At 63.2% G+C, this 56,506-nt stretch carries 54 protein-coding genes and 1 riboswitch (1 of these 55 cut by a window edge); of the genes, 24 read left to right on the top strand and 30 right to left on the bottom strand.

Annotation, left to right across the window (positions count from 1 at the left end):
* Both DM374_RS06705 and cobO read right to left on the bottom strand, forming a co-directional pair.
* A protein-coding gene (locus DM374_RS06705) for a cobyrinate a,c-diamide synthase (protein WP_110969171.1) crosses the window boundary here: on the bottom strand, positions 1 to 1,114 show its 5' portion. It extends 182 nt beyond the left edge of the window; the window shows 1,114 of its 1,296 coding nt (coding positions 1-1,114); its start codon is at positions 1,112 to 1,114; its stop codon lies beyond the left edge, outside the window.
* Positions 1,111 to 1,722: a cob(I)yrinic acid a,c-diamide adenosyltransferase gene (cobO, locus tag DM374_RS06700; protein WP_095155413.1), complete on the bottom strand. Its 612-nt coding sequence runs from the start codon at positions 1,720 to 1,722 to the stop codon at positions 1,111 to 1,113. Before cobO ends, DM374_RS06705 begins: the two co-directional genes overlap by 4 nt.
* Before the next feature lie 145 nt (positions 1,723 to 1,867).
* Positions 1,868 to 2,087, bottom strand: a riboswitch (cobalamin riboswitch).
* 151 nt (positions 2,088 to 2,238) lie between these two features.
* Here cobO and DM374_RS06695 point away from each other — a divergent pair.
* The gene (locus DM374_RS06695) at positions 2,239 to 2,817 is read left to right on the top strand and encodes a hypothetical protein (RefSeq protein WP_110969170.1); all 579 of its coding nucleotides are present in this window, start codon (positions 2,239 to 2,241) and stop codon (positions 2,815 to 2,817) included.
* Between the two features lie 97 nt (positions 2,818 to 2,914).
* Positions 2,915 to 4,231, top strand: a complete 1,317-nt coding sequence (locus DM374_RS06690; RefSeq protein ID WP_110969169.1) for a PQQ-dependent sugar dehydrogenase — start codon at positions 2,915 to 2,917, stop codon at positions 4,229 to 4,231.
* 6 nt (positions 4,232 to 4,237) lie between these two features.
* Here DM374_RS06690 and DM374_RS06685 read toward each other — a convergent pair whose 3' ends face one another.
* From DM374_RS06685 to DM374_RS06660, 6 genes are all read right to left on the bottom strand, one after another.
* Positions 4,238 to 4,888 (bottom strand): O-methyltransferase, encoded by a 651-nt coding sequence (locus tag DM374_RS06685; RefSeq protein WP_110969168.1) that lies wholly within the window; start codon positions 4,886 to 4,888, stop codon positions 4,238 to 4,240.
* Between the two features lie 17 nt (positions 4,889 to 4,905).
* The gene (locus DM374_RS06680) at positions 4,906 to 5,439 is read right to left on the bottom strand and encodes a C40 family peptidase (RefSeq protein WP_110969167.1); all 534 of its coding nucleotides are present in this window, start codon (positions 5,437 to 5,439) and stop codon (positions 4,906 to 4,908) included.
* Between the two features lie 136 nt (positions 5,440 to 5,575).
* Positions 5,576 to 6,205 carry a C40 family peptidase gene (locus tag DM374_RS06675; protein WP_110969166.1) on the bottom strand — a complete coding sequence of 210 codons (630 nt, stop codon included), beginning with the start codon at positions 6,203 to 6,205 and terminating at the stop codon, positions 5,576 to 5,578.
* A 115-nt stretch (positions 6,206 to 6,320) separates the two neighbouring features.
* Positions 6,321 to 7,025, bottom strand: coding sequence for a DnaA regulatory inactivator Hda (gene hda, locus DM374_RS06670; RefSeq protein WP_095155407.1), 705 nt, complete (start codon positions 7,023 to 7,025; stop codon positions 6,321 to 6,323).
* Positions 7,026 to 7,236: 211 nt separating this feature from the next.
* Entirely contained in the window at positions 7,237 to 8,310 is a 1,074-nt protein-coding gene (locus DM374_RS06665; protein WP_110969165.1) for an AI-2E family transporter, read from the bottom strand.
* Between the two features lie 12 nt (positions 8,311 to 8,322).
* Positions 8,323 to 9,384, bottom strand: a complete 1,062-nt coding sequence (locus tag DM374_RS06660; RefSeq protein WP_110969164.1) for a DUF2066 domain-containing protein — start codon at positions 9,382 to 9,384, stop codon at positions 8,323 to 8,325.
* Between the two features lie 331 nt (positions 9,385 to 9,715).
* Between DM374_RS06660 and purM the strand changes: the two genes are divergently transcribed.
* The 4 genes from purM (at position 9,716) to DM374_RS06640 (ending at position 12,635) form a co-directional block, all read left to right on the top strand.
* Positions 9,716 to 10,774, top strand: coding sequence for a phosphoribosylformylglycinamidine cyclo-ligase (gene purM / locus DM374_RS06655; RefSeq protein ID WP_110969163.1), 1,059 nt, complete (start codon positions 9,716 to 9,718; stop codon positions 10,772 to 10,774).
* Entirely contained in the window at positions 10,774 to 11,427 is a 654-nt protein-coding gene (purN, locus tag DM374_RS06650) for a phosphoribosylglycinamide formyltransferase (protein ID WP_110969162.1), read from the top strand. The genes purM and purN overlap by 1 nt, the downstream gene beginning before the upstream one ends.
* Before the next feature lie 8 nt (positions 11,428 to 11,435).
* A complete protein-coding gene (locus DM374_RS06645) occupies positions 11,436 to 12,146 on the top strand; it encodes a DUF3108 domain-containing protein (protein WP_110969161.1) in 711 nt (236 codons plus the stop codon).
* Between the two features lie 306 nt (positions 12,147 to 12,452).
* Positions 12,453 to 12,635, top strand: a complete 183-nt coding sequence (locus DM374_RS06640; protein WP_110969160.1) for a hypothetical protein — start codon at positions 12,453 to 12,455, stop codon at positions 12,633 to 12,635.
* Positions 12,636 to 12,683: 48 nt separating this feature from the next.
* On the opposite strand, the gene DM374_RS06635 is transcribed toward DM374_RS06640, so the two are convergent.
* From DM374_RS06635 to DM374_RS06605, 7 genes are all read right to left on the bottom strand, one after another.
* On the bottom strand, positions 12,684 to 13,223 hold the full coding sequence (locus DM374_RS06635; protein WP_110969159.1) for a DUF2058 domain-containing protein: 540 nt from the start codon (positions 13,221 to 13,223) through the stop codon (positions 12,684 to 12,686).
* A gap of 28 nt (positions 13,224 to 13,251) precedes the next feature.
* Positions 13,252 to 14,082: a nucleoside triphosphate pyrophosphohydrolase gene (mazG, locus tag DM374_RS06630; RefSeq protein ID WP_110969158.1), complete on the bottom strand. Its 831-nt coding sequence runs from the start codon at positions 14,080 to 14,082 to the stop codon at positions 13,252 to 13,254.
* A gap of 66 nt (positions 14,083 to 14,148) precedes the next feature.
* Positions 14,149 to 16,389 (bottom strand): GTP diphosphokinase, encoded by a 2,241-nt coding sequence (gene relA / locus DM374_RS06625; protein ID WP_095155399.1) that lies wholly within the window; start codon positions 16,387 to 16,389, stop codon positions 14,149 to 14,151.
* A gap of 88 nt (positions 16,390 to 16,477) precedes the next feature.
* Entirely contained in the window at positions 16,478 to 17,845 is a 1,368-nt protein-coding gene (gene rlmD, locus DM374_RS06620) for a 23S rRNA (uracil(1939)-C(5))-methyltransferase RlmD (protein ID WP_110969157.1), read from the bottom strand.
* On the bottom strand, positions 17,845 to 18,747 hold the full coding sequence (cysM, locus tag DM374_RS06615; RefSeq protein ID WP_177431528.1) for a cysteine synthase CysM: 903 nt from the start codon (positions 18,745 to 18,747) through the stop codon (positions 17,845 to 17,847). The genes rlmD and cysM overlap by 1 nt, the downstream gene beginning before the upstream one ends.
* 94 nt (positions 18,748 to 18,841) lie before the next feature.
* Entirely contained in the window at positions 18,842 to 20,212 is a 1,371-nt protein-coding gene (locus DM374_RS06610) for a sensor histidine kinase (RefSeq protein ID WP_110969155.1), read from the bottom strand.
* 1 nt (position 20,213) lies between these two features.
* Entirely contained in the window at positions 20,214 to 20,933 is a 720-nt protein-coding gene (locus DM374_RS06605; RefSeq protein ID WP_110969154.1) for a response regulator transcription factor, read from the bottom strand.
* Between the two features lie 203 nt (positions 20,934 to 21,136).
* Between DM374_RS06605 and DM374_RS06600 the strand changes: the two genes are divergently transcribed.
* The 4 genes from DM374_RS06600 to DM374_RS06585 all read left to right on the top strand — a co-directional run bounded on the left by DM374_RS06600 (position 21,137) and on the right by DM374_RS06585 (position 25,819).
* Positions 21,137 to 23,890, top strand: coding sequence for a response regulator (locus DM374_RS06600; protein WP_110969153.1), 2,754 nt, complete (start codon positions 21,137 to 21,139; stop codon positions 23,888 to 23,890).
* A 67-nt stretch (positions 23,891 to 23,957) separates the two neighbouring features.
* Positions 23,958 to 24,947 (top strand): 2-hydroxyacid dehydrogenase, encoded by a 990-nt coding sequence (locus DM374_RS06595; protein WP_110969152.1) that lies wholly within the window; start codon positions 23,958 to 23,960, stop codon positions 24,945 to 24,947.
* A 30-nt stretch (positions 24,948 to 24,977) separates the two neighbouring features.
* Positions 24,978 to 25,415 carry a hypothetical protein gene (locus DM374_RS06590; protein ID WP_095155392.1) on the top strand — a complete coding sequence of 146 codons (438 nt, stop codon included), beginning with the start codon at positions 24,978 to 24,980 and terminating at the stop codon, positions 25,413 to 25,415.
* A complete protein-coding gene (locus tag DM374_RS06585; RefSeq protein WP_110969151.1) occupies positions 25,415 to 25,819 on the top strand; it encodes an META domain-containing protein in 405 nt (134 codons plus the stop codon). The genes DM374_RS06590 and DM374_RS06585 overlap by 1 nt, the downstream gene beginning before the upstream one ends.
* Before the next feature lie 99 nt (positions 25,820 to 25,918).
* Here DM374_RS06585 and DM374_RS06580 read toward each other — a convergent pair whose 3' ends face one another.
* Positions 25,919 to 26,383 (bottom strand): TlpA disulfide reductase family protein, encoded by a 465-nt coding sequence (locus DM374_RS06580; RefSeq protein WP_110969150.1) that lies wholly within the window; start codon positions 26,381 to 26,383, stop codon positions 25,919 to 25,921.
* A gap of 86 nt (positions 26,384 to 26,469) precedes the next feature.
* Between DM374_RS06580 and arsC the strand changes: the two genes are divergently transcribed.
* The 3 genes from arsC to DM374_RS06565 are packed head-to-tail and all read left to right on the top strand — an operon-like array spanning position 26,470 to position 27,834.
* A complete protein-coding gene (gene arsC, locus DM374_RS06575) occupies positions 26,470 to 26,823 on the top strand; it encodes an arsenate reductase (glutaredoxin) (RefSeq protein ID WP_110969149.1) in 354 nt (117 codons plus the stop codon).
* Complete coding sequence (gene wrbA, locus DM374_RS06570; RefSeq protein WP_110969148.1) at positions 26,820 to 27,425, top strand: NAD(P)H:quinone oxidoreductase; 606 nt, start codon at positions 26,820 to 26,822, stop codon at positions 27,423 to 27,425. Before arsC ends, wrbA begins: the two co-directional genes overlap by 4 nt.
* On the top strand, positions 27,418 to 27,834 hold the full coding sequence (locus tag DM374_RS06565) for a DUF2069 domain-containing protein (RefSeq protein ID WP_095155387.1): 417 nt from the start codon (positions 27,418 to 27,420) through the stop codon (positions 27,832 to 27,834). The genes wrbA and DM374_RS06565 overlap by 8 nt, the downstream gene beginning before the upstream one ends.
* 92 nt (positions 27,835 to 27,926) lie before the next feature.
* Here DM374_RS06565 and DM374_RS06560 read toward each other — a convergent pair whose 3' ends face one another.
* Together DM374_RS06560 and ttcA are read right to left on the bottom strand one after the other, a co-directional pair.
* Complete coding sequence (locus tag DM374_RS06560; protein WP_110969147.1) at positions 27,927 to 28,598, bottom strand: DNA-3-methyladenine glycosylase I; 672 nt, start codon at positions 28,596 to 28,598, stop codon at positions 27,927 to 27,929.
* Positions 28,599 to 28,601: 3 nt separating this feature from the next.
* Entirely contained in the window at positions 28,602 to 29,426 is an 825-nt protein-coding gene (gene ttcA, locus DM374_RS06555; RefSeq protein ID WP_110969146.1) for a tRNA 2-thiocytidine(32) synthetase TtcA, read from the bottom strand.
* Between the two features lie 327 nt (positions 29,427 to 29,753).
* Here ttcA and DM374_RS06550 point away from each other — a divergent pair, with 327 nt between their 5' ends.
* Together DM374_RS06550 and DM374_RS06545 are read left to right on the top strand one after the other, a co-directional pair.
* Positions 29,754 to 30,353, top strand: coding sequence for a Yip1 family protein (locus DM374_RS06550; protein ID WP_095155384.1), 600 nt, complete (start codon positions 29,754 to 29,756; stop codon positions 30,351 to 30,353).
* A gap of 131 nt (positions 30,354 to 30,484) precedes the next feature.
* On the top strand, positions 30,485 to 30,979 hold the full coding sequence (locus DM374_RS06545; protein WP_110969145.1) for a SprT family zinc-dependent metalloprotease: 495 nt from the start codon (positions 30,485 to 30,487) through the stop codon (positions 30,977 to 30,979).
* Between the two features lie 83 nt (positions 30,980 to 31,062).
* On the opposite strand, the gene DM374_RS06540 is transcribed toward DM374_RS06545, so the two are convergent.
* The 4 genes from DM374_RS06540 to DM374_RS06525 form a co-directional block, all read right to left on the bottom strand.
* A complete protein-coding gene (locus DM374_RS06540; RefSeq protein ID WP_110969144.1) occupies positions 31,063 to 32,391 on the bottom strand; it encodes a dicarboxylate/amino acid:cation symporter in 1,329 nt (442 codons plus the stop codon).
* A 329-nt stretch (positions 32,392 to 32,720) separates the two neighbouring features.
* Positions 32,721 to 34,067 (bottom strand): ATP-binding protein, encoded by a 1,347-nt coding sequence (locus DM374_RS06535; RefSeq protein ID WP_110969143.1) that lies wholly within the window; start codon positions 34,065 to 34,067, stop codon positions 32,721 to 32,723.
* A complete protein-coding gene (locus DM374_RS06530) occupies positions 34,064 to 34,741 on the bottom strand; it encodes a response regulator transcription factor (RefSeq protein WP_110969142.1) in 678 nt (225 codons plus the stop codon). Before DM374_RS06530 ends, DM374_RS06535 begins: the two co-directional genes overlap by 4 nt.
* 87 nt (positions 34,742 to 34,828) lie before the next feature.
* Positions 34,829 to 35,431, bottom strand: a complete 603-nt coding sequence (locus DM374_RS06525; RefSeq protein ID WP_110969141.1) for an outer membrane beta-barrel protein — start codon at positions 35,429 to 35,431, stop codon at positions 34,829 to 34,831.
* 161 nt (positions 35,432 to 35,592) lie between these two features.
* Here DM374_RS06525 and DM374_RS06520 point away from each other — a divergent pair, with 161 nt between their 5' ends.
* Positions 35,593 to 36,381 carry a dienelactone hydrolase family protein gene (locus tag DM374_RS06520; protein ID WP_110969140.1) on the top strand — a complete coding sequence of 263 codons (789 nt, stop codon included), beginning with the start codon at positions 35,593 to 35,595 and terminating at the stop codon, positions 36,379 to 36,381.
* A gap of 159 nt (positions 36,382 to 36,540) precedes the next feature.
* Positions 36,541 to 37,242, top strand: coding sequence for a 4'-phosphopantetheinyl transferase family protein (locus tag DM374_RS06515; protein ID WP_110969139.1), 702 nt, complete (start codon positions 36,541 to 36,543; stop codon positions 37,240 to 37,242).
* Between the two features lies 1 nt (position 37,243).
* Here DM374_RS06515 and fhuF read toward each other — a convergent pair whose 3' ends face one another.
* The 3 genes from fhuF to DM374_RS06500 are packed head-to-tail and all read right to left on the bottom strand — an operon-like array spanning position 37,244 to position 40,103.
* Positions 37,244 to 37,771 (bottom strand): siderophore-iron reductase FhuF, encoded by a 528-nt coding sequence (gene fhuF / locus DM374_RS06510; protein ID WP_110969138.1) that lies wholly within the window; start codon positions 37,769 to 37,771, stop codon positions 37,244 to 37,246.
* On the bottom strand, positions 37,768 to 39,381 hold the full coding sequence (locus tag DM374_RS06505) for an ATP-binding protein (protein WP_110969137.1): 1,614 nt from the start codon (positions 39,379 to 39,381) through the stop codon (positions 37,768 to 37,770). Before DM374_RS06505 ends, fhuF begins: the two co-directional genes overlap by 4 nt.
* Positions 39,378 to 40,103, bottom strand: coding sequence for a response regulator transcription factor (locus DM374_RS06500; protein WP_110969136.1), 726 nt, complete (start codon positions 40,101 to 40,103; stop codon positions 39,378 to 39,380). Before DM374_RS06500 ends, DM374_RS06505 begins: the two co-directional genes overlap by 4 nt.
* Positions 40,104 to 40,874: 771 nt before the next feature.
* Between DM374_RS06500 and DM374_RS06495 the strand changes: the two genes are divergently transcribed.
* From DM374_RS06495 to DM374_RS06470, 6 genes are all read left to right on the top strand, one after another.
* Positions 40,875 to 43,778 carry a ribonucleoside-diphosphate reductase subunit alpha gene (locus tag DM374_RS06495; protein WP_110969135.1) on the top strand — a complete coding sequence of 968 codons (2,904 nt, stop codon included), beginning with the start codon at positions 40,875 to 40,877 and terminating at the stop codon, positions 43,776 to 43,778.
* 217 nt (positions 43,779 to 43,995) lie between these two features.
* Positions 43,996 to 45,240, top strand: a complete 1,245-nt coding sequence (locus DM374_RS06490) for a ribonucleotide-diphosphate reductase subunit beta (RefSeq protein WP_110969134.1) — start codon at positions 43,996 to 43,998, stop codon at positions 45,238 to 45,240.
* 366 nt (positions 45,241 to 45,606) lie between these two features.
* The gene (locus DM374_RS06485; RefSeq protein WP_110969133.1) at positions 45,607 to 45,831 is read left to right on the top strand and encodes a DUF2188 domain-containing protein; all 225 of its coding nucleotides are present in this window, start codon (positions 45,607 to 45,609) and stop codon (positions 45,829 to 45,831) included.
* Positions 45,832 to 46,235: 404 nt separating this feature from the next.
* On the top strand, positions 46,236 to 46,754 hold the full coding sequence (locus DM374_RS06480) for a BRO-N domain-containing protein (RefSeq protein WP_110969132.1): 519 nt from the start codon (positions 46,236 to 46,238) through the stop codon (positions 46,752 to 46,754).
* Positions 46,755 to 47,081: 327 nt separating this feature from the next.
* Positions 47,082 to 47,642 carry a DUF1523 family protein gene (locus tag DM374_RS06475; protein ID WP_110969131.1) on the top strand — a complete coding sequence of 187 codons (561 nt, stop codon included), beginning with the start codon at positions 47,082 to 47,084 and terminating at the stop codon, positions 47,640 to 47,642.
* A 219-nt stretch (positions 47,643 to 47,861) separates the two neighbouring features.
* A complete protein-coding gene (locus tag DM374_RS06470; RefSeq protein ID WP_157969674.1) occupies positions 47,862 to 48,554 on the top strand; it encodes a hypothetical protein in 693 nt (230 codons plus the stop codon).
* A 77-nt stretch (positions 48,555 to 48,631) separates the two neighbouring features.
* Here DM374_RS06470 and DM374_RS06465 read toward each other — a convergent pair whose 3' ends face one another.
* The 5 genes from DM374_RS06465 to DM374_RS06445 form a co-directional block, all read right to left on the bottom strand.
* On the bottom strand, positions 48,632 to 49,375 hold the full coding sequence (locus DM374_RS06465; protein ID WP_110969129.1) for a class I SAM-dependent DNA methyltransferase: 744 nt from the start codon (positions 49,373 to 49,375) through the stop codon (positions 48,632 to 48,634).
* A gap of 138 nt (positions 49,376 to 49,513) precedes the next feature.
* The gene (gene katG / locus DM374_RS06460) at positions 49,514 to 51,652 is read right to left on the bottom strand and encodes a catalase/peroxidase HPI (protein WP_110969128.1); all 2,139 of its coding nucleotides are present in this window, start codon (positions 51,650 to 51,652) and stop codon (positions 49,514 to 49,516) included.
* A gap of 309 nt (positions 51,653 to 51,961) precedes the next feature.
* Positions 51,962 to 54,418, bottom strand: coding sequence for a TonB-dependent siderophore receptor (locus tag DM374_RS06455; RefSeq protein ID WP_404821299.1), 2,457 nt, complete (start codon positions 54,416 to 54,418; stop codon positions 51,962 to 51,964).
* 95 nt (positions 54,419 to 54,513) lie between these two features.
* Positions 54,514 to 55,467, bottom strand: a complete 954-nt coding sequence (locus tag DM374_RS06450; RefSeq protein ID WP_110969127.1) for a FecR domain-containing protein — start codon at positions 55,465 to 55,467, stop codon at positions 54,514 to 54,516.
* On the bottom strand, positions 55,467 to 55,970 hold the full coding sequence (locus DM374_RS06445) for a sigma-70 family RNA polymerase sigma factor (RefSeq protein ID WP_110969126.1): 504 nt from the start codon (positions 55,968 to 55,970) through the stop codon (positions 55,467 to 55,469). Before DM374_RS06445 ends, DM374_RS06450 begins: the two co-directional genes overlap by 1 nt.
* Positions 55,971 to 56,155: 185 nt before the next feature.
* Between DM374_RS06445 and DM374_RS06440 the strand changes: the two genes are divergently transcribed.
* Entirely contained in the window at positions 56,156 to 56,455 is a 300-nt protein-coding gene (locus DM374_RS06440; protein ID WP_177431522.1) for a hypothetical protein, read from the top strand.
* The last annotated feature ends 51 nt before the right edge of the window (positions 56,456 to 56,506 follow it).

The following is a 56,506-nucleotide window of genomic DNA, read 5'->3' as shown; positions in this document are numbered from 1 at the left end:
GCAGGGTGCCTTCCGGCAGTTCCACCGCTTGCAGGGCCAGCGCGGCAAGGCGCTTCTGCATCACCGCTTCGCCGGACAGCAGCCCGGCCAGCTCGGCACGCTCGCCCGCGACATCGGTCAGCGCATCGAGCAGGAAGAGCATGCCCCCGCACTCGGCCAGCAACGGCTTGCCTGCCTGATGGTGGGCGCGGATGGCTGCCAGCATCGGTGCGTTTGCGGCGAGGGTGTGGTGGTGCAGTTCCGGGTAGCCCCCGGGCAGGTACAGGCTGTCGGCCGGCGGAATTTCGCGGTCGTGGACCGGCGAGAAGAAACTCAGTTCAGCGCCCATCGCCCGCAGCAGCTCAAGGTTGGCGCCGTAGGTGAAAGCGAACGCTTCGTCGCGGGCCACGGCAATGCGCACGCCCTCAAGACGACGCTCGATGCTGCGCGGCGCCGGCCCGCTGAACGCCACCGGCGGCGGCAAGGCCGACTGGCAACTGTCGCCCAGCGCCTTGGCGGCGGCATCGAGGCGCAGGTCGAGGTCGGTCAGCTCGCTGGCCTGAACCAGCCCGAGGTGGCGACTCGGCAGTTCGATACCGGTCTCCCGCGACAGCCCGCCATACCAGCGCAGCCCTTCGGTGAGGCTGCCTTCCAGCAGTTGCGCGTGGCGCAGCGAGCCGACCCGGTTGGCCAGCACCCCGGCGAACGGCAGGTCTGGCTGGTAACGAGCCAGGCCGAGGGCCAGGGCGCCGAAGGTCTGGGCCATGGCAGTGCCGTCGATCACCGCCAGCACCGGCACGCCAAAATGCCGCGCCAGGTCGGCGCTGGACGGCGTGCCGTCGAACAACCCCATGACGCCTTCGATCAGGATCAGATCGGCCTCGGCCGCCGCTTCCCAGAGCAGGCGCCGGCTCTCCTCGGCACCGACCATCCACAGGTCGAGCTGGTACACCGGCGCACCGCTGGCACGTTCGAGAATCATCGGGTCGAGGAAATCCGGGCCGCACTTGAAGACCCGGACCTTGCGCCCCTGGTTACGGTGCAGACGGGCCAGGGCCGCGGTGACGGTGGTCTTGCCCTGGCCGGAAGCCGGCGCGGCGATCAGTACCGCCGGGCAATGCCGGGTGTCGCTCATAGTTCGACGCCCTTCTGGGCACGGATGCCGGCCTGGAAGGCGTGCTTGATCATGCCCATTTCGGTAACGGTGTCGGCCAGTTCGATCATCTCGTCCTTGGCGCCGCGGCCGGTAACTATCACGTGCTGCATCGGCGGACGAGCCTGCAGGTCGGAGAGCACCTGTTCGAGGTCGAGGTAACCGTGCTTGAGGGCGATGTTCAGCTCATCGAGCACCACGAAGCCGATGCTCGGGTCCTGCAGCAGTTGCCGGGAAACCGCCCAGGCGGCTTCGGCGGCGGCGATGTCGCGCTGGCGGTCCTGGGTTTCCCAGGTGAAGCCCTCGCCCATCACGTGATAGCGCACCTGCTCGGGGAAGCGGCGGAAGAACAGCTCTTCGCCGGTAGCGTTGCGCCCCTTGATGAACTGCACCACGCCGCACTGCATGCCGTGGCCGAGGGCCCGGGCGAGCATGCCGAAGGCCGAGCTGCTCTTGCCCTTGCCATTGCCGCTGAGCACCAGCAACAGGCCGCATTCATTCGGGGAGTTGGCGATGCGCTCGTCGATCACCGCCTTTTTGCGCAGCATGCGCGCCAGGTGGCGTTCGTCACGTTCGGTGGATTCGGTCATCGGGATCTCCGCGGGCCACTGTCGGCGCGGCTTGTCCGCTGGAGCGACAAGGCTGGGGGCAACGACAGATGAAGGGGTGGTGGCACACGGAACGCGCAGGAGTCGGGCGACAAGGCCCGAAAAACCGCGCATCACCCTCCGTGATGCCGTTGACTGTTTGCAGGCCGGTCTCCGGGCTCATGAGCGGATTTCAGATCCTGGCCGGGCGCCTTCCCGGGTGATGACACCCAGTGGCCATGCGCAGCCTTGACTCATTTACCGTTGCGGGGGCAGCGCCGGAATCGCACGTCTGGCGTGCTCACCGGCTTCCCTGTTTCACCCTGTCGGCCGGCGGGCCACAGAGCACCTGAAACAAGCCGCAAAGGTTAGAGGGTTGGACCCGGAGCGTCAATGAAAGGCGCCCGGTACGAGGCGACCGATGGCGTTTCTGTCGTCTTGTGCAACACTCAGTCGAGTGATATCAAAGTGCCACGGTTTTCCGCTGTACTCGTACAACAATTACGAAAGGAGAGCAGCATGCAAGGCCTGATCATCAACAATCCTCGCCTGGAATTCCTGCGCCCGGCGCTGGAGCGTTGGGGCGAATGCATCGAACGCTTCAACCAGACCCTCGGCGACAACGAAGGGCCTTACTGGCAAGGGCTCCAGGGCAACCTCGGGATACTCTCGGCGGCCATCTGGCAAGCCGAGCTGGTCACCCTTCAGGACTTCCAGAGCAAGAAGCAGCGCGACGAAGGCGAACGCGGTGCCCGCTGCGACTTGCTGATCGCCAGCCGCGATGAATCTGCGTACCTGCATGCCAGCCAGCGCTGGCCGAAGGTCGGACGGCTGGACCTGAGCCCGGCCTTGCAGGAACTCAGCGCCGGCGCGCGCAATGTCGCCTACCCGAGCCAGTTGAAGATCGCCGCGCTGTTCGCAAGCCCCTGCAAGCTGGGCCAGCATGCCAGCCCCGAAGAGTTGCAGGACCTGGTCGAGGACCTGCAAAAGCACAACGCCTGCGCCGTTGCCTGGTGTTTCCCGTATGGCTATCGAAAGCTGCACGACGAGTTCGGCCAGTACTATCCCGGGGTTGCCCTGCTGCTGAAGCAGGCCTGAGGGTCGCCGGGGCCGCCTTGCGGCACCGGCGATTGAACCTCCCTCCTCCGATCCGCCTCTGACTCCTTGTAAGGACCCGTTCCCCGAGGAGTCGCTCATGCCTTCACTACGCATCGCCCTGCTACTGGCCATCACCACCGGACTGAGCGCCTGCGGTGAAACCGCCCGGCTCCAGGTTACCGACGGCAGCGGCCCGGCACCGCAGTTGCCGGAACCGAACAAGACGCTGATCCCCACCGTCAACATCGCCCCTGCGGTCGGCTGGCCGAAAGGCGCCAAGCCGGTCGCGGCGCCCGGCACCCAGGTGGCGGCTTTTGCCAGCGGCCTGGACCATCCGCGCTGGCTGTACGTGTTGCCCAACGGCGACGTACTGGTGGCGGAAACCAACGCACCGCCAAAACCCGAGGACGGCAAGGGCATCAAGGGCTGGGTGATGAACAAGGTCATGGCCCGCGCCGGGGCTGCCGTCCCCAGCGCCAACCGTATCAGCCTGCTGCGCGATACCGACGGCGACGGCGTCGCCGAGACCCGCACGCTCTTTCTGATAAACCTCAATTCCCCATTCGGCATGACCCTGGTGGGCGACGACCTCTATGTGGCCGACACCGATCGGCTGCTGCGCTTCAAATACGAAACCGGCGCCACCGTGATCAACACGCCCGGCGAAGTCGTCGCCGAACTGCCCGGCGGCCCGCTGAACCATCACTGGACCAAGAACGTAGTTGCCAGCCGCGACGGCAAGAAGCTCTACGTCACCGTCGGTTCCAACAGCAACGTCGCCGAGAACGGCCTGGACAAGGAAGAAGGCCGCGCGGCGATCTGGGAAATCGACCCGGCCACCGGCAACCACCGGATCTTCGCCTCGGGCCTGCGCAACCCCAACGGCCTGGCCTGGGAACCGCACAGCGGGCAACTGTGGACGGCGGTGAACGAGCGTGACGAAATCGGCAGCGATCTGGTGCCGGACTACATCACCTCGGTGCGCGACGGCGGCTTCTATGGTTGGCCGTTCAGCTATTACGGCAAGCATGTGGATGTGCGCGTACAGCCGCAGGACCCGAGCCTGGTGGCCAAGGCCATCGCCCCGGACTATGCGGTCGGCCCACACACTGCGTCTCTGGGCCTGACCTTCGCCGAACCCGGCGTCCTGCCGCCGCCGTTCGACCAGGGCGCGTTCATCGGCCAGCACGGCTCCTGGAACCGCAAGCCGCACAGTGGCTACAAAGTGTTGTTCGTGCCGTTCAGTACTGCGGGCAAACCGGCTGGCAAACCGATCGACCTGCTCACCGGGTTCCTCAACGACGACGGCAAGGCCATGGGCCGGCCAGTGGGGGTGATCAACGACCAGCGTGGCGGGCTACTGGTGGCCGACGACGTGGGCAATGTGATCTGGCGGGTCAGCAAGGCGCCTTGAGGACGTTCAGCGCTTGCGACACAGCGTCAGGCCGTCACCCAGCGGCAGCAGCGACAAATCCACCCGCACATCGTCACGCAGCGCCAGGTTCAAGGCCTGGATGGCGCGGGTGTCGTCGCTGTCCGGCTGCGCCTGCAACACCCGGCCGCTCCACAAGGTGTTGTCGAACAGCACGACGCCGCCCTGGCGCAGCAGGCGCAGGGCTTCTTCCAGATAGCGTGGGTAGTTGGCCTTATCGGCATCGATGAAGATCAGGTCGAACGCGCCGTCCGCCAGTGTCGCCAGGGTGTCCAGGGCCGGACCGGGGCGCAGCTCGATGCGGCTTTCCACGCCCGCCTCCTGCCAGTAGCGGCGAGCGATGTCGTGGTAGTCGCCCGGCAGGTCGCAGCACAGCAACTCGCCGTCCGCTGGCAGGGCGTCGGCCATGCACAACGCGCTGTAGCCGGTGAAGGTGCCCACCTCGATCAACCTGCGCGCACCGCTCAAACGCACCAGCAGCGCCAGCAACTGGCCCTGCTCGGGGGCTACCTGCCAATTGGCGTTCGGCCGCGCGGCGGTTTCAGCGCGCAGGCGCGCGAGCAACGGCGTCTCGCGCAGGGAGACGCGCCGGAGGTAATCGTAGAGGGCATCGTCGAGGTAAAGCGTCTGACCGGTCATCGCTTACCTCGACGTAATCAGGGGTTGTGCGCCAGATGGTTGCCTTGCAGCACGCGCTTGGCGTTGAGGTAGGACTTTTGCCAGTAGTTGTTCGACAGATAGTCCAACCGCACCGTCCCGCCCGTGGACGGCGCATGGACGAAACGCCCTTCGCCGACATAAATGCCCGCATGGTTGACCTGGCTGCCACCGTTGGTGGCGAAGAACACCAGGTCACCGGACTGCAAGGCATCGCGGGACACGTTCGGGGCGCCCATGACGATCATCTCGCGGGTCGAGCGCGGCAAGGCGATGCCCGCGGCGTCACGGTAGACGTAGCCAATCAGGCCACTGCAATCGAAACCGGCATCCGGCGTGTTGCCACCCCAGCGATAGGGCGTGCCCACCAGGCCAAGCGCGCGGAACAGCACATCTTCGGCAACCGGGGAGAAATACACCTGAGGAGAAGTGAACGCCGGCTGGACCACCTGGGGCGGGGTCGGGGCGTGGCTGGAACAGGCACTGATCAGTGCCGCCAGGGACAATACCGCTAAGCGCGCCATTATCGACATCGTCAGAACATCCTGTCTGAAGCTGCCCGGCTGGATGCCGGCAAAGTGGTGAGAATCAAGATTAGACGCTTTCTGTAAACACGCACGGCGACGAGCTTTTCAGCATCGTCGCCGTGTACATGACGCTACGAAGGAATCAGTTGCGCGAGAGCGTGGTCGGTGCCATTGCCAGCGCGCGCTTGGCTTCGATGAACGTCTTGCTCCAGTAGCGATCGCCGAGGCTGTCGATACGCACGCCACCGCTGCGACGGCTGCTGGAGTGAATGAACTGGTTGTCGCCGAGGTAGATACCGGCGTGGCTGACGCGACCGCGGCCGTTGGTGCTGAAGAACAGCAGATCACCCGGCTTGAGGTTGTTGCGCGAGACCAGCGGGGCATCGACGTTGATCATTTCGCGGGTAGAACGCGGCAGGTTCATGCCGGCTTCTTCGCGGAACAGATAACCGATGAAGCCACTGCAATCGAAGCCCGACTGCTCGGAGGTGCCACCGAAGCGGTAGCGGGTACCGATCAGCGCCATGCCACGTTCGAGGATGCTGTCAGCCAGCACGGGCAGTTGGTAAGGCTTGGAAGTGGAGAACTGTTCCAGTTCCTGCTCTGTGGCCAGCTCTTCTTCAAACACCGAAACGTCGGCGGAAGGCTGGGTGGCAACTTTGGCAGCGATGGAACTGTGATCCTGCTGTTGCGAAACCGGGCTGTGGGCAGCGCAGCCGAAAAGCAGCGTCACGAGTGCGAGGGGCACGAGGGGTGCGAAGCGATTTAGCATGGGCACGACCGTGTCTGGAATTCAAAGAAGCCGAGACTATGCCTTCTATCGATTCGATTTGCAAATTCAATCGAAAAAAATGTGACTTTTATGTGCCGAGGCTCTGGGACGCTGTTTACCAGCCCAACGTCTCTTTCAAAAACGGGATGGTCAGCTTGCGTTGCGCCTGCAGCGATGCCTGATCGAGGCGTTCCAGCAGGTCGAACAGTGCGCTCATGCTGCGAGTTCCGCGGGTGAGAATGAAGTGCCCGACCTCGTCGGTCATGTGCAGCCCGCGACGCGAAGCCCGTAATTGCAGGGCGCGCAGCTTGTCTTCGTCGGACAGTGCACGCATCTGGAAAATCAGCGCCATGGTCAGGCGCGACTTGAGGTCGGCGAGTTTGATCGGCAGTTCGCGCGGCGAGCTGGAGGCCGCGATCAACAGGCGCCGGCCGCTGTCACGCAGGCGGTTGAACAGGTGGAACATCGCCTCTTCCCACTCTGGCTTGCCGGCGATGGTCTGCAGGTCGTCGATGCAGACCAGTTCGTACTGTTCGAGGTGATCCAGGAGTTCGACGCCACGGTCGAGCAATTGCGCCAGAGGCAAGTAGACCGCCGGCTCGCCCATCTGCTCGAAACGCAAACAGGCCGCCTGCAACAGGTGGGTACGTCCGACGCCCTGCTTGCCCCACAGGTAGATCAGGCTCTCGGTCCAGCCGGCGTCGGCTTCGCAGAGTCGCTCGACATAGCCCAGTGCGGCGGCGTTGGCACCCGGATAGTAGTTGATGAAGGTGGCGTCATCACGCAGACGCACACCCAGGGGCAACTGGATCGGTTTCATGCTGGCTGGGCGGTTGCGAGGAACCGCAAAGGGCCCTTGGTAAAAGTCTGCAAAGTCTATACCCGTGACGTCGGTCGCACAATGAGCGAAGACCACAAGGAAAATCAAAGGCTTGCGCTAGAAGCTGCAAGCGGCAAGTTACAAGCGGCAAGAAAGAGCAAATGCAGCGTGGATTGCCCTTTCTTGTCACTTGCAGCTTGATGCTTGCCGCTTAAAGGTCGGGGTCTATTTTCTCGCCATACATGTCCGACCTTTTATAGAAGTCGTGCGCATGACGCAGCAGCACCATGATCACCGCCGCCGCCGGCAACGCCAGCAAGACACCGGTGAATCCGAACAGCTCACCACCAGCAAGGATCGCGAAGATCACCGCCACCGGGTGCAGGCCGATGCGGTCGCCCACCAACAGCGGCGTGAGCACCATGCCTTCGAGCATCTGGCCGATCATGAACACCGCTGCGATCCCCAGCAGCGGATAGATGTCGCCGCCGAACTGGAACAGCCCCGCGACCATCGCCGCGCCAATGCCGATGATGAATCCCATGTACGGCACAATGGCCGCCAACCCCGCCAACAGGCCAATCAGCAAGCCCAGTTCGAGGCCCACCAGCATCAGCCCCGCCGCGTAGATGACGCCCAGCGCAAGCATCACCAGCAACTGGCCGCGGACGAAGGCGCCAAGCACTTCATGGCACTCCCCCGCCAGCCCCACCACCTGCTCCTCACGCTGACGCGGCAGCAGGCTGCGCAGCTTGGCCATCATCAGATCCCAGTCGCGCAGCAGGTAGAAGCCCACCACCGGGATCAGCACCAGGTTGGCCAGCCAGCCGAGCAGCGCCAAGCCCGACGCGGTCGCCTGGGCCAGCACTGCGCCGACGATATCGGTGGTCTGCCCCATGTGCGCGCCAATCGCCGCCTTGACCTTGTCGAACTTCCAGAAGCCGTCGGCCAGCCCCAGCTTGGCCTGCACCCAAGGCAGGGCCGCATGCTCCAGCCAGTCGAGCATCTGCGGCGTCAGTTCATAGAGGCGCACAAGCTGCTTGGCCAGCATCGGGATCAGCACCAGCAGCATCGTCAGCATAATCAAGCTGAACAGGGTGAAGACCACCACCACGCCCGCCGTGCGCGAGAGGCCCGCGCGCTCCAGGCGATCAACCAGCGGGTCGGCCAGATAAGCCAGGAGAATCCCGACAAGAAACGGCGACAGGATTCCGTGCAGCAAATACAGCAGCACGACCAGGAGAAACACCGCGCCGAGCCACATCCAGCGGCGTACATCTATCATCACCACGACTCCTTACCAGCGAAAACGCAGACCGTTGAACGGTGCGGGGGCCGGAGCAGGCGCGGCGCCAGAGGCGTCCGCGGGCGCCGCCGGGTTGGTGACCGGTGCGACCGGAGCGGCTTCGGCAGGAATCTCCTGCAAGCGTGCCAGCCCCAGTTGCGCGCGCAACTGATCGGCGGTGGCGGTGGCCTCCCAGGTCATGACATCGCCCTGGACTTCGGTGATGCGCCCGCCGAACGGCTCCAGCACACGGCCCAGTTCGGCATAACGCTCCAGATTGACGCCCTGCACCTGGATCGCCTGCTCGCTGCTGGCACCCGGCCGGACAACGAAACGCGGCGCCAGCCGCTGGCTCACCGCCAACATCACGGCATCGGCCAAAGCGGCCTGGTCGGCGCCCTCGACCTTGCCCTGCTCGCGCTGGTCACCCAGCCACAGGCGCCATGTGCCGGTCCATTTACCTTCGGCCTCGGTAGCATGCACAGCCAGCAGCGCATCGGCCCCGTAGCGCCCGGATGCTGCTTTGAGCGGCGCCGGATCGGTGCCTTCGAGATTCTTCGCGGTGGCCACCAGTTGTTCGTCGAGGTCACCCAATGGCAGGCGCAGTGGCAAACCGCGGTGCTGGGCGGCGCGGCGCAGGGGGTCGGCAGCGCCCTGGCCGTCACCGACCAGGTTCGAGCCGTCGGTACCGTCATTCAGCCACCAGCCGAGAATTGCCGGACGATTGTTGCCCCATAGCGCCAAACCCGCCTTGCGCAGCGCACGTTCGGTGCTGCCCGGGTCAAATTCCACCAGCAGCGTCTCTGGCGGCCCAGCCTCGGTACCGAACTGGCTGATGATCTGTTGCGGGTCCTTGCGAAGCTCCGCAAGACCCGGGTTCTGCGGCGCCTTCGGGTCGCCGGTCAGGCGCAGTACCAAGGTGTCCAGCGCGGCCTGGGTCGCCTGGGCACGTGCTTCGGCGCCCTGCCCGCTGACCGGTTCACGAACCTGATACAGCCCACTGACGGTCTCGGCCTGAGCGGCGAGACCGAATAGCGCAACACAGCAACCGAACAGATAAGAACGCAAACGCATGAAGGATTCCTGTCCAGATAAAGGAAGAAGTGAAAGGTGACGCGTGAAGCCCAGACCCGCGCCGCAGCGCAAAATTCATTCATGGGCCGGTGTTTCCCTTCCTATACCTTATACAGGCCGTGACAAGGCAACCACCCGCGCGCAGAGAATCGATGTTTTTCACCGGATTCAGGTCCAGCCCGTCGGCCTGAGGATGGCCGCTGCCGGGCAACCCTGATAAAATCGCGCGCCTTCGCAGACCGCCGACGGTCAGGCAGGCGGATCTTTTTCCCCGCTCCCTGGCAGGTCACGGTCGATTCCCCCGAATCCCTCCCCCCTAAAGGCCTGGATCATGAGCAAGCAACCCTCCCTGAGCTACAAGGACGCCGGTGTAGACATCGACGCCGGTGAAGCATTGGTCGAACGCATCAAAGGCGTCGCCAAGCGCACCGCGCGCCCCGAAGTCATGGGCGGCCTGGGCGGTTTTGGCGCCCTCTGTGAAATCCCGGCCGGCTACAAACAGCCGGTTCTGGTCTCGGGCACCGACGGTGTCGGCACCAAGCTGCGTCTGGCATTGAACCTGAACAAGCACGACAGCATCGGCCAGGACCTGGTCGCCATGTGCGTCAACGACCTGGTGGTCTGCGGCGCCGAGCCGCTGTTCTTCCTCGACTACTACGCCACCGGCAAGCTGAACGTCGACGTTGCCGCCACCGTGGTCACCGGCATCGGCGCCGGCTGCGAACTGGCTGGCTGCTCGCTGGTCGGCGGTGAAACCGCTGAAATGCCTGGTATGTACGAAGGCGAAGACTATGACCTGGCCGGCTTCTGCGTAGGTGTGGTCGAGAAAGCCGAGATCATCGACGGTTCCAAAGTTGCCACTGGCGACGCCCTGATCGCCCTGCCGTCCTCCGGCCCGCACTCCAACGGCTACTCGCTGATCCGCAAGATCATCGAAGTCTCCGGCGCCGACATCGAGCAAGTCCAGCTCGACGGCACCCCGCTGACCGAACTGCTGATGGCCCCGACCCGCATCTACGTCAAGCCGCTGCTGAAGCTGATCAAAGACACCGGCGCAGTCAAGGCGATGGCCCACATCACCGGTGGCGGCCTGCTGGACAATATCCCGCGCGTACTGCCAAAAGGCGCACAGGCCGTGGTTGATGTCGCGAGCTGGGAACGCCCAGCGGTCTTCGACTGGCTGCAAGCGCAAGGCAACGTCGACGAGCACGAAATGCACCGCGTTCTGAACTGCGGCGTCGGCATGGTCATCTGCGTTGCCCAGGACAAGGTCGAAACTGCCCTGAACGTCCTGCGCGAAGCCGGTGAGCAGCCATGGGTGATCGGCCAGATCGGCGTCGCCGCCGAAGGCGCTGCCCAGGTCGAGCTGAAGAACCTCAAGGCGCACTGATGCCAAGCAAGACCTGCGATGTCGTGGTGTTGCTGTCGGGTTCCGGCAGCAACCTGCAAGCCCTGATCGACAGCGCCCGTGCCGGGGATTCCCCGGTACGGATCCGCGCCGTGATTTCCAACCGCGCCGATGCCTACGGCCTGCAGCGCGCCCGTGATGCCGGTATCGACACCGCCGTGCTCGACCACAAGGGCTACGACGGCCGCGAAGCCTTCGATCAGGCCCTGATCGAATGCATCGACGCCTTCTCGCCGCAACTGGTGGTCCTGGCCGGGTTCATGCGCATCCTCAGCGGCGGTTTCGTCCGTCATTACGAGGGGCGCCTGCTCAACATCCATCCGTCCCTGCTGCCCAAGTACAAGGGCCTGCACACCCATCAGCGGGCGCTGGAAGCCGGTGACCACGAGCATGGCTGCAGCGTGCACTTCGTCACCGAGGAACTCGATGGCGGACCGCTGGTCGTACAGGCAGTCATTCCGGTGGCGCCGGATGACACGCCAGAGACACTGGCGCACAGGGTTCACAGCCAGGAACATCAGATTTACCCGCTGGCGGTGCGCTGGTTCGCCGAAGGCCGTTTGCGCCTGGGCGAGCACGGTGCTCTACTGGACGGCCAGCCACTGGCGGCCAGCGGCCACTTGATACGACCCTAGGAGATTTTATGCGTCGCGCCCTGCTCTTCGCCCTCGCCGTGCTCGCGCTGCCGCTTCAGGCAGCCGACCTGAAACCGTTCTCGGCCAGCTACACCGCCGACTGGAAGCAACTGCCCATGAGCGGCACCGCTGAACGCAGCCTGGAAAAGAACGCCAACGGCACCTGGAGCCTGAACTTCAAGGCTTCGATGATGATCGCCAGCCTGACCGAGCAAAGCACCCTGAGCCTGGACAAGGACACCCTGCTGCCGCAGAGCTACCACTTCGAACGTGGCGGCCTGGGCAAGGCGAAGAAAGTCGACCTGGACTTCGACTGGTCGACCAAGATGATCACCGGCACCGACCGTGGTGACGCCGTCAAGCTGCCGCTCAACCGCGGCGTGCTGGACAAGTCTTCCTATCAGTTGGCGCTGCAGCATGACGTCGCCGCCGGCAAGAAGAGCGTGAGCTACCAGGTTGTGGATGGCGACGAGATCGACACCTACGACTTCCGCGTGCTCGGCACCGAGAAAGTCACCACCCGTACCGGCCAGGTCGATGCGGTGAAGGTCGAGCGCGTACGCGACCCGAGCCAGAGCAAGCGCATCACCGAGCTGTGGTTCGCCAAGGACTGGGACTTCCTGCTGGTGCAACTGCGCCAGGTCGAGACCGACGGCAAGGAATACGTGATCGTGCTGCAGGACGGTACGGTCAATGGCAAGGCGGTCAAGGGCAACTGACCGACCTGCTTGCCGGCAACACCCGAAACCCCGCCTTGTGCGTAATGCCAGTCAGTTAGGCCAGTTGGGCCCTTCGCGAGCAAGCTCGCTCCTACACGGTAGGAGCGAGCTTGCTCGCGAAGGGCCCTAATCGCTTTAACTGACAGGCATTAGCCTTGTGCGGGGTTTTCTTTTGCCTGCGGTGCGGTTCCCCAGCCAACCATGAAACATCTTTCATGGCCCTTTTAATTTACTTAGCCAGCTAACAAACCCTATAAAAGAGTCCTGCGACAGAGTGCCGCAGTTAACCGGATTTGGAGTTTGCACATGACTGTCAAAGTAACTGAGCGCGACGAATCGAAACTGTCCCATGAAGGCGTGGCCGCTGGCGTGCGCATCTGGGATGTGCACCAGCAGGACCAACTGGTCGGCATGTTCCACAACGAAAACGATGCCCACCACTACCGCATGGAACTGGAAATCTGGGAGTCCCGGCAGACGAAGTCCTGACCCGCTCCCCAGAAAGCACAAACCCCGCCGAGGCGGGGTTTGTCGTTGTTACCACATCAGGTCGTCCGGGATGACGTAGGCGGCGTACGGATCGTCGGCATCCGGTTCTTCCACCTGGGTGTTGAGCAACAGGATGCGCTGGGGATCGCGCTCCTGGATCTTCACCGCCGCTTCCCGCGGGATGATCTCGTAACCGCCGCCATGGGCGACGATGGCCAGCGAGCCACTGCTCAGCTTGCTGCGCACCAGGGCGTTGACCGCGATGCGCTTGACCTTCTTGTCGTCGACGAAGTTGTAGTAGTCCTCGGTGTTCAACTTCGGCAAGCGGGACACGTCGATCAATTGCTTGACCTGCGCGGCACGGGCCTTCTGCTCGGCCTTCTCCTGCTGCTGGCGGTTGAGTTCCTGGTCACGCGCGGCCTTCTCGGCCATCGCGTCCTTGGCCAGACGCTGCTGGCTGTCGTCGACCTCGACCTGGCCTTTTTGCTCCAGGCGTTTCTGTTTCTTCTGGTCTTTATTGACCTGCTTGACCTGCTTCTGGTTGACCAGACCGGCTTTGAGCAATTGGTCGCGAAGGGAAAGGCTCATTGATGTTCACTCACTTAATGCAAACAGCTCAGCCGCAGCTGGGCAGGTTCTTTTCCTGACGCTTGGCTTCGCCCCAGAGCGCGTCCAAGTCTTCGAGGGTGCAATCTTCAATCGGACGACCTATGTCGCGCAATGCCTGCTCGATAAAACGGAAGCGTCGTTCGAACTTGGCGTTGGCGCCACGCAGGGCGTTTTCCGGATCGAGCTTCAGGTGCCGAGCCAGGTTGACGGTGGCGAACAGCAGGTCGCCGACCTCGTCGGCCATCGCCGCCGCGTCTCCGTCAGCCATGGCTTCGAGCACTTCGTCCAGTTCTTCGCGGACCTTGTCCAGCACCGGCAGCGGTCCCGGCCAGTCGAAACCGACCTGAGCCGCGCGCTTCTGCAACTTGGCCGCGCGGGACAAGGCCGGCAGCGCCGCCGGCACATCGTCGAGCAGGGAAAGCTGCTCGGGCACGCTTTTCTCGGCGCGCTCCTCGGCCTTGATTTCTTCCCAGCGTTGCTTGACCTGTTCTTCATCCAGCAACGGGGTGTCCAGCGGCGCATACAGCTCGCCGGTGGGGAAGACATGAGGGTGACGGCGGATCAGCTTGCGGGTGATGCTGTCGATCACCCCGGCAAATTCGAAACGCCCTTCCTCCCGCGCCAGTTGGCTGTAATAGACCACCTGGAACAGCAGGTCGCCGAGCTCGCCCTGCAGGTGCTCGAAGTCACCGCGCTCGATGGCATCGGCCACTTCATAGGCTTCTTCGAGGGTGTGCGGGACGATGCTCGCATAATTCTGTTTGAGGTCCCACGGGCAGCCGTATTGCGGGTCGCGCAGGCGGGCCATGAGGTGCAGCAGATCGTCCAGGGTGTACATCGTCGGCTCTCGTCTGGCAGATAAAACCTCACCGCCCGCCCCGGTCTCCAGAGCGGGCGGCGGGTATCAAGGCGTGCGGTTGCGGCGGGTCTCGATGATGTTCGGCAACTGCGAGATGCGCCCGAGCAAGCGCCCGAGGGCGTCCAGGCCGGGGATCTCGATGGTCAGCGACATCAGCGCGGTGTTGTCTTCCTTGTTCGAGCGGGTATTCACCGCCAGTACGTTGATCCGCTCGTTGAGCAGGACCTGGGAGACGTCACGCAGCAAGCCCGGACGGTCGTAGGCACGAATGACGATATCCACCGGGTAGGTTTGCACCGGCACCGGACCCCAGCTGACCTGAATGATCCGCTCCGGCTCGCGCCCGGACAGTTGCAGCACCGAGGCGCAGTCCTGACGGTGGATGGTCACGCCGCGGCCTTGGGTGATGTAGCCAACGATTGCGTCGCCGGGCAACGGCTGGCAGCAACCGGCCATCTGCGTCAGCAGGTTGCCGACGCCCTGGATCTGGATGTCGCCGCGCTTGCCGGGCTTGTAGCCGGTGGCCTTGCGGGTGATCAGTTCGACTTCTTCGATGCGCTCCGGCTCGACCAGTTGCTGCGCCGCGTTGACCAGATGGGCCAGGCGCAGGTCACCGGCACCGAGGGACGCGAACATGTCTTCGGCAGCCTTGAGGTTGGCCTTCTCGGCCAGCCGTTCGAAGTCCACCTGCGGCAAGCCGAGGCGACTCAGTTCGCGTTCGAGCAGGGTCTTGCCGGCAGCGACGTTCTGGTCGCGGGCCTGCAGCTTGAACCAATGGACGATCTTCGCCCGCGCCCGCGAAGTGGTGACGTAGCCGAGGTTCGAGTTCAGCCAGTCGCGGCTCGGGTTACCGTGCTTGCTGGTGATGATCTCGACCTGCTCGCCGGTCTGCAGGCTGTAGTTGAGCGGCACGATGCGCCCGTTGATCTTGGCGCCACGGCAGTTGTGGCCGATCTCGGTGTGTACGCGGTAGGCGAAGTCCAGCGGCGTGGCGCCCTTGGGCAGGTCGATGGCGTGGCCATCGGGGGTGAACACGTAGACCCGGTCAGGCTCGATATCGACCCGCAGTTGCTCGGCGAGGCCGCCGATGTCGCCCAGTTCCTCGTGCCACTCCAGCACCTGACGCAGCCAGGAGATTTTCTCTTCGTAGTGGTTGGAGCCGGACTTGACGTCGGTGCCCTTGTAGCGCCAGTGCGCGCAGACGCCGAGTTCGGCTTCCTCGTGCATGGAATGGGTGCGGATCTGCACTTCCAGCACCTTGCCCTCAGGGCCGATCACCGCTGTATGCAGCGAGCGGTAGCCGTTCTCCTTGGGGTTGGCGATGTAGTCGTCGAATTCCTTGGGAATGTGTCGCCAGAGGGTGTGGACGATCCCGAGCGCGGTGTAGCAGTCGCGCATTTCCGGGACCAGCACGCGCACCGCGCGCACGTCGTAGATCTGGCTGAACTCCAGGCCCTTGCGCTGCATTTTGCGCCAGATCGAGTAGATGTGCTTGGCCCGGCCGCTGATGTCGGCCTTGACCCCGGTGGCCAGCAGCTCGTTCTGCAACTGGCTCATCACGTCGCTGATGAAGCGCTCGCGATCCAGCCGCCGCTCGTGCAGCAACTTGGCGATCTGTTTGTATTGCTCCGGCTCGAGGTAGCGGAAGGACAAGTCTTCCAGCTCCCACTTGATATGGCCGATGCCCAGTCGATGGGCAAGCGGCGCATAGATGTCGAAGACTTCGCGGGCGACCCGGTTGCGTTTCTCGTCATCGGCGCCTTTCACTGCGCGGATCGCGCAGGTCCGCTCGGCCAGCTTGATCAGTGCGACCCGGACGTCGTCGACCATGGCCACAAGCATCTTGCGCAGGTTTTCCACCTGTGCCTGGGAGCCCAGCACCAGCGAATGGCGCGGGTTGAGACTGTCGGTGATGGCCGCCATGCGCAGCACGCCATCGACCAGCTTGGCCACCACCGCGCCGAAACGCTGGCCGACTTCGGCCAGGGTGGTCCTGCCTTCGCGCACCGCGCGATAGATCACCGCGGCAACCAGCGAGTCCTGGTCAAGCTTGAGGTCGGCGAGGATCTCGGCGATCTCCAGGCCAGCCTGGAAGCTCGAGGTGCCGTCGGCCCAGGAATGCTTCGCCTGGTTGCCCTTCTTCTCGACGTCCAGCGCGAACTCGCAGGCAACCTTGAGGGCTTGCCGGTCCAGCGCCGCGTCGACGCTGACCACATGATCCAGCCATGCATCGAGATTGATACTGCCGTCGGTGTTGACCGGCTGGTGCACTCTCACCTGTACCATCTTTGTTTACCTTTCCCTACAGCGCATCCGTGATGCGCTTGAAAACACGGGTGCCGTTCCGCCAGATCAGAGAACGCACACCGGGCGATCAGCGACGCTGATCCACCTCGAACAACGCCATGGCCTCGACATGCGCGGTCTGCGGAAACATGTCGAGGATCCCGGCCCTTTTTAACCGGTAACCCTGCTTGACCAACTCGAGCGTATCGCGGGCCAGGGTCGCCGGATTGCACGACACATAGACCAGCCTTTTTGCACCCAGTGCGGCGATATTTCTCACCGCTTCGTAGGCACCGTCCCGAGGTGGATCCAAGAGTACCGCAGAAAACCCCTCGGCCGCCCAACCAGACGCACTCAAGGGTTGGGATAAATCCGCCTGAAAAAAGCGAACATTATTCAAATTGTTGCTACGGGCATTGGCCGCGGCGCGGTCGACCATCACCTGCACACCTTCCACCGCCACCACTTCAGCGGCCTGCTGCGCCAGCGGCAGGGCGAAATTGCCGAGGCCGCAGAACAAGTCCAGAACCCGCTCGTCAGGTTGCACCGCGAGCCAGTCCAGGGCTTGTTCGATCATCGCCGTATTGACCCCGGCATTGACCTGAACGAAGTCACCGGGCCGATACGCCAGCTCCAGCTTCCACGGCTCCAGGACAAAGCCCAGGGATGCATCCGACTCTACCGGAGCAGGTTCGCCCTCGCCTTGCAGCCAGAGTTGTACACCCGCCTCACTACAGAACGCCCGCAGGCGCGCCAGATCAGCGTCGGCCAGCGCAGCGGTGTGGCGCACCAGCATGGCCAGCGCGGTACCGGCGAAGAGCTCGACGTGCCCGACCACCCGTGGCTTGTCCAGACTCTGCAACAGCATCGGCAGGTGACGCATCACCGACTGCAAGGGCTGTACCAGCACCGGGCAGTCTTCGATGGCAACGATGTCCTGACTGGCTTCAGCGCGGAAACCAACTTCCAGCTTCGCCGCGCGTTGATCCCAGCGCACCGCCACCCGTGCACGGCGGCGGTAGCCGAATTCCGGCCCACTCAGCGGCGCGGCCCATTGCTCCGGCACGACGCCAGCGACCCGCTGCAACTGCTCGGCGAGCAGGCGCTGTTTGAGATCGAGCTGGTCGGCATGGGGCAGGTGTTGCAGGTTGCAGCCGCCGCAACGGGCGAAGTGCCGGCACGGCGCCTCGCGGCGCAGCGGGCTCGGACTGAAGACCCGCTCCAGGCGCGCCTCGACCACCTTGCCGTGGGCATTGAGCACACGCGCCTCGACCTCTTCGCCGGCCAGCGCACCACTGACGAACCAGGTGCGGCCTTCGAAGAAGGCGATGCCACGGCCATCCCCGGCCAGGCGCTCGATCGTCAGGCGCTGTTTCTTGCCCGCAGGAACCTGGGGCGTGCGGCTACCGCCGGCCGGCTGGAAGCGCAGGCCGCCGTTACGTTTGGCTTTGGACATCAGCGATCCGCGTCGAAAATGCCGGTCGACAGATAGCGGTCGCCACGGTCACAGATGATCGCCACCATCACCGCGTTTTCCACTTCGCGGGACAGGCGCAGCATCGCCGCCACCGCCCCACCGGAAGACACGCCGCAGAAAATGCCCTCTTCGCGTGCCAGGCGGCGGGTGGTTTCCTCGGCTTCGCTCTGGGCCATGTCAACCACGCGGTCAACACGCTCGGCCTCGAAGATCGAAGGCAGGTATTCGTGGGGCCAGCGACGGATGCCCGGGATCGCCGAGCCTTCCATCGGTTGCAGGCCGACGATCTGGATGTTCGGGTTCTGCTCCTTGAGGTACCGCGAGCAACCCATGATGGTGCCGGTGGTGCCCATGGAACTGACGAAGTGGGTGATGCCGCCTTCCGTCTGGCGCCAGATCTCCGGGCCGGTACTGACGTAATGGGCCTCGGGATTGTCGCCGTTGCCGAACTGGTCCAGGACCAGGCCGCGGCCTTCATCGCGCAGACGCTCGGCCAGGTCGCGAGCCCCCTCCATGCCCTCTTCCTTGCTGACCAGGATCAGCTCGGCGCCGTAGGCGGTCATCGCGGCCTTGCGTTCGGCACTGGAGTTGTCGGGCATGATCAGGATCATCTTGTAGCCCTTGATCGCCGCCGCCATCGCCAACGCAATGCCGGTGTTGCCCGAAGTGGCCTCGATCAGGGTATCGCCCGGCTTGATCTGACCGCGCAGCTCGGCACGGGTGATCATCGACAGCGCCGGACGGTCCTTGACCGAACCCGCCGGGTTGTTGCCTTCGAGTTTCAACAGGAGGGTATTGCTGGTGTCGCCCGCCATGCGTTGCAAGCGAACCAGGGGGGTGTTGCCGACGCAATCGGCGATGGTGGGGTACTGCAAGGTCATGGCGTTTTCGCAATCCAGACTGCCGGGGTCGCCTATCATACCGGCAATCCGCCCGGCTCCATATCACGCAATGTGCGGGGCTTATAGCAGATAGCTATAACTCCTGATCGGCGCTCGGTGGCTTCGCCGCCTGCAGGCGAATGTTCAAACGCAGCCCGCGCCCGCTGTTCTGCGCCCACAAACGCCCGCCCTGCCGCTGCACGGCGTTGCGCGCGATGCTCAGGCCCAGGCCGAAGCCGCCGTCGCCGGGACGCGAGCCATCGAGCCGGGTAAAGGCGGCGAAGATCCGCTCCAGTTCCGCCTCATCCACGCCGCCGCCCTGGTCTTCCAGCCAGAGCAGCCAGTGCTCGCCCTGGCGCTGGCCGCCGAGACGAATCTGGCCTGCGGCGGGCGAATGACGAATGGCATTGCGCAAGATGTTCTCCAGCGCCTGCGCCAGGCTGTTGAGGTTGCCGAGCACCCAGCAGCCGCCATCCAGGCTGCAGTGCAATTGCTCACGCGGCCAGCCGCTCTCGAAGCAGGCATCCTCCACCAGCATCTCCCACAGCGCCTGGACTTCGATCGGCTCGCACGCCAGCGGCGCCCGCTCGGCATCCAGCCAGGCCAGTTGCAGGGCGTCTTCCACCAGCCGCTGCATGCACTCCACTTCCCGCCCCAGCCGCTCGCGCAGGGCAGGCAGGTCCTGCTCGCTGTCGCTGGCGACTTGCAGGCGGCTCAGGGGCGTGCGCAGTTCATGGGACAGGTCGCGCAGCAACTGCTGCTGCAACGTGACCGTGCCTTGCAGGCGCTCGGCCATATCATCGAAGGCGCGTCCCAGCTCGCCAAACTCGTCATGACGGCTGGTGGTGGCGCTGGCCACGCGGGCGGTCAACTGCTCCGCGCGCCAGGCATTGGCCTGGTCGCGCAACTGATGGAGCGGGCGAATCAGCATGCGGTACAGGCCGACGCAGAACAGAAACGTCAGCACACCCGGAATCAGGCCGCTGGTGACCAGCCGCCAGAACACCAGGTTCCAGTGGTCGGGAATCAGCCGCTGGGGCAGCTCGATCACCAGGCTGCCGAGGGCCGAGTCGCCGGGGAACGGCACGCGCATCCAGGGCAAGGTGGTGGAGTGACGGCTGACCGGACGCTCCACGCCACGCAGGTTGGTGAGGTGTTCGGTTTCGGCGTCGGTCAGCGGCAGGCTGCCCAGCGATTGCAGGTCGGGGCCGATCACGCTGATAAACCCGCTCTCGCGTTCGCGCATGTCGGTCAGCCAGGCATCGATGCCGGTCGTACCGTTGCGGATCAGGGCCTGCTCGGCTTCGGCGGCATAGGCTTCCAGCAGGGCCCGGGCTTGCGGCGCAAGATATGCGTTGCGCACTTCCATGTGCCGGCCCCAGGACAGGCTCAAACCGATCAGCAACAGGCAGAAACCCACCAGGAGAATGGCCAGTTTCCAGAACAGTGAATGTCGATTGGGCAACTCAGTGATCCTCGCCGGCGCTCAGGACATAGCCCTGGCCCCAGACGGTGCGGACCTGCCGCTCGTGATAACCGATGGCCTTGAGCTTGCGGCGAATCTGGCTGACATGCATATCCAGGCTGCGGTCGTGGCGCGCGTAGCCACGCTGCAGAACATGCTGATAAAGGAAGGCCTTGCTTAGCACCTCATCGAGGCTGCGGTGCAGAGTGTCGAGCAACCGGTATTCGCTGGGGGTCAGGCCCGCCGCCTGACCACCGTGACGCACATCGCAAGCCTCGTCGTCGAACACCAGCTCGCCAGCGGCGGCCTGCACCACCACCGGTGGATGCCGCCGCTCCAGCGCCACGCGGCGCAGGATGGCTTCGATACGCACGCGCAACTCGGCCATGCTGAACGGCTTGGGAAGGTAATCGTCGGCGCCGCGCTGAAACCCGGTAATGCGATCCGCCTCGGCGCCCAGCGCCGACATCATGATCACCGGGGTGCTGCTGCGTTCGCGCAACTGCATCAGCGCATCGAGCCCGGTCATGCCCGGCAGCAGGATGTCCATCAACACCACGTCGAAATGCCGCTGGCGCGCCTGTTCCAGGCCGTCACGACCGTTGCGGCACCAGGTGACGAGGAAGCCACTGCGCTCCAGTTGCTCGTGCAGATAGGCCCCCAGCACCGGGTCGTCTTCGATGGCGAGGATGCTGGGGTTGCGGATGACGGCGGGATTCATTGGCGGCTGCTAGCAATTCTCAATCGCGCGATTATTGAGCATTGCTCTCCCCCAGGCAACCAGACCTGGGTAGAAGTGCCAGCTCACCCGACCAGAGACAAATAAGTGCAATACACCGGCAGTCGCGGTAGTTTTCTTCCCTGGTCCTGTCGGTACAACCCGACAGCGAACCTCCAGCGCAACGCAGACACAGGAGATCGGGCGTGCTGAATCGTTTTGGAATCAGGACTCGCGTACTGCTGCTGGCCGTCGTTCCCGCCGCGACCATGGCGCTGGTACTGGGCGGCTATTTCACGTGGGTGCAACAAAACGAATTGCAGACCCAACTGCTCCAGCGCGGGCGGATGGTCGCCGAGAGCCTGGCCCCACTGGTGGCGCCGGCCCTGGCGCGCAAGGACCGTCCGCAACTGGAGCGCATCGCCACCCAGACCCTGGAACAGCCCGACGTGCGTGCGGTGTCGTTCCTCTCCCCAGACCGCGGTAGCCTGGCCCACGCCGGCCCGAGCATGCTCAACCTGCCGCCCGCCGGTGGCGGAACCCAACTGCTGCAACGCTCCGGCAGCGATGCGACCCGTTACCTGCTGCCGGTGTTCGGCCGTCACCGCGACCTTGCCGACGACCCCGTACCCCAGGAAGTCGACCGCTTGCTCGGCTGGGTGGAAATCGAGGTATCCCACGGCGGCACGCTGCTGCGCGGCTACCGCAGCCTGTTCGCCAGCCTGTTGTTGATCCTGATCGGACTGATGGGCACTACCCTGCTGGCGCTGCGCATGAGCCGGGCGATCAATGGCCCGATCGGGCAGATCAAGCACGCGGTCAGCCAGCTCAAGGACGGCAACCTGGAAGAGCGCCTGCCGAATATGGGCAGCTACGAGCTGGACGAACTGGCGGGCGGCATCAACCGCATGGCCGAGACCCTGCACAACGCCCACGAAGAACTGCAACACAGCATCGACCAGGCCACCGAAGACGTGCGGCAGAACCTGGAAACCATCGAGATCCAGAACATCGAGCTGGACATGGCGCGCAAGGAGGCCCTGGAAGCCAGCCGGATCAAGTCCGAATTCCTCGCCAACATGAGCCATGAAATCCGTACGCCGCTCAACGGCATCCTCGGTTTTACCCACCTGTTGCAGAAAAGCGAGCTGACCCCGCGCCAGCTCGATTACCTGGGCACCATCGAAAAATCCGCCGACAGCCTGCTCGGCATCATCAACGAGATTCTCGACTTCTCGAAGATCGAGGCCGGCAAGCTGGTGCTGGAGAGCATCCCGTTCAACCTGCGTGACCTGATCCAGGACACCCTGACCATCCTCGCTCCGGCCGCCCACGCCAAACAGCTCGAACTGGTCAGCCTGGTCTACCGCGACACGCCGCTGTCGCTGGTGGGCGACCCGCTGCGGCTGAAGCAGATCCTCACCAATCTGGTCAGCAACGCCATCAAGTTCACCCGCGAGGGCACCATCGTCGCCCGCGCCATGCTCGAAGACGAAACCGACGACAGCGTGCAACTGCGCATCAGCATCCAGGACACCGGCATCGGCCTGTCGGCGCAGGACGTGCGGGCGCTGTTCCAGGCCTTCAGCCAGGCCGACAACTCGCTGTCGCGGCAACCCGGCGGCACCGGCCTGGGGCTGGTGATTTCCAAGCGCCTGATCGAGCAGATGGGCGGCGAGATCGGCGTCGACAGCACGCCGGGCGAAGGCTCGCAGTTCTGGGTCAGCCTGAACCTGCCGAAGGCCCGCGACACCATCGAAGACCAGCCGCTGCCGATTCTTCAAGGCCGGCGCACCGCCATCGTCGACAATCACGAGTTGGCACTTCAAGCCCTTGAGCATCAACTGGAAGACTGCGGGCTGAACGTCACCACCTTCAATTCTCCCGAACACCTGCTCAGCGGCGTCGAGGCCGCGCGGCTCGCCGGCCAGCGGTTCGAACTGGCGGTGCTCGGGGTCAACCTGCATGACTTGCCGCCGGAGCGGCTAGGCCAGTTGATCCAGCGTCTTGAGCATTTCGCCTGCCAGGCCCTGGTGCTTTGCCCGACCACCGAACAAACGCTGTATCACCCCTTCCTGCCCAACGCCCACGGCCAGCTCTACGCCAAGCCGGCCTGCACGCGCAAACTGCGCCGGGCGCTGCTGGAACTCATCCAGCCACGGCGCAGCAACAACGAGATCAAGGCGCCACCGGGCCAGCGTCTGCCCAAAGTGCTCTGCGTCGATGACAACCCGGCCAACCTGCTGCTGGTGCAGACTCTGCTGGAAGACCTCGGCGCCGAAGTGCTCGCCGTGGACTGCGGCGCCTCGGCGATCAAGGCGGTGCAGCAGGACAGCTTCGACCTGGTGCTGATGGACGTGCAGATGCCGGGCATGGACGGTCGCGAGTGCACCGAGCAGATCCGCCGCTGGGAAGCCGGCCAGGGTGGCCAGGCGCTGCCCATCGTGGCGCTCACCGCCCACGCCATGGCCAACGAAAAACGCGCCTTGCTGCACAGCGGCATGGATGACTACCTGACCAAGCCGATCAGCGATCGACAACTGGCCCAGGTGGTGCAGAAATGGACCGGTTTGCCGGTCAGCCTCAACCGCACCGAACGCCAGGCCGAGCCGTACCACGGCGGCAGCGAACTGAGGGTGCTGGACCCGGATGAAGGCTTGCGCCTGGCCGCCGGCAAACCGGACCTGGCCGCCGACATGCTGGCGATGTTGCTGGCGTCGCTGGAGTCCGATCGCCTGGCGATCCGTGCCGCCCGCGATGCCGATGACCGCGCCGCGACCATCGAGCGGGTCCACCGTCTCAATGGCGCGACGCGCTACTGTGGCGTGCCGCAATTGCGCGCTGCCTGCCAGCGCAGCGAAACCCTGCTCAAGCAGGACGATCCGGAGGCGCCGCAGTCGCTGGACGAACTGGAACGGGCCATCGACCGCCTGACCTGGGCCGCGCGCCAGAGCGCCTGACCTGGGGCAAAGCTGTTTTTGCCGGCTTGGCTACACTGGCGCCATTCGATCGATCGGGAGCATGACCATGCGTGCCTTGTTTTTCAGCAGCCAGGCCTATGACCAGGACAGTTTCAACGCCGCCGCGGCGGTGCCGGACCTGGAGCTGCACTTCCAGCCCGGCCGCCTGACCGAGGACACTTCCGCCCTGGCTGCCGGCCATGAGGTGGTCTGCGCCTTCATCAACGACGACCTGTCCGCGCCGGTGCTGGAGCGCCTGGCGGCGGGCGGCACGCGGCTGATCGCGTTGCGTTCAGCGGGCTATAACCATGTCGACCTGCCCGCCGCCCGACGCCTGGGCCTGACCGTGGTGCGGGTGCCGGCCTATTCACCCCACGCCGTGGCCGAACATGCGGTCGCTCTGATCCTGGCGCTGAACCGGCGCCTGCACCGCGCCTACAACCGCACCCGCGAAGGCGATTTCAGCCTGCACGGCCTGACCGGCTTCGACCTGCACGGCAAGACCGTCGGCGTGGTCGGCACCGGCCAGATCGGCCTGGCCTTTGCCCGCATCATGGCCGGCTTCGGCTGCCAGTTGCTGGCCTACGACCCGTATCCCAACCCCGAGGTGCAAGCCCTCGGCGCCCGCTACCTGCCCCTCGACGAGCTGCTGCGCGAGTCGCGCATCATCAGCCTGCACTGCCCGCTGACACCGCAGACCAAACACCTGATCAACCCGCGCAGCCTGGCCGACCTGCAGCCGGGCGCGATGCTGATCAACACCGGCCGCGGCGCGCTGGTGGACACGCCAGCGCTGATCGAAGCGCTGAAAAGCGGCCAACTCGGCTACCTGGGCCTGGATGTCTATGAAGAAGAAGCGCAGATTTTCTTCGAAGACCGCTCCGACCTGCCGCTGCAGGATGACGTGCTGGCGCGGCTGCTGACCTTCCCCAACGTGATCATCACCGCGCACCAGGCGTTCCTCACCCGCGAGGCGCTGGCCGCCATTGCCGGCACCACCCTGGACAACATTGCCCGGTGGATGGTCGGCCAGCCGCAGAATCTGGTGGAGGGATGAGGTAGGATACGCGGCAAATTTGGAGGCCCCATGGTCGAACACGATTTCCGCTACACCCTCTTCAACCCGCAACACACCCTGATCGAATGCCGCGCGCTGGTGCCGGGCCGTTACCAGGTCACTGGCAACGGCGGCTCGATCCAGAAAGGCGACGTCCTGCTGGTCACCCTCAAGGGCAGCAAGACCTTGTCGATGCGCCTGACCGTCGACAGCGTCCGCCACCTGATCAACCCGAGCGGCCAGTGGGTCGCGGTGGCCACGGGTCCGGTCTTCGGCGAGCTGGCGATTCATCAGTGGCAGGTTAACTGTGACAGCTGCGAAGCGACCCTCGACTTCGAGTTCGCCGTCGACGCCAAGCTGGGCAAGAAAGCCCAGCAACCGGCCGCCGTGGCGCGCGTTGCCGAGCTGGGCTGGAGCACCAAGGGCGACAAGCACCAGTGCCCGAAATGCCGGGAGCAGGCGCGGTAATGAACAGGATTCTGTTGAGCGGACTGGTCGCTGCGGCCCTCGCGGGTTGCGCGGCCGAGCCGATGAAACTGGAGCAGGAACGCAGCTACGTGCTGGAGTGGATCGGTGAACGACCGCTGATGGACTACAGCCACCTGACCCTGACCCTCGCCGCGGATGGCCGGGCCTACGGCAATGCCGGCTGCAACCACTGGTTCGCGCCGTACACCCTGGAAGGCAGCACGCTGAGCTTCGGCGCCGTGGGCAGCACCCGCAAACTGTGTGCCCCGGCATTGATGGAGCAGGAAAAACGCTTCCTGCAGGCATTGACCACGGTCCAGCGCTGGGACATCTCGCCGATCGAGCAGGTCAGGTTCTGGCCCGCCGAAGGCAAGCCGCTGCGCTTCTGGCCTGAAGAAGGCTAAGCCCGGCCTGCCCAAAGCCCTTGTAGGAGTGAGCTTGCTCGCGAAGGACTGAGTTGCCGCCCATCGCGAGCAAGCTCGCTCCTACAGGAATGGCCTTAATCAAGCGCCCTTGAGCGCCTTGATCTTCTCCACCAACCCCGCCTCTGTCTGCTCGCCCATCAACTGCTCCCGTACCTTGCCTTTGTCGTCGATGATGTAAGTCACCGGCAGCGCTTCGCTGCGTGGCAGGTCATAGCGCTCGGCGGGATCTTCGGCCAGCACGGTGAAACCGATGCCCATGGCTTCACTGGCCTTCTTCAGTTCCTCGCCCTGCAAACCGTCGAAATTCACCCCGACCACGGTCACGCCCTGGGGCTGCCATTCTTTTGCGAAGTGGTTCAGTTCGGGAATCTCGACGCGGCACGGGCTGCACCATTCCGCCCAGTAGTTGAGCACTACCCAGCGTCCGTCGAGTTGTTCGGCTTTCACCGTGTTGCCGTTCTGGTCGAGGCCGTAGTCCGCACCGCAGCCACCGAGCAGCAGGCTCGCGGTGATGGCCAGGGCTGCTGCCAAACGCCTTGTCATGGGTCAATCCTTCTTCAAGATTCAAGCAAAATGCCAATACGCTGCGGTTAGAATACCCGCCACTCACAGCCAGATGCGACCCTGACATGACTGACCTGACGCTTTACCACAACCCCCGCTGCTCCAAATCCCGTGGTGCGCTGGAACTGCTCGAAGAGCGCGGGCTGGCCCCGAACGTGGTGCGCTACCTGGAAACCCCGCCCGATGCCGCCACCCTCAAGGCGCTGCTGGGCAAACTGGGCATCGGCGCCCGGCAATTGCTGCGCACTGGCGAAGACGAATACAAAAGCCTCGACCTGGCCAACCCGGCTTTGAGCGACGAGCAATTGATCGCCGCCATGGCCGAGCACCCGAAACTGATCGAGCGGCCGATCCTGGTCGCCGGCGACAAGGCCGTGATCGGTCGTCCGCCCGAGAAGGTGCTGGAGATCCTGCCGTGAGCCAGCCCTACATCCTGATTCTGTATTACAGCCGCCATGGCTCCACCAGCGAGATGGCCCGGCAGATCGCCCGCGGCGTCGAACTGGCCGGCCTGGAAGCACGCCTGCGCACCGTGCCGGCGATTTCCACCGAGTGCGAAGCGGTGTCGCCGTCGATCCCCGAGACCGGCGCCCTGTACGCCACCCTCGACGACCTGCGCCACTGCGCGGGCCTGGCCATGGGCAGCCCGACCCGCTTCGGCAACATGGCCGCGCCGCTCAAGTACTTCATCGATGGCACCAGCAGCCTGTGGCTGAGTGGTGGGCTGGTGGGCAAACCAGCGGCGGTGTTCACCTCCACCGCCAGCCTGCATGGCGGCCAGGAATCAACCCTGCTGTCGATGCTGCTGCCGTTGATGCACCACGGCATGCTGATCATGGGCCTGCCTTACAGCGAGTCGGCGCTGATCGAAACCCGTGGCGGCGGCACGCCGTATGGCGCGAGCCACCATGCCGGCGCCGATGGCAAGCGTGACCTGGATGCCGACGAAATAGCCTTGTGCCGCGCCCTTGGCCAGCGCCTGGCGAACACCGCCAAGCACCTGGAGAACGGCCGTGGCTAAGAAGCCGAAGATCCTTCCTGCGCTGGAATGGCTGGAGCCGCGCGTACGCCTGACCCGAGCGCTGAGCCTGGCCGCATTCTTCGCGCTGATCGCCTTGCTGATCGTCAACACCCTGTTCTTCACCGACCTGCACGGTGCTCGACCGTGGGTGGTTCTCGGCATTCAGTTGCTACCACTGGCGCTGGTAGCGCCGGGCATGCTGGGCGGCAGCGCGCGGGCCCATGCCTGGATGTGCTTCGTGCTGAACCTGTATTTCATCACTGGCGTGGAAGCCGCGTTCGACCCGTCGCGGGCGCTGTTTGGCTGGCTGGAAGTGGTGATCAGCCTGAAGCTGTTCGTCTGTGCGCTGCTGTATATCCGCTGGCGGTTTCAGTACGACCGGCGGTTGGCGGGAGAAGGCGCTGTTTGATTTGAAAGGCTCGCGGGTTGACGCAGAACCTGTAGGAGCGGCCGTTAGCCGCTCCTACAGGTTCCGCGACGAATCACTGTGGTTGCTGGAAATCAGTGATTGACCGTATGCGCCAGCATCACCGACAACTGGCACAGCGGTCGCCCGCTCTCGGCATGCCACTGGTTGAACGCCGCTTGCACCAGGGCCAGATCACGCTGGCTGGTGGGCTTTTTGTCGATCACTTCCTGAGCGATCAGCGCGGCGGCCATGTCATCGGTGGGGATGAAGGTGTCCTTGCCGACCATCCGCAAAAAGCGTGGCGCCGATAACCCGCCCAACTGGTTGCCATGTTTGGTCAGGTACTTCCACAGCCCGGTGATGTCGGTTACCGGCCAGTCGGCGATCAGCGCGCCGAAACTGCCTTTGTCCTTCTGCACATCGAGCACCATCTGCGCATTGCGCGGCACGCTCTTGAGCTTGCCCAGGTGACGGATCACCCGGGTGTCCTGCATCAGCCGCTCCAGGTGCTCGCCGCCCATCAACACGACTTTCTCCGGATCGAAACCGAAGAACACTTCTTCGAACGCCGGCCACTTGGCGTCCACCAGGCTGTGCTTGAGCCCGGCGCGGAAGACCCGCAGGGCCAGGGTCGAGAGATAGCGGTCATCACCGATGGCACGCAACTGAGCCGGAGTTTTCGGCTGGGGCAGGTACGCCTCCAGTGCCGCGGCGGAGCCGAAGCGGTTCAGACAGTACTCATACAGCCACTGGTAATCGCGCATGGGTCAGATATTCAGCACATTGACGAAACGCGGGGTGGCCGTTTCATCGATGGAGAGGCTGGTGAAGTCGAACAGGTTGCGGTCGGCGAGCTGCGACGGCACCACGTTCTGCAGGCTGCGGAAGATGCTGTCGGTACGGCCCGGGGTTTTGCGCTCCCATTCCACCAGCATGTCCTTGACCACCTGACGCTGCAGGTTTTCCTGGGAGCCGCAGAGGTTGCACGGGATGATCGGGAATTGCTTCATGTCCGAATAGGCCTGGATGTCCTTCTCGGAGCAGTAGGCCAGCGGGCGGATCACCACGTTACGGCCGTCGTCGGCACGCAGCTTCGGCGGCATCGCTTTCATGGTGCCGTTGAAGAACATGTTGAGGAAGAAGGTCTCGACGATGTCGTCGCGGTGGTGACCGAGGGCCATCTTGGTCGCACCGATCTCGTCGGCGAAGGTGTACAGCGTGCCGCGGCGCAGGCGCGAACACAGCGAGCAGGTGGTCTTGCCTTCCGGGATCAGTTCCTTGACCACCGAGTAGGTGTCTTTCTCGACGATGTGGTACTCGACGCCGAGGGTCGCCAGGTAAGCCGGCAGCACATCCTCGGGGAAGCCGGGCTGCTTCTGGTCCATGTTCACCGCGACGATCTCGAACTTGATCGGCGCCACTTTCTGCAGGTGCAGCAGAACGTCGAGCATGGTGTAGCTGTCCTTGCCGCCAGACAGGCAGACCATGACCTTGTCGCCATCTTCGATCATGTTGTAGTCGGCGATGGCTTCGCCGGCGAGGCGCCGAAGGCGTTTTTGCAGTTTGTTCTGGTTGACCGAAAGGGTGCCCATAGCGCTTGAATCCGCGAGGTGTGACAAAAGGCGCGTATTTTACGCATAAACCACCGCAGGACACAGACCCCTCCGATAAAGACTGCGAGGGAATCAAGCCCGATCCTGACAGCGCGATTTGCTCTAAAAAAGCGGGTTTGTGCAGCGAACGCCTTTCTATACTGCGACATAAGACCGCACCAATAGCGGCCTGTCCTGTCCGGCCCTGCCTTGTGGGCCCCGGGTTTTGCTCGAGAAGTCGCCAAGTGGCGATCAGGCAATGTTCGTACAAAACCTAGCAAGCGCTCCGTTTGGGGGGCGACTGGAAACGACGTAGGAGTGATTGGCATGATCCATCACGTTGTAGGGCTGTTCACACACCCCGACCAGGAATGGCGGGAAATCCGTGGCGAAGAAGAATCCATCAGCCACATGTACCTCACCCACACCCTGATACTGGCGGCAATTCCTGCGGTATCGGCGTTTATCGGCACCACCCAGGTCGGCTGGGTCATCGGCGAGCGCGCCCCGGTCATGCTGACCATGGAAAGCGCAATATGGATGACCGTCATGTCCTACCTGGCCATGATCGCTGGCGTTGCGGTCATGGGCGCCTTCATCCACTGGATGGCGCGTACCTACGACGCCAACCCGAGCCTGGCGCAATGCATCGCGTTCGCCACCTACACCGCTACCCCGCTGTTCATCGGCGGCCTGGCGGCGCTTTACCCACACCTGTGGCTGGGGATGATCGTCGGCACGGCGGCCATCTGCTACACGGTCTACTTGCTCTACGTCGGGCTGCCGACCTTCATGAACATCCCTTCGGATGAAGGGTTCCTGTTCTCGAGTTCGGTGCTGGCCGTCGGGCTGGTGGTACTGGTTGCCATCATGGCGTTCACCGTCATCACCTGGGGACTGGGCGTGGGGCCCGTCTACACCAATTAGAAAAAATGCCAGCAACTTAGGGGCAATACCGTCAGGCCGCCGCAAGGCGGCCTGACTTCGTCTGCGGACCGACGGTCTCGGCAGCGTGCTCATGGTTGCGGCATAATCGCCGCTCAGGAGTATCCGACCACATGCCAGAGCTGCTCAAAACCCGCGTCGAAGACTGCTACAAGCAAGCCGAAGCCTTTTTCAAACGTCCCTTCCACCGCCCCGACGTCAGCTTCAAGCTGCGCGGGCAGAAAGCCGGTGTCGCCCATCTGCACGAGAACCTGCTGCGCTTCAATCTCCAGTTGTACAAGGAGAACAGCGAGGATTTCCTGCGCCAGACCGTCGCCCACGAGGTCGCCCATCTGGTGGCGCATCAGTTGTTCGGCGACCGTATCCAGCCGCATGGCGAGGAATGGCAACTGATCATGCGAGGGGTCTATGAACTGCCGCCCAATCGCTGCCACAACTACGACGTCAAGCGCCGCACTGTGACCCGCTATATCTACCGCTGCCCGTGCGCCGGGAGTGATTTCCCGTTTTCAGCGCAGCGCCACGGGCTGGTCAGGCAGGGACGGCGCTACTTGTGCCGGCGCTGCCGGCAGACACTGGTGTTTAGCGGAGAAACGCGGGTGGAGTAAGCCTCACCCGCGTCGTCCGACCTCGACACACCGGCCACAAAAAAGCCCATCCGAAGATGGGCTTTTTGCAGTGCGCGATTCGCTTAGCGAACAGCCGGGCCTTCAGCCACGCCCAGGTCATCGACCGGACGGGTTTCAGTCAGCGGCGAACCACCGGAATCCAGCTCTTTGTGCAGCTTGTCTTCGTCCAGTTCCTTGACCCACTTGGCCACAACCACGGTGGCAACAGCGTTACCGATCAGGTTGGTCAGGGCACGGGCTTCGGACATGAAGCGGTCGATACCGAGGATCAGCGCCAGGCCGGCAACCGGCAGATGGCCGACAGCGGACAGGGTTGCCGCCAGAACGATGAAGCCGCTACCGGTGACGCCAGCAGCACCTTTGGACGCAACCAGCAGCACCAGCAGCAGGGTGATCTGGTGACCGATGTCCATCGGGGTGTCGGTGGCCTGGGCGATGAACACCGCAGCCATGGTCAGGTAGATCGAAGTACCGTCGAGGTTGAACGAGTAGCCAGTCGGGATCACCAGGCCAACCACGGATTTCTTCGCGCCCAGGCGCTCCATCTTGGTCAGCATGCGTGGCAGCGCGGATTCCGAGGAGGAAGTACCGAGCACGATCATCAGTTCTTCACGGATGTAGCGGATCAGTTTCAGAACGCTGAAACCGTGAGCGCGAGCGATACCGCCGAGGATCACCAGGATGAACAGCAGGCAGGTGACGTAGAAGCAGGCCATCAGGTAGCCCAGCTGCACCAGGGAACCCACGCCGTACTGGCCGATGGTGAAGGCCATGGCACCGAAGGCACCGACCGGAGCCAGCTTCATGATCATGTTGATGATGTTGAACATGACATGGGCGAAGCGGTCGATCATGTCCAGCAGCGGACGACCGTAGGCACCCAGGCGATGCAGGGCGAAACCGAAGATCACCGAGAACATCAGCACTTGCAGGATGTCGCCGTTGGCGAAGGCGCCGACCACGGTGTTAGGAATGATGTTGAGCAGGAAGCCAATGGTGGTCTGCTGCGCGCCGGCGGCGGCGTAGGCTGCCACGCTGCTGGCGTTCAGGGTCGACACGTCGATGTGCATGCCAGCGCCAGGCTGGACTACGTTGACCACGACCAGGCCGATGACCAGAGCGATGGTGGAAACGATTTCGAAGTACAGCAGCGCGTAGCCGCCAGTCTTGCCCACCGATTTCATGCTCTGCATGCCGGCGATGCCGCTCACCACGGTGCAGAAGATGATGGGAGCGATGACCATCTTGATCAGTTTGACGAAGCCGTCACCCAGCGGCTTGAGGGCCACACCGGTTTCGGGATAGTAGTGGCCCAGCAGGATACCGATGGTGATCGCTACCAACACCTGGATATACAGCGATTTGTAAAGTGGCTGACGGGTTGTCGTCATGGCTATTTCCTCAAGGGTACCGGCCCGTCCTTCCCAGGACGCGAGGCACCTGACTCGCGAACCCTCCTGCACTGGAGGGATTTGTTGTGTCGAGCTGCGTGGCAGAACTCTGCGAGGTTCATAGCAAGCGCGATGCCAATTTGCGCCGTTGAGGTGCAACCCCATGTTTTCGGGGGTTTCGCTGCACAATCCAGTGGCATTCATGCAGCGCGCACTTGGCGGATTTCCGCCCGTGGCGGGATTTATCCGGTTTGGCTTGGCGGTAATCCGCCTACAAGCCGTGGGGAAATGGCTGGCGGGCGGAAATCCGCCAACGCGGGCGTGGCGCGTCAGTCCACCAGAAAACGAATACGGAAGGCGGCACCGCCCAGAGGCGAGTCGGTGAGGGTGAGATGGGCGTCATAGCTGTCGATGATGTCCTTGACCACGGCAAGGCCGATGCCCTGCCCCGGGTTCTGCCGGTCCAGCCGCTCGCCGCGCTGCAGAATCCGCTCGCGCTGATCGGCCGGCACGCCAGGACCATCGTCCTCGACGCACAGCTCCAGCTCGGCGCCGTTCTGAACCAGGCTGACCCTCACCTGCCCCAGGCACAGGCGCCAGGCGTTTTCCAGCAAGTTGCCGAGCAGTTCCAGCAAGGCGCCCTGCTCCATCGGCACCCGCGCATCATCGGCCATGGCGAAATCGACCTGCACCGTCTTGTCGCGGTAGACCTTGGCCAGGGTGCCGCACAGGCTCTCCACCAAGGGTCGCAATTGCACCTGATGGCGTACCAGACCGCTCTTGCGCAGGCTGGCGCGCTGCAACTGGTAGTCGATCTGCTGGCTCATACGCTCGATCTGGCTTTGCAGCACCCACGCCTGCTCGCGCTCTTCGGGGCGCTGGGCCATGCTTTCGCTAACGCCCTGCAGCACCGCCAGTGGCGTTTTCAGACTATGGGCCAGATCGCCAAGGGAGTCCCGATAACGCCCGCGCTGCTCGCGCTCGCTGTGCAGCAGGCGGTTCAGGGATCGGGTCAAGCGCAGCAGTTCGCGGGGGTGCTCGCCGCTCAGGCCTTCACGGGCGCCGGACTCAACCTCGTCCAACTCCACGCTCATCTGTCGCAACGAACGCAGGCCCCAGGTCAGTCCGGCCCAGAGCAGCAGCAACAGCACCAACAGCGCGGCACCAAACCCCAGGTAGAGTTTTTCCCTCAGGCCGCTGATGGTCTGCAGGTACTCGCGCACCGGTTGCAGGGCCACGATGCTGAACGCGGCGTTCTTGCCGCCGAGCAGCTTGACCTCGACGTCGTAAACGAAGAATTCCTCACCGTCGTCCTGGCGGATCCGCGCGAACTCGTTGCCGCGACCGTCGTAGCGCGGCTGATAGTTGATGTTTTCGTTGGCGGTGGCCCGCGAGCGCCAGACCAGATTGCCCTGACGGTCGTAGATGTAGCCCAGCAGGCGACTGTCGGGCAGGTTGAAGCGCTCGTCCGGCAGCAGCACCGGCATCATCAATTCGTTGTTTTCGATCCGCGCGGCGGAAATCAGCGTGGTCACGTCCGACGCCAAGCGCTGCTCGATGGACTCCTGCAAGGCCAGGCTGAAAGCCTTCTGCAACGCCGGCAGCAGCGCCAGCATGAACAGCAGCGCCAGCACGGCGGCCGCCAGCATCAGGCGCACGCGCAGCGAACGGATCATCGGCAGCGCTCGGTGAACAGGTAGCCGAGGCCACGCACGGTGTCGATCGGTTTGAAGCCCTGGCTGCCTTCCAGCTTGCGCCGCAGACGGCCGACCAGCACTTCGATGACGTTCGGGTCGCGCTCCTCGTCGTCCGGATAGAGTTGTTCCATCAGGCGTTCCTTGGCGACCACCTGTTGGTGATGGCGCATCAGGTATTCGAGGATGCGGTATTCGTAGGCGGTCAGCGCCAGCGGCTGCTCATCCAGCAGGGCCTGCTTGCGATTCAGGTCAAGGCGCAGCGGGCCGGCGGTGATGGTGGCCTGGGTGAAGCCGCTGGAGCGGCGCAGCAAGGCGTTCAGGCGCGCTTCCAGCTCTTCGAACTGGAACGGCTTGACCACATAATCGTCGGCACCAGCAGCCAGGCCCTCGACCTTGTCCTGCCAGTTGCCACGGGCGGTGAGAATCAGGATCGGGAAGGTCTTGCCTTGGGCCCGCAGGCGGCCGATCAGTTCCAGTCCGCTCATGCCGGGCAGGCCAAGATCGATCACCGCCAGGTCGTGGTTGAACTGCTCGGCCTGGTAGAGCGCCTCTTCTCCGTCACCCACCGCTTCGACCACGTGCCCGCTTTCGCTCAAGCGACTGTAGAGGTGGTGGCGCAACAGCGCTTCATCCTCGACCACCAACAGTTTCATCACCTTCTCCCTTTGCAGTGCGCGGCGCGCAGAATAACAGCGAACCGGCCCTGTCCAGGGGCCGGTTCATCAAGCCTGGGCACGTGGTCAGAACCGGTAGTTGGCCGACAGGTAGGTCTGCGCGCTGCTGTCCAGGCGCAACGCCCCCAACTTGTTGCCGCCGCTTTCGGCCAACTCGGTGGTCGCGTTGCTACGCAGGTAACGGTAGCCCAGCTCTACGGAGGTGTTGTCGCTGACTTGCTGCAACACGCCCGCTTGCAGGCCGACCGCGTAACCGATGTCACTGTCGCGGCTGGCGCCTGGGGAGTCCTGAGTTAGCTTGGTCAAGCCAGCGGTTGCGCCGCCAAACAGCTTGGTGCTGCCGCCGACCGGATAGAACAGATCGTAACTGCCGAGCAGATTTTCCTGACGCAGTTTGAGGCCGTTATGGGTACCCGAGACATTGTCGTAGGTGGCGTAGTAGCGTCCTTGGTCATTGATCTTGCCGAGGCGGATGCCCCAGGTGTCGTCCTTGCCGATGATCCCGTCGCTGTTGAGGTGGCCGACGTTCTCGGTGAGCAGCCCGGATTTCTTGACCTTGTCGCTGGTCTGACCATAGGTGACGCTGGCGAAGGTGTCGTCGGCGGCCTGGACGGCCATGCTTGTGCCAAGGAAAGTCAGGGCGGCCAGCAGGGTGTTGAGGTTTTTCATGGGGATGTTCTCCACAGTGCTGCGGGTTTGGGAAATTGAGGTCTAGAGTAAGTACCTGGCCCTGAACCGCCGCTGAACCCGACCTGAACGCTGGCTGAACGCCTTTGATGTTTCGAATCCATGCGTTGAAACCCCATGCATTGAATTCAGGAGTACCGATCATGCGATTACTGTTTGCGGCCGTGCTGCTCGGCGCTGCCGGCCTGGCCCAGGCCGCCGTGCAAACCCGCGAGATTCCCTATCAGGATGCCGACGGCAAACGCCTGGTCGGCTACTACGCCTACGACGACGCAGTGAAGGGCCCGGTGCCGGGTGTGGTCGTGGTGCATGAATGGTGGGGCCTGAACGACTACGCCAAGCGCCGCGCCCGCGACCTCGCGGCGCTGGGCTACAGCGCCCTGGCCATCGACATGTACGGCGACGGCAAGAACACCGAGCACCCGGCCGACGCCCTGGCGTTCATGCAGGCTGCCCTGAAAGACCCGGCCACCTCGGCCAAGCGCTTCGATGCCGGGGTCAAGCTGCTGAAAATCCAGCCGCAGACCGACAAGGAACGTATCGCCGCCATTGGCTACTGCTTCGGCGGCAAGGTGGTGCTCGACGCCGCCCGCCGCGGTGAGTCGCTGGCCGGCGTGGCCAGCTTCCACGGCGCCCTGGTGACCGACACGCCGGCCACACCCGGCAGCGTGAAGACCAAGATTCTGGTGGAACACGGCGGCGCTGACAGCATGGTCACACCGCAGCAGGTTCAGGCGTTCAAGGACGAGATGAATGCGGCGAATGCCTCGTTCGAATTCGTCACCCTCGAGGGCGCCAAGCACGGTTTCACCAACCCGGACGCCGACCGCCTCAGCCATGGCGAACATGGCGGGCCGGACATCGGCTACAACAAGGCGGCGGACGAGAGTTCCTGGGCGGACCTGCAGGCGTTCTTCAAGAAGATTTTCTGATGCTTCACCGCTTCGCGACGGTTCGGCGCCCCGACAAGCTCGCTCCTACAGAATCGCTGTCCCCGTAGGCGCGAGCTTGTCGGAGCGCCGAACCGTCGCGATCAGCCCCAACGCCCTACCCTCTGGCCCCCCGCTACCGCCCACGGCACAATACCCGCCATGAACCGACTCCCTTCCTGCTGCTCCCCCCTCCAGCACCACTGGCCCTTGCCTCGCCCGGTCCCCGGTGTGCAGTTGGTCAGTTGCGCCTTCGATCCGGCGCACCTCGCCAGCGACGATTTCCAGCGCGCCGCCATCGAGCAGACGCCGGCCCTGCAACGTTCAGTGGCCAAGCGCCAGGCCGAATACCTCGCCGGCCGGGCCTGCGCCCGCGCCGCGCTGCAACGCCTCGATGGCCGCGACTATGTACCCGCCACCGGCGATGACCGCGCACCGATCTGGCCAGCCGGCATCAGCGGCTCGATCACCCACGGCAAGGGCTGGGCCGCCGCAGTGGTGGCACGCAGCAGTGATTGCGCGGGGCTGGGGCTGGATCAGGAAAACTTGTTGGACGACGAACGCGCCGAGCGCCTGGCCAAGGAAATCCTCACCGAGGCCGAGCTGCTCCGCCTGGACTCGGTGCGGGTCGGGCTTACCGTCACCCTGACCTTCTCGCTCAAGGAAAGCCTGTTCAAGGCGCTCTATCCGCTGGTGCTCAAGCGCTTCTATTTCGAACACGCCGAAGTGCTGGAGTGGAACGACGCCGGCCACGCGCGCCTGCGCCTGCTCACCGACCTGTCGCCGGAATGGCACCACGGTCGCGAGCTGGAAGGACAGTTCTGTCTGATGGGCGAGCAGTTGCTGAGTCTGGTCGCGGTCTGATTCAGGAAAGCAGCGGGCAGTGTTCGCAATGCCCCACCCACTGCACTTTGTAGCTCAGGCAGCAGGTACGCCGTCGGCGGCGGCCTTGTTGGTCGTAGGACACTGCGGCGAACAACGGGCTGTCCGGCGCCTCCAGCCACGCCTTCGCCTGCGCGCCGGCCTGCTGCTCCAGGCAGTCCCCGGCATTGCCCCAGAGCACCGCGCTCGCCACGCCGCCAAGCCTCGCCAGACGCTCGATCAGCGGCGGCAGATGGCTTTCGATCGCTTGTGCCAGTCCATCCAGTCCATCATCGGAGTGAAAGCCGACGGGCAAGCCGCGCTCGTCCAGCGCTATCCGCAACCCGCTTGACAGCCGGGGCGCTCGTCCGGCCAGCGCTTCGCGCCAGAGCAACATGAAGTAGTACTTGGACCATTGCGACACCAGCACCGGTAGCTGCGCCGGCATCAACTCCGGGCCATAGAGCGCCAGCAGTAGCGCATGAAAACGCTGCGGCTCCAGCAGTTCATCCAGCGTAACCGCCTCACTCATTGCGCACCCGGCGTCTGCTCACGGGGCCAGCTCAGGCTGAAGCAGGCGCCGCCCAGGTGCACGCTCTTGCCGATCAGCGCGCGACCGTTATGCCAGTGGATGATGCGCCGGACGATGGACAACCCCAACCCATGGCCACCGGAAGACCGCGTGCGGCTGTCATCAAGACGGGTAAAGGGGGTGAAGATCCGGTCCCAGGCAGTTTCCGGAACGCCGGGACCGTCGTCCTCGACATCGATTCGGCAACGCTGCAGCCCCAACTGATAACTGAGGCTGACCTCGGTTTCGGCATGGCGCATGGCATTGCTCACCAGATTCTGCAGGGCACGGTGCAGGTAGCGCGGCTCGGCCTCGACCCAGGCACCCTGGGCATCCTCACCGCCCTGGCACGTCCCGCGCACCACCCGTACTTCGCGGCGCAACGGCGCCAGCTCGGCGATTACCTGATCGAGCAAGGCATCCAGGTCGACCCGCTGGAAATGCAGGGCCGGCGCGCCCTGTTCGAGGCGGGCATACATCAGCATTTCGTCGACCAGCTTGTCGAGGTCCTGAATGTCGTTGTCCATGCCGGCCAGGTACTTCTCGCGGGCTTGGTCGTTGCTGGCGCTGGCGATCATTTCGAGGCCGAAGCGCAGCCGTGCAACGGGCGTGCGCAACTCATGGGACACCGCCCGCACCAGCTCGCGCTGGATGGTCAATGAGCGCTGCAAGTGCTCGGCCATGCCATTGAAGGCTTCGGCCAGCCGCCCCACCGAATCGGCGCCCTGCACCACCACCCGGGTTTCCAGGCTGCCCTGGGTGATCTGCGTCGCGGCCGTTTCGACCTTGGACAGGCGCCGCTCCAGTTGTCGCACCAGCAGGTAGACCACCAGCCCGATCAGGCTCAGGCCAAGGGCGGCGATGAGCACCAGCAGTTGCGTGGGGTATGGATTCATCTGGTACAGCGGGCCAATTTCCAGCACCCAGGGCGTTCCGGAGATACCGGCGAACACGCGAATCGAGTTGCCCTCCTTGCCCAGCGCCATCACCGTATCGCCTTCTTCGACCCGGCGGCGCTGGTCTTCGTCCATGTCCGCATCGGTCTGCGCCAGCAAACGCAGGTCGAAGCCAAAACCCTTGCTCTGCTTGAGTTCTGCCAGGCGCCGGGCCTGTTCCGCCACCGGATAGCGGATCAATTCGTCCACCAGCAGGTAGATCGTGGCGCGGGCCAATTGCTCGCTGATCTGCTGCACATCGCCGGTCAGCAGCAGGTCCTGCCCCTTGAGCTGGCTGATGACCCGCGCCGCATGGGGACCGGTGTGCTCCACCAGCACCTGGCCGCGCTGCAGGCGGGTGCGCTGGCTGCCGTCGATGCCGACCTCGTTGCTGCTCTGCAACGCCAGGGGAATACCCAACAGTCGCTCCCACAGGGCCACGGCGCGGGTGCGCTCGACGCTGTTCATGCGCGTCAGGTTGTCGGCCATCAGGGTGAAGGTGCCGTGGGCCAGGCGCTCGCGGTACTGGTCGGAGCGCACTTCGTTGAGCAGGTGCAGGCTGAGGACGCCGAGCACCGCCACCAGCACCAGGACGCCAAGCATGCCGCCGTAGATCCGCAGGAAGATCGAGTTCATTCGGGCAGGCCCATAGCCTCGGCGGCCTCGCGTACGAACAGGTAACCCTTGCCGCGGATGGTCTTGATCATTCGTGGGTGGATCGGGTCGTCGCCAATCCGCGGGCGGATGCGCGAGATGCGCACATCGATGGAACGGTCCTGGCCGTCGTAACCGACGCCGCGCAGGGAGGTGAAGATTTCTTCCCGCGAGAGAATCCGCCCGGCGTTGCTCACCAGTAGCCAGAGCAGGTCGAATTCGGCGCTGGTCAGTTCGATGCTGGCCTCGCCGAGCCAGGCCTCGCGCAGGGTGCTGTCGACCCGCAGCGGACCGAATTGCAGCGCTCGCCGCTCTGTGGTGGTGACGGGGCTTTCGCTGCGCCGCAACAGGGCGTTGATCCGCGCCAGCAGCAGGCGCGGACGCACCGGCTTGCACACATAGTCGTCAGCGCCCAGGTCCAGGCCCTGGACCTGATCGAGGTCGTCGCTGCGCGCGGTGAGCATCAGGATCGGCCCGGCATAGCGCTGGCGCACTTTGCGGCAGATGCTCAGGCCGTCTTCGCCGGGCAGCATCAGGTCGAGGATCACCAGGTCCGGCTGCTCGTTGATGATCCGCGCCACAGCCTTGGCGCCGTCGCCCTCGACCTCGACGCTGAAGCCATTGGCCTGGAGGTATTCGCGGGTCAGTTCGGCGAGACGCTGGTCATCCTCGACAATCAACACCTGACTGCTCTGCTGCTCCACGGGCCACCTCTGCTTGTTGTTATGGGATCGACGCCACCGCCATCACCAAAGGGCAACATCGGCCCCGGATACTACGATGCGCACCGGCCACTGCCAACCGCGCGCACGGGCGAGGCAAATAGCCTGCCAATGACCTCGGTCAGCGGTGTTTTTTGTGATAGGGTTCGCGCCCCCAAAAATCCCTTCGTCGCCTTTTCTTACATTAAAAAAGGATGACAGGCGGTCTCATCGCGGCAGGACGGGGCCTACAGCGTTTTGTTCAATTTCACTCACAATCTACCCACAAGTTATCCACAGGCCGCCGCCTTGCAATACCCCCGAGACCGCATTATCTTGTATCTCAGTCGCAGCAAAACACTACATCTTGGGTTTTCACGAAATTCCCAAGCACAAGACAAGCATCGAACTCAAGCCCTTCAGCGGCTGTTTTTTTTGCTTGAACTTAAAGTGATTTCAGCAGCCAAACCGCTCCTGCGGAGGCGACCGTTGCAAGCCCTTTGAGGGACTTGTTCCGGGTATGGGTAGTGCAGGCCAGGGCCGCACCCCCAACAGCAACAGATTTTGGGTTGTCGACCCAAGACTTTTGACTTCGGCCAGGGAGCGGCATGCGAATGCCCCTTTTTCCTGATCCGTCCCGAAGTCGGGTATGTGCCCAGAGCGGCGCGCGAGAGCCTTTGAGCCACGCGCGTGCCAGGTGCCTGTCGGGCTTTTGGATGGAACGGTTGGCGCCCACCCGGCGCCTAAACAAACTTAAAGAACGTGGAGACACCCATGCAAACCGACACAACTCGCGAGAACCCGCAGGCCAAGGCGCCGCAGGCCGCAGATTCGAATCAGGATCTGGCAGCGACCGCCCCTGGCCAACTGCGCGTGATCAAGCGTAACGGCACTGTCGTTCCTTACACCGACGACAAGATCACCGTAGCCATCACCAAAGCGTTCCTTGCAGTTGAGGGCGGCACCGCCGCCGCGTCGTCGCGTATCCACGACACCGTCGCGCGCCTGACCGAACAGGTCACCGCGACCTTCAAGCGCCGCATGCCTTCCGGCGGCACCATCCATATCGAAGAGATCCAGGACCAGGTCGAACTGGCCCTGATGCGCGCCGGCGAACAGAAAGTCGCCCGCGACTACGTGATCTACCGCGACCAGCGTGCCCGTGAGCGCGCCACCCGCAGCAACACCGACGCCGTCGTGCAACCGCACCCGAGCATCCGCATCACCCTGGCCGACGGCAGCCTGTCGCCGCTGGACATGAACCGCCTGAACACCATCATCACCGAGGCCTGCGAAGGCCTGGCCGAAGTCGATGGCGAGCTGATCCAGCGCGAAACCCTGAAGAACCTGTACGACGGCGTGGCCATCAAGGACGTCAACACCGCCCTGGTGATGACCGCCCGTACCCTGGTAGAGCGCGAGCCGAACTACTCCTTCGTCACCGCCCGCCTGCTGATGGACACCCTGCGCGCCGAAGGCCTGGGCTTCCTCGAAGTCGCCGACGCCGCCACCCACCACGAGATGGCCGACCTGTACGCCAAGGCACTGCCGGCCTACATCGCCAAGGGTGTCGAATTCGAACTGCTCGACCCGGCCCTCGCGACCTTCGACCTCGACCGCATGGGTCAGGCGATCAATCACGAGCGTGACCAGCAATTCACCTACCTCGGCCTGCAGACCCTGTACGACCGCTACTTCATCCACAAGGATGGCGTGCGCTTCGAACTGCCGCAGGTGTTCTTCATGCGCGTTGCCATGGGCCTGGCCCTGGGCGAGAAAGACCGTGAAGCCCGTGCGATCGAGTTCTACAACCTGCTGTCGTCCTTCGACTACATGGCGTCGACCCCGACCCTGTTCAACGCCGGTACCCTGCGTCCGCAACTGTCGAGCTGCTACCTGACCACCGTGCCAGACGACCTGTCGGGCATCTACCACGCGATCCACGACAACGCCATGCTGTCGAAATTCGCCGGTGGCCTGGGCAACGACTGGACCCCGGTGCGCGCGCTGGGCTCCTACATCAAGGGCACCAACGGCAAATCCCAGGGCGTCGTGCCGTTCCTGAAAGTGGTCAACGACACCGCCGTCGCGGTCAACCAGGGCGGCAAGCGCAAAGGCGCTGTCTGTGCCTACCTGGAAACCTGGCACCTGGACATCGAAGAATTCATCGAGCTGCGAAAGAACACCGGTGATGACCGTCGTCGTACCCACGACATGAACACCGCCAACTGGATCCCTGACCTGTTCATGAAGCGCGTCTTCGATGACGGCAAGTGGACCCTGTTCTCGCCATCGGAAGTGCCAGACCTGCACGACCTGACCGGCAAGGCCTTCGAAGAGCGCTACGAGTACTACGAAGCCCTGACCGAGTACAACAAGATCAAGGTGTTCAAGACCATCCAGGCCAAAGACCTGTGGCGCAAGATGCTCTCGATGCTGTTCGAGACCGGCCACCCATGGCTGACCTTCAAGGATCCGTGCAACCTGCGCAGCCCGCAGCAGCACGTGGGCGTGGTCCACAGCTCGAACCTGTGCACCGAGATCACCCTGAACACCAACAAGGACGAGATCGCCGTCTGCAACCTGGGCTCGATCAACCTGCCGAACCACATCGTCGACGGCAAACTCGACCACACCAAACTGCAACGCACCGTGAACACTGCCGTGCGCATGCTGGATAACGTGATCGACATCAACTACTACTCCGTGCCGCAGGCTCGCAACTCGAACCTCAAGCACCGTCCGGTCGGCCTCGGCATCATGGGCTTCCAGGACGCGCTGTACCTGCAACACATCGCCTACGGTTCCGACGCTGCCGTCGAGTTCGCCGACCGTTCGATGGAAGCGGTCAGCTACTTCGCCATCCAGGCCTCCTGTGACCTGGCCGACGAGCGCGGTGCCTACGAGACCTTCCAGGGTTCGCTGTGGTCCAAAGGCGTGCTGCCGCTGGACTCGCAACAGATCCTGATCGAGGCCCGTGGCGCCAAGTACATCGACGTCAACCTCGAAGAGCACCTGGACTGGGCACCGGTTCGCGAGCGCGTACAAAAAGGTATTCGTAACTCGAACATCATGGCCATCGCGCCGACCGCGACCATCGCCAACATCACCGGCGTGTCGCAGTCCATCGAGCCGACCTACCAGAACCTGTACGTGAAATCGAACCTGTCGGGCGAATTCACCGTGATCAACCCGTACCTGGTTCGCGACCTCAAGGCCCGCGGTCTGTGGGACTCGGTCATGATCAACGACCTGAAGTACTACGACGGTTCCGTGCAGCAGATCGAGCGTATCCCGCAAGAGCTGAAAGACCTGTACGCCACCGCGTTCGAAGTTGAAACCAAGTGGATCGTCGATGCCGCCAGCCGTCGCCAGAAGTGGATCGACCAGGCGCAGTCGCTGAACCTGTACATCGCCGGCGCCTCGGGCAAGAAGCTGGACGTGACCTACCGCATGGCCTGGTTCCGTGGTCTGAAAACCACCTACTACCTCCGTGCCCTGGCCGCGACCAGCACCGAGAAGTCGACCATCACCACCGGCAAGCTCAATGCCGTTTCCAGCGGTGGCGACAACAGCGCCCCGGTCCAGGCCCAGGCCGCTCCGGCCGCAGCCCCTGTTCCAGCGCCAGTGCCTAAAGCCTGCGCGATCGACGAGCCGGACTGCGAAGCCTGCCAATAAGGTGATCGTGAGGCTTCCTTCGGGAAGCCTCACTGCTGCCAGGATGAACGGCGTACTCGTGATCGAGGCCGACGCCGTCCCTGAGCCAGAAACAAAAAGACCGAAGCCCCAAGGCTCCGGCTCTCAGATTTTGCGTGCACTGCAGTACCCGAACGCAAGCACCGCAACCAAGATCCACTGGCCATACTGAACATGGCCCTCAAGCAGGAGACCCACCATGCTGAGCTGGGACGAATTCGACAAAGAAGACGGCGAAGCCACCGCCAAAAGCGGTAATGCCCAAGCCGCTGCCACCGGTATCGACAAACTCGACAGCGCCGGCGGTGCCGCCGCCCTCGAAGCCCGCGCCGTGACCAGCAACGACTCTGACGCGGTGATCCGCGCCAAGGCCGCCCTGGACGACCTCGACATCGCCGAAGGCCTGGCCGAGCTGGAAGGCTCCGCCGCCCGCGTTGCCGTTGACGAAAAGCGCATGATCAACTGCCGCGCCGACCTCAACCAACTGGTCCCGTTCAAGTACGACTGGGCCTGGCAGAAGTACCTGGACGGCTGCGCCAACCACTGGATGCCGCAAGAGGTCAACATGACCGCGGACATCGCCCTGTGGAAGAGCCCGGAAGGCCTGACCGATGACGAGCGCCGCATCGTCATGCGCAACCTCGGCTTCTTCTCCACTGCCGACTCCCTGGTTGCCAACAACCTCGCGCTGGCCGTGTACCGTCTGATCACCAACCCCGAGTGCCGCCAGTACATCCTGCGCCAGGCCTTCGAGGAAGCGATCCACACCCACGCCTACCAGTACTGCATCGAATCGCTGGGCATGGATGAAGGCGAGATCTTCAACATGTACCACGAGATCCCGTCGGTCGCGAAAAAGGCCGCTTGGGGTCTGCGCTACACCCGTGCGATCTCCGACCCGGAATTCGATACCGGCACCGTCGAGACCGACAAGGAACTGCTGCGCAACCTGATCGCCTACTACTGCGTTCTGGAAGGCATCTTCTTCTACTGCGGCTTCACCCAGATCCTCTCCATGGGTCGCCGCAACAAGATGACCGGCGTGGCCGAGCAGTTCCAGTACATCCTGCGTGACGAGTCCATGCACCTGAACTTCGGTATCGACGTGATCAACCAGATCAAGATCGAAAACCCGCACCTGTGGGATGCCGAAATGAAGGAAGAAGCCTCGCAGATGATCCTGCAGGGTACCCAGCTCGAAATCGAATACGCTCGCGACACCATGCCGCGCGGCGTACTGGGCATGAACGCCGCGATGATGGAGGACTACCTCAAATTCATCGCCAACCGTCGCCTGTCGCAGATCGGCCTGAAGGAAGAGTACCCAGGTACCACTAACCCGTTCCCATGGATGAGCGAGATCATGGACTTGAAGAAGGAGAAGAACTTCTTTGAGACTCGGGTTATCGAGTATCAGACGGGTGGGGCGTTGAGCTGGGATTGATTTGAAGGGAACGGGCCAGCCAAACTGGCCCGTTCCCTTTTGGAAATAAAAAACCCGCAGTAGCTGAACAATGGCTGCAACCATTGCGGGCTAATGCGGGCTTTTTAACCGTGCGTCTGAACGAAGCCCAGAAGTACGGACCGTGACTGAAACATCCAAATCACGAAGCATTGGGAAAATGCGGGACGTGATTATAGATGACTTACAGACGGTTTCAACGGCCTCATGTCGGAGATATCCACGATAGGTTCACGCAGCCCATAGCTGCTGGACTTTGATCAAGCGAATGAGAGCAGCTGTGCTGCAGCAAATGAACGCTGTACGTCATTTATTAGGGCAAGCGCCCAAAATCATGAGACTCAAAACATGACTGGAAAAAATCAACACGTGGTGCCCCATAACGGCTCTTGGGCGGTTCGCGGGGCTGGTAATTCGAAAGTAACCAAAGAGTTTGACACTCAGCGGGATGCCATCGATTACGCGCGCGACATTGCACGCAACCAAGAGAGCGAACTGCTTATTCATGGGCGAAACGGGCAAATTCGGGAACGCGACAGTCATGGAAATGACGACTTCCCTCCAAAGGGATAACCGTTGAGGCTCAAGGATGAGCCTTTCTACTCCCTTTATATTTCTGAAATTTCCTACACTCCCGCACATTGACGGCGGCGCCAGTGCCTTCTAACTTGGCTACCGGCGCCTAAGAAACGCCACACACGGCGGTACATCCGCTCCCGACAGATGCGGCTTTTTTTTGCCTGTGGTCTACTGCTGCTCGCAAAAAGCTCCGTTATGTCGGGAGTGGACTAATAAAAGACCCGCAAGGGGAATACGTCCGGCCTACCGTGTGAGGTTTCTTAACTCCCGACACCCAGCCCTAAGAAAGCTGCCATCACACGGAGATTTTCAGAAATGCCTATCGACGCTGATGCTCACAGGCTTTCGCAGTCCGCGACCAGCCTGCTTATCAATCCCCGTAAAATCGGAGGCCAGCCATGACTGACCTCTACGAGCCCACCCTCTTCACCCGCCACAACCGCCCTCTCCACACCCTCTGGCTCGAATCCCAAGCCTGGTTCTGCGCCCGCGAATTCGGGCGGCTGATGGGCTGTTATGTCGATGAGCGCACCCTGCGCCGGCTCGATCCGGATCAGCATCGCAGTGTGATGTTGTTCCGCTATGACCGGTATGCCGAGACGCTGATGATCAGCGAGTCCGGCGCCTACACCGTGTTGGCGCATCACTATGTACCAGAGAACCGCTCGCTGCGGCACTGGCTGACCCACGAGGTGGTGGCGGTGTTGCGGGATGAGCAGAACAACGCGGGCGAGGATGGGCCGCGACTGGGCCTGATGCGCTGGGGTCGGAAGCGGGTAGTCAGCCTGCTGTATTGGCAGAGTGAGCCTTGGGTGAGGTTGCGGGATATGCCTGTGGTAGTGGATGGGCCGCAGGTGATGCCACGCGAAGGGATGTCGGCCTGGAAGGAGTGGGTAAAGAGGGTCGTAAGTTTCTGATTTTTGCCCTGCCGCACCGGCGGCCCATCGCGGCGGTCCGGCGTCCCGGTGAACCCGCTCTCATAGAACAAACATGGCTAATTGATTTGGCTGGACTCCGTAGGAGCGAGCTTGCTCGCGAGTGCGTTAGTGAGCTCACCGACGCCTTCGCGAGCAAGCTCGCTCCTACAAGTACAATGCGTACCCGCGAAGGCGGCCCTGAAAGGATCATCTGCTTCTTAACTGGCTGGTGTTTACGCTTTGAGTTGACGCATTCTGTAACAACCATCCTGCGCAAACAGATGGCATTACCCTCATATTCCTCCGTTTCTCGAGAGTGATCACTCAATGCCCTGGGTCAAACGTTCCATTGCCGTTCTCTGCCTGATATTGGTAGCAGTCGCCGCGCTGTGTTTTCACCACTATCTCCCACGCCACAAGGTGGTGCACATCACCGGTGTCGAAGTAAAAAGGATGGACGCAGATGGCGTCATCAATGCAGAAAATCCTGCAGATGGCCCTACCCGGGACGTGTACTTCATCAACACGGTATCGTCGGACGCTGATCGTGAAGTCGTCGTCTATCGCAATGAAGACACTGGCTGGGGGTTCCCTTGGTACTTCAAGTTCGACAGCGCTGATCTGCAGGCCAAGGCCCAGGACTATTCCCGTGATCAGAGCCAGCTAGCGGTGATCCGCTACTACGGGTGGCGCTTCCAGATCTTCTCAATGTTCCCGAACATCACTGACCTCAAGGCCACCACCAGCCGCTCGGAGCCTTTCCCGGTTTTCAACACTATCTTCTTCAGTGTGCTGCTGATCGTAGCGGTCACCATCGGCCTGGTGATCCGACGTCGGCTCCGGCTCAAGCGCGCGCCCTTGGCTCCACAGTCCCATTCATCACAGTAAGCGGCACAGTCGTTGAGCTGATTCAGGGGCCGGCAAGCCGTTTTTTGCCGGCCCTGTATTTCATGGGGCGGCCTTTAGCGAGCAATCTCGCGCCTGCAGTTCAGCGGCGATTCACCCTTGCATTCCCCTCCGAACGCGAAGTGCTCCACATAAAACGGGCGGAAAACGACCTCGGCTTGTGGGATTATTGCCACCCCTTAATTCGAAGGATCGAACACAGTGACGCTCACTGCCCTCCCTTTCATGACTCGTAAAGCCCAAGCCCTCGCCCTTGCACTGGTCGCCGCACATCTGAACGGCTGCGTGACGACGCAGCCACAACCTGATGGCTCTACCCGGGTTAATATTTCCTTGGCAGATGCGCTGGGCCTGCCGCCAGCCACCCAGCCGGCTGCGCAAGCCGCCACCACGTCGACCAATACCACCGCCGCGCAGACCCGTACTGCCAGCCTGCCGAACGTGCGCGCCATCAGTGCGACCAGCCTTTCGGGAATCTTTACCAAGCACCCGTATGACGGCAGCACCGCAGCGCCTTTCCCTCGCGTTGCCGTGACCGTGACCGACTGGAGCCGGAGTGACTGCTGGACCGCAAAGGCAACCATCTGGTGGAGTGCCAGGAAATCCGAGCCGGTGGCGCCGTTCGCCGTGTGCTGGGGCCAGTCCTTGGGCTTCGCGGTCAACAACGCCGCCGGATTGCATATGTTCATGGGACAAACCGCCATGAACACCTCCGGCAACGTGCGCGGCGATGGTCCCAAGCCACCGATGCTGGCAGTGCCAGGCAATCAGCAACTGGGTGAGCGCCAGATGCAGCAGGACTTCCCCGGGTTCATCTCCCAGTTGATCGTGAGCACCGGCTGGGAAGCTGGCGGAGATACCAACATGTGGCTGGTGGGTTATAAAAAGCAGTAAGCGATAGCCCCCAGCACCATTGGCACAGATAGCCAAGGCTCAGCCTTGGCTATCGTCCGAAACCGGCCTCGGCAGAGTCAGATCTTCACACACGCAAACAGCGCATTCCCCGAGGCCTGATCCCACGGCACCAGCTTCTCGTAATCATGCTCCAGCACATGCACCTCGAAGTACGCCTCCAACAGCGCCCGCAGTTCGTCGAAGCTCACCGCCACCATCGGGTGTTCGTCATGCCAGACCTGGGTTTCCCCCGCCAGCGTCCGCTCGATGCTCAACCTCAGCGACTGCCGCTCGCCTTCCCCTTCGTAATACCAGGCTGAACGAAACGCGAACCGGGCCTCGTCGAGTGTGTCGGTGTGGGAGACGAACGAGCCGTTGTCGATCCGCTGCTTGTCCACGGCGTTGAAGCAGAACACGCCACCCGCCGCCAGCGCCGCATGCGCGCTGGCGATACAGGCCTTGAGCCGTTCGATACCGCCGCTGTAGTGGACGGAGTAGAGGAAACAGGTGATCAGGTCCACCGGCTCCGCGACGCTGAAACCGCACATGTCACCGAGGGAGAATTGCGCTTCAGGGCAACGTAGCGTGGCCCGATCCAGCATCGGCTGGTTGATGTCGAGCCCAGCGCTCTGGTAACCGGCATCGATGAAATGACGCACATGAGGACCGGTGCCGCAGGCGAGGTCCAGGTGGCGTTTGCCGCCGTTGCCGAAGAGCTGCTGCAGGCGGTGGGCGCAATGGCTTTGCCCGCGGTAGTCGATGCTGGCGCACATCAGGTCGTAGTAGCCCGACAGGTCGGTATAGAGAGCGTTGCCGGACATGGAAACCTGGGATGTGAAGGGGTCGAGGGGGCGGCATTGTAGCCGAAGCGAATCCAAAAAAAGCCCGGTGAAGCAGAACTTCACCGGGCCTTCATCACGTCAACAGATCACCTGCCTCGCGACAGGCGCCGCTCTGCTTCAGGCGAGGTCGAAACGGTCCAGGTTCATCACCTTGGTCCAGGCGGCGACGAAGTCCTTGACGAACTTCTCCTTGGCGTCGCTGCTGGCATACACCTCGGCGTAGGCACGCAGGATGGCGTTGGAGCCGAACACCAGGTCATTGCGGGTAGCGGTGTATTTCACCTCGCCGGTCTTGCGGTCGCGACCTTCGAACAGCTCGGTGGAGTCGCCCACGGCTTTCCACTGAGTGCCCATGTCCAGCAGGTTGACGAAGAAGTCATTGCTCAACTCGCCGACGCGGTGGGTGAAGACGCCGTGCTGGCTGCCATCGTAGTTGGCGCCGAGGACGCGCAGGCCACCGACCAGCGCGGTCAGTTCCGGCGCGGTCAGGGTCAGCAACTGCGCGCGGTCGATCAGCAACGACTCGGTGCTGGCCGGGCTGTCGGTGTTGCGGTAGTTACGGAAACCATCAGCCAGCGGCTCCAGGTACTCGAAGGACTCCACGTCTACCTGATCCTGACGCGCATCGACGCGACCCGCCTCGAACGGCACATGCACGTTCACACCCGCAGCCTTGACCGCCTGTTCTACACCCACCACACCGGCCAGCACGATCACGTCCGCCAGCGAAGCTTTGTTGGCCGCCTGCTGCACCGCTTTCAGACGGTCCAAAGTGCCGACCGCAAGAGCGTTGACCGCCCAGTCCTTCTGCGGTGCCAGCGCCAACCGTGCGCCGTTGGCGCCACCGCGCTTGTCGCCGCCACGGAAGGTCGAGGCCGAAGCCCAGGCCACCGAGACCAGTTCGCTGACCGACAGACCCGATTCGGCGATACGCGCCTTGATGTCGGCGATGTCGTCCGCGCTCGGGTGATACAGCGCTGCGGGCAGCGGGTCTTGCCAGATCAGGTCTTCGTTCGGCACTTCCGGGCCGAGGTAGCGGGCTTTCGGGCCCATGTCGCGGTGGGTCAGCTTGAACCAGGCGCGGGCGAAGGCATTGCTGAACGCTTGTGGATCGTTGAGGAAGCGCCGCGAGATCGCTTCGAAGCCAGGGTCGAAACGCAGGGTCAGGTCGGTCACCAGCATGGTCGGCTTGCGTTTTTTCGACGGGTCGAACGGGTCGGGCATGATCTCCGGCGCGTCCACCGCTTCGAACTGAATGGCGCCTGCCGGGCTGCGGGTCTGTACCCACTCGAACTTGAACAGGTTCTCGAAGAAGTTGTTGCTCCACTGGGTCGGGGTCTGCGACCAGATCACTTCCAGGCCGGAGGTGATGGCGTGGGCGCCGACACCGCTTTCATAGGTGCTGGCCCAACCCAGGCCCTGGGCCTCGATGCCGCCGGCTTCAGGGTCGACACCCACGTGGGTGGCGGCGCTGGCACCGTGGGTCTTGCCGAGGGTGTGACCGCCAGCAATCAACGCGACGATTTCCTCGTCGTCCATCGCCATGTTGCCGAAGGTGGCGCGGATCGCGGCCGCAGCCGAAGCGGGATCACCACTGGCGTTGGGTCCTTCGGGGTTGACGTAGATGAGGCCCATTTCAGTGGCCGAGAGCGGGTTCTTGGCCAGGGTTTCCGGGTCACGGTGAGTCAGCCAGGCTTTCTCGTCGCCCCAGTTGACGTCCAGGTCCGGTTCCCACACATCCTCGCGGCCCGCACCGAAACCGAAGGTGCGGAAGCCCGAGGACTCCAGCGCCACGTTGCCGGCCAGGATCATCAGGTCAGCCCAGGAAATTTTCTGTCCGTACTTTTGCTTGATCGGCCACAGCAGGCGACGCGCCTTGTCCAGGCTGACGTTGTCGGGCCACGAGTTCAGCGGCGCGAAGCGCTGCTGGCCACGGCCTGCACCGCCACGGCCATCCACTGTGCGGTAGGTACCGGCGCTGTGCCAGGCCATGCGAATGAACAAGCCGCCGTAGCTACCCCAGTCGGCCGGCCACCAGTCCTGGGAATCGGTCAGCAGCGCCTTGAGGTCGGCCTTGAGCGCGGAGTAGTCGATCTTTTTGAATTCTTCGCGATAGTTGAAGTTCTCCCCGAGCGGGTTCGAACGGTCCGAATGCTGGCTAAGCAGCTCTACGCGCAGTTGATTGGGCCACCAGTCGCGATTGCTGGTGCCACCACCGGCTGTATTGTGGAACGGGCATTTACCTTGGTTCGACATGCTGCTTTCTCCTTTTTCCTCAGCAGACCGGCCCTCTGTGTTGCGACCGACGATAGAGCAAGACTAAAACGGTACCAGTCATGGAACAAATTTATGAATTTTATTGAATCGATAGGCATTTCCTTCTGGCGATATGAAGGAAATGCCCGTCGCTCATTAAGTTCCATTCCGTATGACGAATCGTCGACGGACGGTGCTGACTGCGGGGAGAAAGTAAAGCAGAGGCACCGGGACTACTCCACAGCCCGGGCTTGATGAAAGGTTCACTAATCGTTGCCAGCAGAGGCCTTGAACGGCCATTGGCACCGATCAGAAATCGACTGTCGCAGACACCTTCAACGTCCGCGGCTCACCCTGGGTCAGATAATTGTTCGCTGTCGACGCCGAAGCCCAATACGCCTTGTTCGCCACGTTCTCGACATTGGCGCGCAGGGTGATGTACTTGTCGTCGGCCTTGAAGCCATAGCGTGCGCCGAGGTCGACGCGGGTCCAGGCCGGGATGCTCAGGGTGTTGGCTGCGTTGACGTATTCGCCACCGGTACGCAACAGACGGCCACTCACCGCCGCCCCTTCGATGCCCGGCACGTCCCACTCCGCGCCCAGGTTGTACTGGAAGCGCGGCACACCTGCAGCGCGGTTACCATCGGTGGCGCCGCCCGCCGTTTTCTTCTGCTCGGTGTTCATCCACGTCGCACCGGCCAGTACCCGCAGACCATCGATCGGCTCCCCGAAGAGGTTCAGTTCAACGCCTTTGTTGATCTGTTCGCCATCAACATTGAAGGTGCCGAGAACCACGCCGGGCGTGTAGCTGGTGGAGTTGTTCGGCTGCTCGATGTGGTACACGCCGAAAGTTGCGCCGTAGCTGTCCCAGTCCAGCTTGACGCCAGCCTCGGTCTGCTTGCTGCGCTTGGGCGCGAACACTTCACCGGGGTTGGTCACGCCGGTCAACGGCGCGGTCGGCCCCTGGGCCAGACCTTCGATACGGTTGGCGTAGAACGAGACGTGCTCCCACGGCTTGACCACCAGTCCGTAGACCGGCGTGGTGACAGACTCTTCGTAATTGCTAGTGCGAGCACCGCTGGTGGTGTTCCAGGCATCCACTTCGATGGTCTGCCGGCGCACGCCAAGGGTCAGCAATACACGGTCATCGACAAAGCCCAGGGTGTCGGAAACTGCCACGCTTTTTACGCGGTTCTTGCCCACGATACGCGGGTCATGGATATCGCTGCCGAAATACGTGTTGCTCGGGCGGGGAATCTGGATCGGGTTGTAGAGGTTACCGGGCTGGCGATTTGCGACCAGGATTGCCTCGAAGGACGAGCGCTGCTCACCCCACATGCCGGACAGGCCGAAGTTCATCTGATGGCTGACCGCACCGGTGTGGAAGCGACCATTGAGACCAGCCACCGCGCTTTTGTTGTCTTCGTCATGGGGCGAATAGAGAAAGCCCGTACGCGCACTGCCGTCGTTGCCCACATAAAGCGAGGAATACTCGCCATTCTCCCGAGTGTGCTTGGCACCGATGCCGGCGTAGGCGGTCCAGTTGTCATTGAGGTCATACTCGCCGTTGACCATGCCGTAGGTATCTTCCAGCTCCGACCAGCTCCAGTCCTGGGCGTAGTTGTCCTTGGCCGAGGGAGCATCCGGGACCTTGGTGCCGTTGGGGTAGACCACCGAGCGACCATTGTTGATGCGTTGCTTCTGATAGCCGAAGTCGGTCGACAGACGCAGGCGCTCACCACGGTAGTCGAGGCCAACAGCGATCAGCGAGGTGCGTTTGTTTTCGTCGTCAATGGCGGTGTCGCCGCCGCGCTGGGCCAGATTGATCCGCGCACCAAAGCGGTTGTCTTCGCCGAAGCGCTGGCCCAGATCGAGGTGCCCACCGACCTGAGTGTCACTGGTGTAATCGAGGGTGACGCTGCGGGTTGGTGTGTCATCGGCGCGCTTGGGCACCAGGTTGACGCTGCCACCAATACCGCTGCCCTGCGGTGCAACGCCGTTGAGAAAGGCGTTGGGGCCTTTGAACAACTCGACCCGATCGACCGCTTCGGTGTTGATGATCTGCCGTGGCAGCACGCCATAGAGGCCGTTAAAGGCGATGTCATCGCTCTGCAGCGGCAGCCCGCGAATGGTGAAGACCTGGGAGAAGTTGCCGAAGCCTGCCGATTGGCGCACCGAGGCATCGTTGAGCAACACGTCGCCGATGGTGCGGGCTTGCTGATCGGCCATGGCCTTGGCGGTATAGCTGGTGACGCTGAAGGGCACATCGTTGATCGAGCGGTTGCCCAGCACGCCAAGCCGCGCACTGCGCGCCACCTGGCCGCCGGCGTAGGTGTCGCCGATCATGTTCGAGGCGGCATCGACATTGGTCGCGCCCAATTCCAGCACATCGCCGCTGGACAGCGGGGCCAGGGTGTAGCCGTTGCCGCCGGCGCTTTGCAGGGTGTAGCCGCTGCCCTGAAGCAGCAGCGCGAAGCCGGCCTGCACGGTGTAACTGCCTTGCAAGCCAGGGCTGCGGCGGTCATTGAGCATCTTCGCGTCGAATGACAGCGGCACACCGGACATCGCCGCGAACTGGGCCAACACATCAGCCAGCGGACCGGGCGCGATGCTGTAGCTACGGGCCACGCTGTTGGGCATGGCATCAGCGGCCATCACGCTGTGCGCCGGCATCAGCGCTGCGAGGGCGACAGCCAGGCTCAGCGCCTTCATGGCAACACGTGGTGGGCTGATTCGGGAGATGGACTGCAACGGCCTGGACATCATTCGGAGCTCCTGTCGGCGCCTGAAAAGTGAGGGTTCACTTCCACACCGAAGGAGCGGGGAAAAGGTATCAGCCTGCGCACGATTTTTTTCGTGGCTCAGGCCGGCTCGATGGCAACCCAGTAACGGGTCAGGCTGCTGATACGGATCGGCAGGGTGTCCTGCAGCAAACGCAGGCTGGCATCGGTGTCCTTCAAGGGGAACGCGCCGGAGACGCTGAGCCCGGCCACCAGCTCATGACAGCGCAGTACGCCGGGGCGATAACGGCCAAGTTCGACGAGCAGATCGCTCAGGCGCATATCGCGAGCGACCAACATGCCGTGTTCCCAGGTCAGGGCAGCGGCGTCCAACGGCTCGGCAGCGGCCGTGCGGTCAAGACCGAACGCACTCTGCTCGCCGGCCTTGAGAATCAGGCCCTGGCGCGCATGAAGCGGCACCATCTCCACGGATCCTTCGCTCACCGCGACATGGCTGAGCTGCTCGCCGACCCGGACGCTGAAACGCGTGCCCAGGGCGCGGGCGGTGCCGTGACGGGTCTCGACCATAAAGACGCGGGACGGGTCCTTGGCGGTGCTGATCAGGACTTCGCCTTCCACCAGTTTGATCCGTCGTTCCTGGGCATTGAAGGCAATGTTCAGGGCGCTGCCGGTGTTGATCAGCAGTTGGGTGCCATCGGGAAGGGTCAGGTTTTTCTGTTCGCCAATGGCGGTGCGCTGGTCGGCACTCCATTGCTGCCAGGGCAGTTCGCGGGATGCTATCCATACGGCGGGACCCGCTAACAGGAACAGTCCGAGGCGATGTAGCGCCTGACGACGACCGATTCGCTTGCTGTTGTTCAGCCGCTGGAAGGTGTCGCTGGCGACATTGCCAGGCACGGCGCGCAGATCGCCCAGCAGGGCTTCGGCCCGCTGCCAGGCCTGAGCATGTTGCGGGCTGCGGTCGCGCCAGAGCTGGATCGCGTGATGATCCGCTTCGGTGGCGACGCCGGACTGCAGTTGCACCAGCCAGTCAGCGGCTTCGCCGAGGATCAGCGGGTCGATGGACGGGTTCATCAAGTCACGCTCAGGCAAGCGAGGAAGGCGTCGCGCATGTCGCGTTTGACGGTGATCAGTGAGACGCCGAGTTGTTCGGCGATGTCGCTGTAAGTCAGGCCGTCGATCTGTGAGAGCAGGAAGGTCTGGCGGACTCGGCTGGGCATCTCGCGAAGCATGGCATCGATGCGATGCAGCGCTTCGAGGATCAGCCAACGGGTTTCCGGCGACGGGACTTCGGGCTCGGGCAGGTGGGCGATGGACTCCAGGTAGGCGCGCTCGACCTCCTGACGCCTCCAGCGGTCGATCACCAGGCCTTTGGCGATATGGGTCAGCAGTGCGCGGGGCTCGGTGCCAAAGGTTCTGCTCTGGCGCGTCAGCAGACGGATGAAGGTGTCGTGGGCAAGGTCCGCAGCATCGCTGGCATTACCCAGCTTGCGGCTAAGCCAGCCATGCAGCCATCCATGGTGTTCGCAGTAGAGGGTTTCGATATGCAGATGAGGTGCGCGATCAGTCGACGACATAGAGACCACTGAACACCGGCCTACGACGGCTGGATGTAATTAAGAATTGCTATCAATTCTATCTGTAGGCCGTCGCTGATAGCAATTGCAACAAGGTAAGTACTGACCGACGGGACGCGGCATCTGGCTGTCTTCCTGTGCGAAAATGCCGGGCTTTTTGTTCACCCGATTGGAGATTTACAGTTTTGGTAATGCATTACTCAACGAACGGCGATGCGGTCGCCTGTGGCCGCGCTGGCAATAACCTGAGCACTACTGCAGTGGAAGCCGATGTGGATTGCAAATCGTGCCAGCGCTCACTGACCAAGGTCGAAGCCGCCCCCGTGAAAAAGGCACCGTCGCTGGCGGAACTGCGCAAGCAGCGTCAGGCGAGCCAAGTAAAGACCGCTCCGTTCTGCTTCAAGGCCAACTGGCGCGTGCGCCTCTCGGCCCGTCCTGATCGCTGCCGTTTGCCACGAGGCGTTGCACCTCAGGCATTCGTGTAAGCCAGCCCGCGGGGTTCTGCCCCGCGACTTCCTTGAAGTTTTCAAACGCAA

The sequence above is a fragment of the Pseudomonas huaxiensis genome, assembly GCF_003231275.1.
In the GTDB taxonomy this organism is placed as follows: Bacteria; Pseudomonadota; Gammaproteobacteria; order Pseudomonadales; family Pseudomonadaceae; genus Aquipseudomonas; species Aquipseudomonas huaxiensis.
This window is presented reverse-complemented; position numbering and strand designations above follow the sequence as displayed.

Bases quoted from the DNA above. Each gene is read 5' to 3' on its own strand.
- DM374_RS06530 (WP_110969142.1), bottom strand. From the start codon at position 34,741: ATGAAACTGTTGGTGGTCGAGGATGAAGCGCTGTTGCGCCACCACCTC.
- DM374_RS06665 (WP_110969165.1), bottom strand. From the start codon at position 8,310: ATGATAGATGTACGCCGCTGGATGTGGCTCGGCGCGGTGTTTCTCCTG.
- DM374_RS06480 (WP_110969132.1), top strand. From the start codon at position 46,236: ATGACTGACCTCTACGAGCCCACCCTCTTCACCCGCCACAACCGCCCT.
- DM374_RS06635 (WP_110969159.1), bottom strand. From the start codon at position 13,223: ATGAGCCTTTCCCTTCGCGACCAATTGCTCAAAGCCGGTCTGGTCAAC.
- cysM (WP_177431528.1), bottom strand. From the start codon at position 18,747: ATGACCTTGCAGTACCCCACCATCGCCGATTGCGTCGGCAACACCCCC.
- DM374_RS06585 (WP_110969151.1), top strand. From the start codon at position 25,415: ATGAACAGGATTCTGTTGAGCGGACTGGTCGCTGCGGCCCTCGCGGGT.
- cobO (WP_095155413.1), bottom strand. From the start codon at position 1,722: ATGACCGAATCCACCGAACGTGACGAACGCCACCTGGCGCGCATGCTG.
- DM374_RS06660 (WP_110969164.1), bottom strand. From the start codon at position 9,384: ATGCGTTTGCGTTCTTATCTGTTCGGTTGCTGTGTTGCGCTATTCGGT.
- DM374_RS06450 (WP_110969127.1), bottom strand. From the start codon at position 55,467: ATGAACCCGTCCATCGACCCGCTGATCCTCGGCGAAGCCGCTGACTGG.
- DM374_RS06525 (WP_110969141.1), bottom strand. From the start codon at position 35,431: ATGAAAAACCTCAACACCCTGCTGGCCGCCCTGACTTTCCTTGGCACA.
- DM374_RS06645 (WP_110969161.1), top strand. From the start codon at position 11,436: ATGCGTCGCGCCCTGCTCTTCGCCCTCGCCGTGCTCGCGCTGCCGCTT.
- DM374_RS06590 (WP_095155392.1), top strand. From the start codon at position 24,978: ATGGTCGAACACGATTTCCGCTACACCCTCTTCAACCCGCAACACACC.
- DM374_RS06515 (WP_110969139.1), top strand. From the start codon at position 36,541: ATGAACCGACTCCCTTCCTGCTGCTCCCCCCTCCAGCACCACTGGCCC.
- DM374_RS06550 (WP_095155384.1), top strand. From the start codon at position 29,754: ATGATCCATCACGTTGTAGGGCTGTTCACACACCCCGACCAGGAATGG.
- purN (WP_110969162.1), top strand. From the start codon at position 10,774: ATGCCAAGCAAGACCTGCGATGTCGTGGTGTTGCTGTCGGGTTCCGGC.
- fhuF (WP_110969138.1), bottom strand. From the start codon at position 37,771: ATGAGTGAGGCGGTTACGCTGGATGAACTGCTGGAGCCGCAGCGTTTT.
- DM374_RS06640 (WP_110969160.1), top strand. From the start codon at position 12,453: ATGACTGTCAAAGTAACTGAGCGCGACGAATCGAAACTGTCCCATGAA.
- katG (WP_110969128.1), bottom strand. From the start codon at position 51,652: ATGTCGAACCAAGGTAAATGCCCGTTCCACAATACAGCCGGTGGTGGC.
- DM374_RS06495 (WP_110969135.1), top strand. From the start codon at position 40,875: ATGCAAACCGACACAACTCGCGAGAACCCGCAGGCCAAGGCGCCGCAG.
- hda (WP_095155407.1), bottom strand. From the start codon at position 7,025: ATGAAACCGATCCAGTTGCCCCTGGGTGTGCGTCTGCGTGATGACGCC.
- rlmD (WP_110969157.1), bottom strand. From the start codon at position 17,845: ATGTCCAAAGCCAAACGTAACGGCGGCCTGCGCTTCCAGCCGGCCGGC.
- DM374_RS06675 (WP_110969166.1), bottom strand. From the start codon at position 6,205: ATGCTAAATCGCTTCGCACCCCTCGTGCCCCTCGCACTCGTGACGCTG.
- DM374_RS06545 (WP_110969145.1), top strand. From the start codon at position 30,485: ATGCCAGAGCTGCTCAAAACCCGCGTCGAAGACTGCTACAAGCAAGCC.
- DM374_RS06540 (WP_110969144.1), bottom strand. From the start codon at position 32,391: ATGACGACAACCCGTCAGCCACTTTACAAATCGCTGTATATCCAGGTG.
- DM374_RS06465 (WP_110969129.1), bottom strand. From the start codon at position 49,375: ATGTCCGGCAACGCTCTCTATACCGACCTGTCGGGCTACTACGACCTG.
- relA (WP_095155399.1), bottom strand. From the start codon at position 16,389: ATGGTACAGGTGAGAGTGCACCAGCCGGTCAACACCGACGGCAGTATC.
- DM374_RS06680 (WP_110969167.1), bottom strand. From the start codon at position 5,439: ATGTCGATAATGGCGCGCTTAGCGGTATTGTCCCTGGCGGCACTGATC.
- DM374_RS06560 (WP_110969147.1), bottom strand. From the start codon at position 28,598: ATGCGCGATTACCAGTGGCTGTATGAGTACTGTCTGAACCGCTTCGGC.
- DM374_RS06695 (WP_110969170.1), top strand. From the start codon at position 2,239: ATGCAAGGCCTGATCATCAACAATCCTCGCCTGGAATTCCTGCGCCCG.
- DM374_RS06580 (WP_110969150.1), bottom strand. From the start codon at position 26,383: ATGACAAGGCGTTTGGCAGCAGCCCTGGCCATCACCGCGAGCCTGCTG.
- mazG (WP_110969158.1), bottom strand. From the start codon at position 14,082: ATGTACACCCTGGACGATCTGCTGCACCTCATGGCCCGCCTGCGCGAC.
- DM374_RS06595 (WP_110969152.1), top strand. From the start codon at position 23,958: ATGCGTGCCTTGTTTTTCAGCAGCCAGGCCTATGACCAGGACAGTTTC.
- DM374_RS06445 (WP_110969126.1), bottom strand. From the start codon at position 55,970: ATGTCGTCGACTGATCGCGCACCTCATCTGCATATCGAAACCCTCTAC.
- DM374_RS06535 (WP_110969143.1), bottom strand. From the start codon at position 34,067: ATGATCCGTTCGCTGCGCGTGCGCCTGATGCTGGCGGCCGCCGTGCTG.
- DM374_RS06455 (WP_404821299.1), bottom strand. From the start codon at position 54,418: ATGATGTCCAGGCCGTTGCAGTCCATCTCCCGAATCAGCCCACCACGT.
- arsC (WP_110969149.1), top strand. From the start codon at position 26,470: ATGACTGACCTGACGCTTTACCACAACCCCCGCTGCTCCAAATCCCGT.
- ttcA (WP_110969146.1), bottom strand. From the start codon at position 29,426: ATGGGCACCCTTTCGGTCAACCAGAACAAACTGCAAAAACGCCTTCGG.
- DM374_RS06485 (WP_110969133.1), top strand. From the start codon at position 45,607: ATGACTGGAAAAAATCAACACGTGGTGCCCCATAACGGCTCTTGGGCG.
- DM374_RS06490 (WP_110969134.1), top strand. From the start codon at position 43,996: ATGCTGAGCTGGGACGAATTCGACAAAGAAGACGGCGAAGCCACCGCC.
- DM374_RS06605 (WP_110969154.1), bottom strand. From the start codon at position 20,933: ATGAATCCCGCCGTCATCCGCAACCCCAGCATCCTCGCCATCGAAGAC.
- DM374_RS06685 (WP_110969168.1), bottom strand. From the start codon at position 4,888: ATGACCGGTCAGACGCTTTACCTCGACGATGCCCTCTACGATTACCTC.
- DM374_RS06505 (WP_110969137.1), bottom strand. From the start codon at position 39,381: ATGAACTCGATCTTCCTGCGGATCTACGGCGGCATGCTTGGCGTCCTG.
- DM374_RS06520 (WP_110969140.1), top strand. From the start codon at position 35,593: ATGCGATTACTGTTTGCGGCCGTGCTGCTCGGCGCTGCCGGCCTGGCC.
- DM374_RS06690 (WP_110969169.1), top strand. From the start codon at position 2,915: ATGCCTTCACTACGCATCGCCCTGCTACTGGCCATCACCACCGGACTG.
- DM374_RS06475 (WP_110969131.1), top strand. From the start codon at position 47,082: ATGCCCTGGGTCAAACGTTCCATTGCCGTTCTCTGCCTGATATTGGTA.
- purM (WP_110969163.1), top strand. From the start codon at position 9,716: ATGAGCAAGCAACCCTCCCTGAGCTACAAGGACGCCGGTGTAGACATC.